This is a genomic window from Streptomyces sp. NPDC110618, assembly GCF_055657065.1.
In genome coordinates this window covers 1-56,326 of the sequence record NZ_JBVKBN010000031.1, presented here as the reverse complement: position 1 = coordinate 56,326, position 56,326 = coordinate 1, and the positions used below count along the sequence as shown (strand labels likewise).

Below are 56,326 nucleotides of genomic sequence, written 5' to 3'. Positions count from 1 at the left end.
AGCGGTTCCGGGCAACGCGTAGGGCGGCTGCCCCGGGAAATCGGGGACAGCCGCCCGTACGCCGGCCTAATGCCTGTATCTGGCTCGTCGTGGACGCGAGGGTGTCAGCGCTCTTCCTCGGAAGCGGTGGCGGGAACGGCCGTCAGCCGCTCCGTCTCGTCCTGTATCTCAGCGGCGATCTTCTTGAGTCCCGGCTCGAACTTGCGGCCGTGGTGGGCGCAGAAGAGCAGTTCTCCGCCGCTTACCAGGACGACGCGCAGGTATGCCTGGGCGCCGCAGCGGTCGCAGCGATCGGCGGCCGTCAGCGGGCTCGCGGGGGTCAGAACAGTAGTCACGTCGCCTCTTCTCTAGCTCGACGAGCTGTCGTACCAGGGTCAACATCCAACCAGCCCGAAAACGTTCCCGCTCGTGGCTTTTCCTTGAAAAAATCTTTCCGGGCGGCTGGCTGCTGCCGGTTGGCGGCGAATGTGCCGTATCGCGTGTCTGTGTGTCGTACGGGTTCGCACTGTCGGTCGGTGTCGGTCCCTCCGGCTGGATTGCCGGTTTGTTCATGAGGACGTGCCCGGAGCCTAAATGGTTCATGCCTGGAAGGGAACGTGATATGTACTTCACTCCATCGAGGGATCGAACATCTATGCGACTCTGGACTAGTCTGCCGACAGACGAGGGTGGCGTTACATCGGCTCTACCAGGCCTCGGTACCCTCTGAGCGGCGACCGAAGCCGCGCCCTTACCCATCAGGGCGCCACCTGAAATTCAGCGAGGAGCGAACCGCGTGACCGCCGAGACGTCCGTGCCGTCCACAGCGCTGCTGGCAGGAGCAGACCGGGACGGTTCCAACTACACCGCGCGGCACCTGCTCGTCCTTGAGGGCCTCGAAGCCGTGCGCAAGCGCCCGGGCATGTACATCGGCTCGACCGACAGCCGCGGCTTGATGCACTGCCTCTGGGAGATCATCGACAACTCCGTGGACGAGGCCCTCGGGGGCTACTGCGACCACATCGAGGTCGTCCTCCACGACGACGGCTCGGTCGAGGTCCGCGACAACGGCCGGGGCATCCCGGTCGACGTCGAGCCCAAGACCGGCCTGTCCGGCGTCGAGGTCGTGATGACCAAGCTGCACGCCGGCGGCAAGTTCGGCGGCGGCTCCTACGCGGCCTCCGGCGGTCTGCACGGCGTGGGCGCCTCCGTGGTGAACGCCCTGTCCGCGCGACTGGACGTCGAGGTGGACCGCGGTGGCCACACCCACGCCATCAGCTTCCGGCGCGGGGTGCCCGGCGTGTTCGCCGCCACCGGACCGGAGGCGAAGTTCGAGGCGGGCAGCGGGCTGCGCAAGACCAAGAAGATCCCCAAGAACCGCGCCGGCACGCGCGTGCGCTACTGGGCCGACCGGCAGATCTTCCTCAAGGACGCCAGGCTCTCCCTGGAGAACCTCCACCAGCGCGCCCGCCAGACCGCCTTCCTGGTGCCCGGGCTGACCATCGTCGTGCGCGACGAGTTCGGCCTCGGCGAGGGCGGCAGCAAGGGTGAGGAGTCCTTCCGCTTCGACGGCGGCATCAGCGAGTTCTGCGAATACCTCGCCACCGACAAGCCCATCTGCGACGTGCTGCGCCTGTCCGGCCAGGGCACCTTCCGGGAGACCGTCCCGGTCCTGGACGAGCACGGCCAGATGACGCCCACCCAGGTCACCCGCGAACTCGACGTCGACGTGGCGCTGCGCTGGGGCACGGGCTACGACACGACCGTGAAGTCGTTCGTGAACATCATCGCCACCCCCAAGGGCGGCACCCATGTCGCGGGCTTCGAGGCGGCCGTCACGAGCACCCTCAACGAGGTCCTGCGGGCCAAGAAGCTGCTGCGCGTGGCCGAGGACGACATCGTCAAGGACGACGCCCTGGAAGGCATCACCGCCGTCGTCACCGTCCGCCTGGCCGAGCCCCAGTTCGAGGGCCAGACCAAGGAGGTGCTCGGCACCTCCGCGGCACGCCGCATCGTGAACTCCGTGATCAGCAAGGAACTCAAGGCGTTCCTGACCTCCACCAAGCGCGACGCGGCCGCCCAGGCCCGCGTGGTCATGGAGAAGACCGTCGCCGCGGCACGCACGCGTATCGCCGCGCGCCAGCACAAGGACGCGCAGCGCCGCAAGACGGCCCTGGAGTCCTCCTCGCTGCCCGCCAAGCTCGCCGACTGCCGCAGCGACGACGTCGAGCGCAGCGAACTGTTCATCGTCGAGGGAGACTCCGCGCTGGGCACCGCCAAGCTCGCCCGGAACTCCGAGTTCCAGGCGCTGCTGCCGATCCGCGGCAAGATCCTCAACGTCCAGAAGTCGTCCGTCACGGACATGTTGAAGAACGCCGAGTGCGGCGCGATCATCCAGGTCATAGGAGCCGGTTCGGGCCGGACCTTCGACATCGACGCGGCCCGCTACGGCAAGATCATCATGATGACCGACGCCGATGTCGACGGCTCCCACATCCGCTGCCTGCTGCTGACCCTGTTCCAGCGCTACATGCGGCCCATGGTGGAGGCCGGACGGGTCTTCGCGGCCGTGCCGCCGCTGCACCGCATCGAGCTCGTCCAGCCCAAGAAGGGCCAGGACAAGTACGTGTACACGTACTCCGACCGCGAACTGCGCGACAAGCTCATGGAGTTCCAGTCCAAGGGCATCCGCTACAAGGACTCCATCCAGCGCTACAAGGGTCTCGGCGAGATGGACGCCGACCAGCTGGCGGAGACGACCATGGACCCGCGCCACCGCACCCTGCGCCGGATCAACCTCTCCGACCTGGAGGCGGCCGAGCAGGTCTTCGACCTGCTGATGGGCAACGACGTGGCGCCGCGCAAGGAGTTCATCTCCTCCTCGGCGGCGACGCTGGACCGCTCCCGCATCGACGCGTAGGAACCTTCGGGCCGGGGCGGGCCGAGGGCGGGTGACTCCGCCTACGGCCCGCCCCGGCCTACGCGTTTGCGAAGCAGATCGCACCGTACATGCGGGACAAATCACCTGATGGGGTGAAGGGCGAGGGGAACAAGAGTCGGGGATCTTCCCGTTCTGTCCATCCTTGGGCATGCACTCAAGCAACGGTCACTCCCGCGCGCGCGAGGGTGGTCCCGGCGGCCCCGACGCGGTCGGGTCAACCGGGAGCGTGCGGTACGACGATCCCTGGTACGACGCGCTCGCCTCCGGCTGGGGCGAGTCGGACACCGCCCCCGCTCCCGCCGCCGCCCCGGCGGCCCGCGCGGAGGGGGCCACGGCCGCGGAGGTCTACCTGGAGGTGCAGCGCAGCGCCGCCTTCCAGGAAGTGCGCAGCCAGTACCGCAGGTTCGTCGTCCCGGCCGTCCTCGGCTTCCTGGCCTGGTACATCGGCTACGTCGTGACGGCCACCACCGCGCCCGCACTCATGGCCCGACCCGTGGCCGGCGCGGTGAACGTGGCGATGGTCGCCGGGCTCGCGCAGTTCCTCACCACCTTCCTGCTCACCTGGGCCTACACCCGCCACGCGCGCCTGCGCCGGGACCGGGCCGCGCTCGAACTGCGCTGGGACACCCAGGAAATGACCCGCGGCACGAGGAGCGGCACATCGTGACGGGCGATCATCAGACCCTGGCCCTGCTGCTGTTCAGCGCGTTCGTCGCCGTCACCCTGGCGATCACCACCTGGGTGAGCCGGCACCGGCACGGCTCCGCCGAGGAGTTCTACGCGGGAGGCCGGCTCTTCTCGCCGATGGAGAATGGTTTTGCCATCGCGGGCGACTACATGTCGGCCGCGTCCTTCCTCGGCATCTCCGGACTCATCGCCCTCTACGGCTACGACGGCCTGCTGTACTCGGTGGGCTTCCTGGTGGCCTGGCTGGTCGTGCTCTTCCTGGTCGCCGAACTGGTGCGCAACTGCGGCCGGTTCACCCTCGCCGACGTGGTCGCCGCCCGGATGAGCGAGCGGCCCGTACGCATCGCGGCGGGAACTTCCTCGGTCACCGTGTCCGTTCTGTATCTGGTGGCGCAGATGGTGGGTGCGGGCAGCCTGGTCGCGCTGCTGCTCGGCGGACAGGGCGAGGCGGCACAGACCTGGACCGTCATCGGCGTCGGCGCGCTCATGGTGATCTACGTGTCGTTGGGAGGGATGCGGGCCACCACCTGGATCCAGATCGTGAAGGCGGTCCTGCTGCTCGGCGGCACCATCGCGCTGACCGTGCTCGTCCTGGTGCGCTTCCATGGCGACTTCGACCACCTGCTGAGCAGCGCCGCCGAACGCAGCGGCCACGGCGAATCGTTCCTGGCCCCCGGCCTGAAGTACGGCGCCGACTGGACCGCCCGCTTCGACTTCATCAGCCTCGGACTCGCCCTGGTCCTCGGCACCGCCGGACTGCCCCACATCCTCTCCCGCTTCTACACTGTCCCCACCGCGCGGGCGGCACGCCGCTCGGTGGTCTGGTCGATCGGGCTGATCGGCGGCTTCTACCTGATGACGATCGTCCTGGGCTTCGGCGCCGCCGCCATCGTCGGCTCGGACGCCGTGCGCGCCTCCAACGCCGCCGGGAACACTGCCGTGCCGCTGCTGGCCCTCGACCTGGGTGGCGGGGCCGACTCCACCGGTGGAACGGTTCTCTTCGCCGTCGTCGCCGCCGTCGCCTTCGCCACGATCCTCGCCGTGGTCGCCGGAATCACCCTCGCCTCCTCGGCGTCCGTCGCCCACGACCTGTACGCCTCCCTGCGGCGCCGACGGGCCAAGCAGCGCAGCGAGGTCGCCGTCGCCCGGGTCGCCGCGGTCGGCATCGGCGTCGTCGCCATCGCCCTCGGCCTGCTCGCCCGCGACCTCAACGTCGCCTTCCTGGTCGGCCTGGCCTTCGCCGTCGCCGCGTCCGCCAATCTGCCCGTGCTGCTCTATTCGCTGTTCTGGCGAGGGTTCACCACCCGCGGTGCCGTCTGGGCCGTCTACGGGGGCCTCATCCCCGCCCTGACGCTCGTCCTGCTCTCCCCGGTGGTCTCCGGAAGCCCCGAGTCCCTCGTCCCCGGCGTCGACTTCCACCTGTTCCCGCTCCAGAACCCCGGCATCGTGTCCATCCCGCTCGGTTTCCTGGCCGGCTGGCTCGGCACCGTCACCTCCGCCGAACTCCCCGACGAGGCCAAGCACGCGGAGACCGAGGTGCGGTCACTGACCGGGGCGGGAGCGGCCTGATCGAAACGTTGCGAGCGGCCGGAGACAACCGGCCGTGAAATCCGTATCCCAGGGTGCGGGTACGGCCGCTTCCCCCGCCCCCACGAACGGCCGTGCCCTCAGACGCGGGTCGCCCAGACGTATCGGTGCTCAGGGCGGCCCGCGTCGCCGTACTTGAGGGTGAGCCGCGCGCGGCCCGTGCGCTCCAGGAGCTTCAGATAGCGCTGCGCGGTCTGGCGGCTGACTCCGGTGCGGTCCGCGATGTCCTGGGCGGACAGCGGGCCGTCCGCGTTGATCAGACAGCGCCGCACCAGATCGGCCGTGGTGGGGGAGTGGCCCTTGGGCAGCCCCGGCTCCGACGGCGCGGACAGGGCGCCGAAGATCCGGTCCACCTCGGCCTGTTCGGCCTCACCGCCGCCGTCGAGCGTGCGGCGCAGCTCCGCGTACGCCTCCAGCTTGGCGCGCAGCCCCGCGAAGGCGAACGGCTTGACCAGATACTGCAGCGCCCCGTGCCGCATCGCCTCCTGGACGGTGGAGACGTCCCGCGCGGCCGTCACCATGATCACGTCGGTGCTGTGGCCGCGCCGCCGCATCTCCCGTACGACCGACAGGCCCGTGTCGTCGGGCAGGTAGTGGTCCATCAGCACCAGGTCCACCCGGGGCAGCTCCTCGACCTGCCGCAGCGCCTGGGCCGCGCTGTGCGCCTCGCCGGCCACGTGGAAGCCCGGCACCTTCTCCACATAGGCGGCGTTGACATGGGCGACACGGGTGTCGTCGTCCACGACCAGGACCTCGATCATCGCGACTCCTCCTCGGCGGCCGCGCGGGCGGCGGCCCGGTGGGCGGTGGGGGCGGTCAGGGCGGGTTCGGCGGCCGGCTCCGTCAGCGCGTCCGGCAGGACGACCGTGAACTCCGCGCCACCGCCGGGCGCCTCGCCCACGGTGGCGCTGCCACCCTGCCGTTCGGCGAGCCGGCGCACCAGGGAGAGCCCGATCCCGCGCTCGCGATGGGCCGGTGCCTCCTTCGTGGACCAGCCCTCGGTGAAGATCAACTCGCGTCGCTCGGCCGGGATTCCGGGCCCGGTGTCGCGTACGACCAGGACGACCGTGTCCCCCTCGGTGCGCAGTTCGACCTCCACGCGCGCGTGCGCGGTGCCCGCGACCGCGTCCAGGGCGTTGTCCACCAGGTTGCCGACGACCGTCACGATGCCCCTCGGGTCGACCAGCCGGTCCGGCAGCCGCGTCCGGTCCGACACCAGCAGCGCCACCCCGCGCTCGGCCGCCACCGTCGCCTTGCCGACCAGCAGCGCCGCGAGCAGCGGGTCCTGGATCCGCTCCGTGACCTGTTCCGCGGTCGCCCGGTGCTCACCCACCACCTCGCCGACGAACTCCACGGCGTCGTCGTACATCTCCAGCTCCAGCAGCCCCAGCAGGGTGTGCATACGGTTGGCGTGCTCGTGGTCCTGGGCGCGCAGGGCGTCGATCAGCCCGCGCGTGGAGTCCAGTTCCCGGCCGAGCTGCTCCAACTCGGTGCGGTCGCGCAGGGTGGCCACGGCGCCGCCGTCGTCGGTGGGCATACGGTTGGCGACCAGGACGCGCTGCCCGCGCACGGTGAGCAGATCCGTGCCCGTCACCCGCCCGGCCAGTACGTCGGTCGTACGGCCCTCCCCGAGCGCCTCGTCCAGGGAGCGCCCGAGCGCCTCGTCACCGATGCCGAGCAGCCGCCGCGCCTCGTCGTTGAGCAGGCGCACCCGGCCCTCGCGGTCCAGTGCGACCACGCCCTCGCGGATGCCGTGCAGCATCGCCTCGCGCTCCGCCAGCAGCGCCGAGATGTCGGAGAAGGCCAGGTCGCGGGTCTGCCGCTGAACCCGCCGGGAGATCAGCCAGGCGGCCAGCGCGCCCACCGCAAGGGCGCCGCCCGCGTACGCCAGCAGCTCCGGGATCGCGTGGATCAGCCGGGCCCGGACGCTGTCGTAGGCGATGCCGACGGAGACCGCGCCGACGATGTCGCCGTCGCTGTCGCGCAGGGGCACCTTGCCGCGCGCGGTGCGGCCCAGGGTGCCGGCGTCGATCTCCATGACCTCGTCGCCGGCCAGGGCGTCGCCCGGGTCGGTGGACACGGTCCTGCCGACCTCGTCGGGAGTGGGATGCGACCAGCGCACGCCCCGCCAGTCCATCACGACCACGTACTCGGCCCGGGTGGCCTCGCGGATCCGCTCGGCCTCCTTCTGGACGGGCCCGTCGGACGTCGGGGGCGTGTTCACGACGCCGTGGGCGATCTGCGGATCGACGGCGGTGGTCTGGGCGATGGCCAGGGCCCGGCGCATGGCCTGGTCGTCGAGCTGGTTGCCGAGCGGCGCGAGGAACAGGCCCGTCGCGAGCACCGCGACTCCCGCGGCGATCGCCACCTGCATCAGCAGCACCTGCGAGAACATCCGCCGCGGCAGGCCGAGGCGCAGGCGGCGCGCGGGGGGAGTGGGGCTCATACCCACGACGGTACGTGGACCCGCCGCGGAAGCGTCAGGCCGGTGCCGCCATGCTCGTCGGCCGACCGGTGCCGCCGGGCTCGTCAGCCGGGCGGTGTCGTCATGGCCGTCGGCCGACTGGTGCGGTCGCGGCTGTCAGGCGGCTGATGCGGTCAAGGCCCTCAGCCGGCCAGTGCCGTCGTGGTGGCCAGCTCGCGTACCGCGACCACGTCCATCCGCGCGGGCGAGCCCAGTACCGACGTACCGCAGCTCTCCGCCCGGGGCGGCAGCGCCTCGCCCTGGGCGACGACCACATGCCACAGGCGGCCGTCGGTGTGGGCGACGGTCACCGTCCAGCGCGGCGCGGCGCCCTCGGTGCGGATGACGCTCAGGGCGTCCGCCGCGTACTCGCCCACCGCCGAGCGCACGGCCAGCTCGGCCGTCTGCCCGGGCCGCTCCCACGCGGAGTTCCCGCGGCAGCCCTCGACGACGATCCGCCCCTCCCGCGCGTGAAGGAGGACCTCCTTGACGGCGGGCGCCTGTGCGCGGCCGTAGGCGTAGCCGTACGGCAGGACCAGCAGGGTCGGGGAGAAACGGTGCCCACCCAGATGGGTGACCTCCCAGACGCCCTCCACGCCCGAGGCGTCGAGTTCGGCGGCGAGAGGGCGGCCGAGGAGGGCGCAGCAGCGGTCCCGCTTGCCGTTGGTGCACACGAGCGCGAGTGGGTCGCCGGTGTGCGGGGCGGCCTGGAGCACCGTGTCGAACACACGGTGGTCGCCCCTGCCGAGCGCGGCGAAGTCCAGGTCGAGCAGCCGGCGCGGGTCGGTGATGGTGGCGCCGTGCAGCCAGGCGTTCCCGGGGGTGGTGTGGGCGGCGTACACCCGACGCGCGGCGGGCGTGCCGCGGTCGGCGTGGCGCCCGGGGCGGCGGATGAGCGCGATCCGCACGCCGGTGCCCTTGGCGGCGGCCTCCAGGGCGCGGCCCAGCGCGGGGTCCAGATGGCTGGAGGTGAGCGCCTTGGCGCCCCACGGACCGGGCTGCTCCAGCAGCAGCCAGGTCTTCGCGGTGGCCGCGGTGCCCGCGATCGGCTCGTCGAGGTCCCGGGAGACACTTGAGCAAGTACTCACGAAGGTGAGCCTAACCTGACTTGATCCAGAGTGGCTTCCCGGGCCGCTCGTGTCCTACTCCGGCAGTGGTCGGGGTGGCCTCGGGCCGACGTAGTGACCGCTGGGACGTATCCTCAGGGGGCGCTCGCCGTACTCCTCCAGCGCGTGGGCGATCCAGCCCGCCGTCCGGGCGACGGCGAAGATCGTCTCGCCTGCGGTGGCGGGCATGCCGCAGGTCGCGGTGAACACGGCCAGGGCCAGGTCGACATTGGCGTGCAGCGGCGTGTGCCGGGCGGTCGTGGAGACGACGTCGCGGGCCGCCGCCAGGGCGGGCTCGGCCCGCGGGATCCGCTCCAGCAGCTCGAACAGTACCCGCGCGCGTGGGTCCTCGCCCGGGTAGAGCCGGTGCCCGAGGCCGGGGATGCGGCGGCCGGCGCGGAGTTCCTCGGCGATCACCGGTGCCGCGTCGCCGCGGTCGAGGACGTCCAGGAGCATCCGGTGGGCGAGGCCGCTGGCCGCGCCGTGCAAGGGGCCCTCCAGGACGCCCAGGCCCGCTGAGACGGCCGCGTAGGCGTGCGCGCGGGCCGAGGCGGCGACGCGCACGGCCAGTGTGGAGGCGGCGAGGTCGTGATCGACGAGGAGGGCGAGCGCCGTGTCCAGGACGCGCACGCAGTCCTCGTCGGCGGGCAGTCCGCTGAGCCGTGCCCACAGGCGGGCGGCGAGCGGGCCGGTGTCGCGGTGGCCGCGCCGTATGGGGGGCAGGGCGGCGACGAGGGTGGGGATGAGCGTGCGCGCGGTGCCGAGAACGGCGTCCTCGGACAGGTCGAAGCGCAACGGGTCCGCGGTCGCCGCGGCGATGGCAGCGACCCTCAACCGGTCGGTGGGCCCGGTGTGTTCGGGCAGTGCGTCGGCTGCGCGGCGGGCCGCGGTGGCCGTGGCCTCGGGGGCGTCGAAGGTGATGCCCGGGCGGAGGCTTCCGGTCCACAGCCACTCGGCGACTTCCTCGTAGGAGTGGCGCAGGGCGAGTTCGGTCGCGTCGACGCCGCGGAAGTAGTACCGGTCCGCGTCGATGAGGGTGATGCGGGTGCGTACCGCCAGCTCATGGCCGGAGCCCGAAGTGCCGCCGCTGTCGCGCCGGTTGCGCCGGGCGAGGGCCTCGACCTCCTTGGCGTCGAACGTGCTGCCCCGGCCGCTGGGCATGCGGCTGCTGCTGAGCAGTCCGCGGCTGACGTACGCGTACACGGTCTCGGGTTTCACGCCGAGCAGCTCGGCTGCCTCCTTGGTGGTCAGCCGCCGGGACGGGTGCTCGGAGCCGGGGTCTTGATCGCGCATGGGGGTCACCGTATCCGTCTGGGCGACACGTGGATTGTTGTATTGACTGAATCAATATTGACAGAGATTGAGTCAAGCATGGACAGTCGAATCAAGTCCAGGGAGGTAGTCATGACGGTCAACAGGTCGGGCAGCACGCTCATCGAGGCGCCGCGGGGGCTCGCGGGTGTCGTCGTCACCGACACGGAGATCGGTGACGTACGAGGGAGAGAGGGCTTCTACCACTACCGGCAGTACTCCGCGGTCGACCTCGCGCGGACGCGCTCCTTCGAGGACGTCTGGCATCTGCTGATCCACGGCGAACTGCCGCCGGACGCGGAGCGGGCCGCGGCCTTCGCCGCCCGAGACCGCCGTACTGCGGCGCCTGCCCGACGAGGTGAGCGCGGTACTCCCCGCGATCGCCGCGGCGGAGCACGCCACCGGGTCCGGACCGCTCGCCGGGATGCGCACGGCACTGTCCCTGCTCGGCGCGGTCAAGGGCTTCCGGCCGGTGTACGACATCGGCGCGGACGAACGCCGCCGGGACACGCTGGCCGCGGCGGCCGCCGTGCCGACGCTGCTCACCGCGCTGTACCGGCTGGGGGAGGGGCGCGATCCGGTGGAGCCGCGGGAGGACCTGCCGTACGCGGCGAACTATCTGTACATGTTGACGGGTTCCGAACCGGAACCGGAGCGGGCGCGGGCCGTCGAGCAGTACTTGATCTCAACCATTGATCACGGATTCAACGCGTCAACCTTCACCGCGAGGGTCATCGCGTCGACGGGAGCGGACGTGGCGGCGTGCCTCGTGGGCGCTGTGGGCGCGCTCTCCGGCCCCCTGCACGGCGGCGCGCCCAGCCGGGCGCTGGACACCCTGGACGCCATCGGCACACCCGACCGCATTGACCCGTGGATCCGTCAACGCGTCCTCGCCGGCGACCGCATCATGGGCTTCGGCCACGCCGTCTACCGCACCGAGGACCCCCGCTCCCGCATGCTCCGCGAGATCGCCCGGCGCTTCGGCGGCCCCCGCGTCGACTTCGCTGTCGAGGTCGAGCGCCGGGTCGAGGCGATCCTCGCCGAGCTGAAGCCCGGTCGTGAACTCCACACCAACGTCGAGTTCTACGCGGGTGTGGTCATGGAACTCTGCGGCCTGCCCCGCGAGATGTTCACCCCCACCTTCGCGGCGGCCCGCGTCGTCGGCTGGAGCGCCAACATCCTCGAACAGTCCGAGGACCGGAAGATCATCCGCCCGGTGGCACGGTATGTGGGGCCGGGGGCGCCGATGGCGGTGCCGGTGGCCGCTTGACCCGGGCGATGCTCAGGAGGCGGGCGACCCGTCACCCGTGGAGGTTTCGCGGATCGCTCGGTCGAAGAGCCGGAAGAAGCGTGCCTCCGTGCTGTCCTCGGGGAGCGCTGCCTTGGCGTCCCGCGACAGCTGCCAGTAACGGCGGAACGCCGGACTCCTGACCAGGCTTCGCGCATGGGCGAGGACCTCGGCGTCCGACACGCTTCCCCACTCGTAGATCAGCGCGTAGTGGCTGTACGTGAGGTTGGCGAAGAGCAATTGGCGTATCTCGGCCGGGCTGTGACCCGGGTAGTCGTTCCACACCTCGGCCAGCGACGCGTCGTTCATCTGCATCTGCGTCAACTGGATGTGCAGACCCCGCAGATCCGCTGTCGCGCTCCTGCGCAGTTCTTCCCGAGAGGCGATCAGCTCCCGCCGCTGAAGGGCGAGTTCCTCGCGTTGCATCCTCAGTTCGCGCTGCTGGAAGAGCAAGGTGGCGACCAGCAGGAGGACAGCCACACCGGAGAAGACCGCGCTCACCGCCCCGAAGTAGTCACCGAGGGCGCTGCGCTGGGCCGCTTCCTCCATGCCGCCGTTCGCCTGCTCCACACCGCTGATCAGCCATCCGCTGACGACCAGGGACGCCAGGCACACGGCGGCCGTACCGATGAGCGCCACGGCGAGCCATGCGATCGCCCTGCTCGCGGACCGCCATGCTGGTGTTCCAGCCAAGATCCCCTCCCGGATGCCGAGTTGGGAGGATTCCCCCGAGCCGAGCAGGAAAACTCGGGGGCTCGGTCCAGCAGAGACGTTGGGGGCGACTGGCGCCGGGTCCGGTAGCGGTTCTACCGGACCTTCCGCCTCAGGCGTCCGGAATGTCCGCCTTGGCTCTGAGGAGGGTTTCTCTGGTGATGACCACGATGCGCTCATAGTCGGCGCGTGCGGCGTCATGAGGAAGTGCGGGGTCGAGTTCCGCAGTCGCTTCGCAGCCGATGATCGCGAAGTTGCCGTCATCGAGCTCGAAGATGTCCGGGCACGACTGACCCGTACCACTGCCACGCTCACGGGGCGAGGCCCCAATACGTCGCACGATTTTCACCGAGAGATACCAGCCTTATGGCTCGCAGGGGAGGGGAGCCTCCAGGCGTGGCTGCCTCCGGGCAAGAGTGTGCTACGGAGCGCTCCTGCTCCGAGCGTGATGGTGTCGCCGGAGTGCCCGGAGAGGGTGGGCAACAAGATAGCCGACCGGTTGCTGACGACGTGCGGCATCACGCTGGAAGATCGGGTGAAATGCGACCGTGGTCAGCCGTCAGCAAAGGTGGTCACCCGTCGTCCGTCCCGACGACCCACCATTCCTCCCCGTCGGAGTCGTCCAGCTCCCGGATCAGATCGTCCATCCTGTTCCCGAGTACCGCTTCCTCCGATTCCCTCGGCAGGCTCATCCGGTGCGGACGGGTGGCCTCCCAGTACTCGCGGAACACAGGGTTCTGGCACAGGATGCGCAGGTGTCCGAAGAGTTCCGGCCGTGTCCAGGCGCCGATGCGGTGATAGAAGAGGGCGTTGACATAGAGCACGTTCGCGAACAGGAACTGTCGCTGCTTGTCGAGCGGGATCTCCGCGTCGTACGTGTCGAGCACCGCGGTCAGCGCGGGATCGTCCATCGCCTTGCACATGAGGTCGAAGTGGAGTCGATGCTGCTCGATGAGGGCAGCACGTTTCCGCTGGCTCGTGCTGCGTGCCGTGACAGTCTTGAGCATGGTCGCGAGACTCGCTCGCGCGGTGCGGCCGAGGCTCCCCAGCCGGAAGCTCTGTGTGGCCATGTCAACCCCCGAATCAGGCGGCCGTCCGCCGGTCGTCGGGGTGCGGGTCGACTGAAGGGGACCGGCGAGCGGTGGGCGGCGCTTGCCGTCTCCCAGGGTGCCGAGCGGCTCTGATCGGCAGGGAGGCGGAGAGGAGGCGCACGGAGGGAAGCGAGGGTCGCACAGTCCGGCGCCATGCCCAACGTCTGCCCCGCAAGTGCTGCTAACAATCGTTCACTTCGCCCGGATTCTTGCGGCTCGTATCCTGGACCGGCATTGATTCTTCGCCCGTGCACCACGCCAACGAGCCGGTGCACGCGTCGGTGTGAGAGAGGTCGCTCGTTGCTCCCCAGCAGCCCCGCGCAGCAGATTCCCGTCGTCGTGCTCGCCGGATTCCTCGGCTCCGGGAAGACGACCCTCCTCAACCACCTCCTGCACCGCAGCGGCGGCAGCCGGATCGGGGCCATCGTCAATGACTTCGGGGCGATCGAGATCGATGCCATGGCCGTGGCGGGGGCACTCGGGGATTCCACCGTGTCCCTCGGGAACGGCTGCCTGTGCTGCGCCGTTGATGCCAGTGAGCTGGACAGCTACCTGGAGCGGCTCGCGGCGCCCTCCGCCGGCATCGACGTCATTGTCATCGAGGCCAGCGGGCTCGCCGAGCCGCAGGAACTGGTGCGCATGGTGCTCGCCAGCGAGCATCCCGGCATCGTCTACGGCGGGCTCGTCGAGGTCGTCGACGCCGCAGAGTTCGACGCCACCCGCGCCCGGCACCCCGAGATCGACCGGCACCTCGCCCTCGCCGACCTCGTCGTCGTCAACAAGCTCGACCGGGCCGAGGACCCCGAGCGCGTGCTGTCGGCCGTACGCGGGCTCGCCGGGCGCGCCGCCGTCGTACCCGCGACCTACGGGCGCATCGACCCGGAGTTCCTCTTCGACTGCCGGCCCAGTGAGGAGCGCATCGGGCAGCTGTCCTTCGACGACCTGCACCAGCACGACGAGGGCGGTGAGCATGACGGGCATCTGCACACCGCCTACGACAGTGTGTCGTTCGAGTCGGGGCGGGCTCTTGATCCGCGGGCGCTCATGCGGTTTCTCGACAGCCGGCCCGAGGGGCTCTACCGGATCAAGGGGTACGTCGACTTCGGGCCGCACGACACCCGTAACCGGTACGGCGTGCATGCCGTCGGGCGGTTCCTGCGGTTCTACCCCGAGCCGTGGCCGGGCGGCGCCGAACGCCTCACCCAGCTCGTGCTCATCGGGTCCGGCATCGACGCGCCCGCCCTCGCCAAGGAACTCGCGGCGTGCGAGAGCGACGCCCCGCACGCCGACGAGCACGGCATGTGGGGCGTCCTCCGCTACGTCCAGGGCTCCGAGGAGGAACCCCCCGAGGCCGGCGTCTAGACCGGGCCCGCCACCACCGCCACCGTCTTCGGCAGCGACACACCCGAGCCGTCGCGGCGCGGGTCCATGTCCGGAAGCTCGGCCGGGCTGCCGTTCTTCTGCGCCGCGCGGGCCGGGGCCGGGCCCGCCCAGGCCAGCGACAGGCAGTCCTCGCCCTTCAGGAACCGCTGGCAGCGCACACCGCCGGTGGCTCGGCCCTTGCGCGGGTACTGGTCGAAGGGGGTCAGCTTGGCCGTCGTCTGGACCGAGTCGTCCAGCGTGCCGCGCGAGCCCGCCACGGTGAAGACGACGGCGTCCGCCGCCGGGTCCACCGCCGTGAAGGAGATGACCTTCGCGCCCTGGGAGAGCTTGATGCCCGTCATACCGCCCGCCGGACGGCCCTGCGGACGCACCTGGGACGCCTGGTAGCGCAGCAACTGGGCGTCGTCCGTGATGAAGACCAGGTCCTCCTCACCGGTGCGCAGCTCCACCGCGCCGACGATCCGGTCGCCCTCCTTGAGGGTGATGACCTCCAACTCCTCCTTGTTGGAGGGGTAGTCCGGCACCACCCGCTTGACGACACCCTGCTCGGTGCCGAGCGCCAGACCGGGGGAGGACTCGTCCAGCGTCGTCAGACAGACCACCGTCTCGTCGCCCTCCAGGGAGACGAACTCCGACAGCGGCGCACCGCCCGACAGGTTCGGCCGCGACGCCGTCTCCGGCAGCGTCGGCAGGTCGACGACGTTGATCCGCAGCAGCCGGCCCGCCGAGGTCACCGCGCCCACCTCGCCGCGCGCCGTGGCGGGCACCGCGGAGATGATCACGTCGTGCTTGGTGCGCCTGGCCTCGCCGTCCTCCGTGAACGGGTCGCCGTTGGCCGTACGGGCCAGCAGACCCGTCGACGACAGCAGCACCCGGCACGGGTCGTCGGCGACCTGCAGCGGCTGCGCCGCCGCCTGGCTGCCCGCCGACTCCAGCAGGACCGTACGCCGCTCGTTGCCGAACTTCTTGGCGACCGCGGCCAGTTCGGAGGAGACCAGCTTGCGCAGCTCCGCGTCCGACTCCAGGATCGCGGTCAGCTGGGCGATCTCCTCGGTGAGCCGGTCCTTCTCCGCCTCCAGCTCGATGCGGTCGTACTTGGTGAGCCGGCGCAGCGGGGTGTCCAGGATGTACTGGGTCTGGACGTCCGACAGCGAGAAGCGCTCGATCAGGCGCTCCTTGGCCTGCGCGCTGTTCTCGCTGGAGCGGATCAGCCGGATGACCTCGTCGATGTCGACGAGCGCGGTCAGCAGGCCCTCCACCAGGTGGAGGCGGTCGCGGCGCTTGGTGCGGCGGAACTCGCTGCGCCGCCGCACGACCTCGAAGCGGTGGTCGAGGTAGACCTCCAGCAGCTCCTTCAGGCCCAGGGTGAGGGGCTGGCCGTCGACCAGGGCGACGTTGTTGATGCCGAAGGACTCCTCCATCGGCGTCAGCTTGTACAGCTGCTCCAGCACGGCCTCCGGCACGAAGCCGTTCTTGATCTCGATGACCAGGCGCAGGCCGTGCTCGCGGTCGGTGAGGTCCTTGACGTCGGCGATGCCCTGGAGCTTCTTCGAGCCGACCAGGTCCTTGATCTTGGCGATCACCTTCTCCGGGCCGACCGTGAAGGGCAGCTCGGTGACGACCAGGCCCTTGCGGCGGGCGGTGACGTTCTCCACCGACACCGTGGCGCGGATCTTGAAGGTGCCGCGGCCGGTCTCGTAGGCGTCGCGGATGCCGGACAGGCCCACGATCCGGCCGCCGGTGGGCAGGTCGGGGCCCGGGATGTACTTCATCAGTGTCTCCAGATCCGCGTTCGGGTGGCGGATCAGGTGACGGGCGGCGGCGATGACCTCGCCGAGGTTGTGCGGCGGCATGTTGGTGGCCATGCCGACCGCGATCCCGGAGGAGCCGTTGACCAGGAGGTTCGGGAAGGCGGCGGGCAGCGCCACCGGCTCCTGCTCCTGGCCGTCGTAGTTGGGCGCGAAGTCGACCGTGTCCTCGTCGATCGACTCGGTCATCAGGCTGGTCGCGGCGGCCTGGCGGCACTCGGTGTACCGCATCGCGGCCGGCGGGTCGTCGTTGCCCAGCGAACCGAAGTTGCCGTGGCCGTCGACCAGCGGCAGGCGCATCGAGAAGGGCTGCGCCATGCGCACCAGCGCGTCGTAGATCGACGCGTCGCCGTGCGGGTGCAACTTACCCATGACCTCGCCGACCACGCGCGCGCACTTCACATAGCCGCGGTCGGGGCGCAGGCCCATCTCGTTCATCTGGTAGACGATGCGCCGGTGGACCGGCTTCAGTCCGTCGCGGGCGTCCGGCAGGGCGCGCGAGTAGATGACCGAGTACGCGTACTCAAGGAAGGAGCCCTGCATCTCGTCGACGACGTCGATGTCGAGGATCTTCTCCTCGTACGAGTCATCGGGCGGCGGGGTCTTCGTGCTGCGGCGGGCCATCGCTGCCTGGGCTCCTTCTTCTTCGCGCTAGCTGTGTGCGTGCACCGGATCCGACGCGGACCATTGTGGACCGCGGCACTGACAACCCGGATCAGGACCCGGCGTCGGGGTCGTGCGGACCGGCGCGCAGGTGATCTCCGCTTCCGGTTGCCCGCAGGCTACGCGATCCGCTCGCGGCTCCGCCCTCGGCGTACGCGTCCCGGGAACTTCGCCGGGGCCGCCGACGCTTGCATACAGTGGCAGGACCGGCAGGAAGACCGCGGTTTTTCACGACCGCGTCCGCGATCGAAGGGACGTACATGCCCATGGGTCACACGGCCACAGACCAGGCAGGCACCGGAGGCCTGACAGCAACGGAGCACCGCCTGGCCAACGGCCTTCGCGTGGTGCTCTCCGAGGACCACCTGACCCCCGTCGCAGCGGTGTGCCTCTGGTACGACGTCGGTTCACGCCACGAGGTCAAGGGGCGTACCGGCCTGGCTCACCTTTTCGAGCACTTGATGTTCCAGGGCTCCGCGCAGGTCAAGGGCAACGGCCACTTCGAGCTGGTGCAGGGCGCCGGCGGCTCGCTGAACGGCACCACCAGCTTCGAGCGCACCAACTACTTCGAGACCATGCCCGCCCACCAGCTGGAGCTGGCGCTGTGGCTGGAGGCGGACCGGATGGGCTCGCTGCTGGCCGCCCTGGACGAGGAGTCCATGGAGAACCAGCGCGACGTCGTCAAGAACGAGCGCCGCCAGCGCTACGACAACGTCCCCTACGGCACGGCCTTCGAGAAGCTGACCGCCCTCGCCTACCCGGAGGGCCACCCCTACCACCACACGCCGATCGGCTCCATGGCCGACCTGGACGCGGCGACCCTGGAGGACGCGCGCGCCTTCTTCCGCACCTACTACGCGCCCAACAACGCCGTGCTGTCGGTCGTCGGCGACATCGACCCGGAGCAGACGCTCGCCTGGATCGAGAAGTACTTCGGCTCCATCCCCGCCCACGACGGCAAGCCCGCCCCGCGCGACGGCTCGCTGCCGGACATCATCGGCAAGGAGCTGCGCGAGGTCGTCGAGGAGGAGGTCCCCGCGCGGGCGCTGATGGCCGCCTACCGCCTGCCGCACGACGGCACGCGCGCGTGCGACGCCGCCGACGTCGCCCTGACGATCCTCGGCGGCGGCGAGTCCTCCCGTCTGTACAACCGGCTCGTCCGGCGTGACCGCACGGCCGTCGCCGCCGGCTTCGGCCTGCTGCGCCTCGCCGGCGCGCCCTCGCTGGGCTGGCTGGACGTGAAGACCTCCGGTGACGTCGAGGTCCCGGTCATCGAGGCCGCCATCGACGAGGAGCTGGCCCGGTTCGCCGAGCAGGGGCCGACGGCCGAGGAGATGGAGCGCGCCCAGGCCCAGTTGGAGCGCGAGTGGCTGGACCGGCTCGGCACCGTCGCGGGCCGCGCCGACGAACTGTGCCGCTACGCCGTCCTGTTCGGCGACCCGCAGCTCGCCCTCACCGCCGTGAGCCGCGTGCTGGAGGTGACCGCCGAGGAGGTCCAGGAGGTCGCCAAGGCCCGCCTGCGCCCCGACAACCGCGCGGTCCTCGTCTACGAGCCGACCGTCCCCCCGGAGTCCGTCGAGGAGCCCACCGAGGACCTGGAGTCGGCGGCCACCGTGGAAGCAAGCGACAACAACGAGGAGACGGCCAAGTGACCGAGCTCGCCCCGATGGAGTTCCACCCCCAGCCCACGGCGGGCGAGCCGAAGGTCTGGGCCTTCCCGGCGCCCACGCGCGGGACCCTCGACAACGGCCTGACCGTGCTGCGCTGCCACCGCCCCGGCCAGCAGGTCGTCGCCGTCGAGGTGCTCCTGGACGCGCCCCTGGAGGCCGAGCCCGCCGGCCTCGACGGCGTCGCCACGATCATGGCGCGCGCCTTCTCCGAGGGCACCGACAAGCACACCGCCGAGGAGTTCGCCGCCGAACTGGAGCGCTGCGGCGCCACCCTCGACTGCCACGCCGACCACCCGGGCGTGCGGCTCTCCCTCGAAGTGCCGGTCTCCCGCCTGCCCAAGGCGCTCGGTCTGCTCGCCGACGCCCTCAGGGCGCCCGCGTTCGCCGACAGCGAGGTCGAACGCCTGGTCCGCAACCGGCTCGACGAGATCCCGCACGAGCTGGCCAACCCCTCCCGGCGCGCCGCCAAGGAGCTGTCCAGGCAGCTCTTCCCGGCGACCTCGCGCATGTCCCGCCCGCGCCAGGGCACCGAGGAGACCGTCACCGCCATCGACTCCGCGGCCGTACGCGCCTTCTACGAGCGGCACGTGCGCCCCGCCACGGCCACCGCCGTGGTCGTCGGCGACCTCACCGGCACCGACCTCGACGCGCTCCTCGCCGACACCCTCGGCTCCTGGACCGGCTCGGCCGCCCAGCCCCGCCCGGTGCCCCCGGTCACGGCCGACGACACCGGCCGCGTCGTCATCGTGGACCGTCCCGGCGCCGTCCAGACCCAGCTGCTGATCGGCCGCGTCGGACCCGACCGGCACGACCGCGTATGGCCCGCGCAGGTGCTCGGCACGTACTGCCTGGGCGGCACCCTCACCTCCCGCCTGGACCGCGTGCTGCGCGAGGAGAAGGGCTACACCTACGGCGTGCGCGCCTTCGGGCAGGTCCTGCGCTCCGCCCCCGACGGCACCGGCGCCTCCATGCTCGCCATCAGCGGCTCCGTGGACACCCCGAACACCGGCCCGGCGCTGGGGGACCTGTGGACGGTGCTGCGCACCCTCGCCGAGGGCGGCCTCACCGATGCCGAGCGGGACGTCGCCGTGCAGAACCTGGTCGGGGTGGCGCCGCTGAAGTACGAGACGGCCGCCGCCGTCGCCGGCACCCTCGCCGACCAGGTCGAGCAGCACCTGCCCGACGACTTCCAGGCCACCCTGTACCGGCAGCTCGCCGAGACGGGCACCGTGGAGGCTACCGCGGCGGTCGTGAACGCCTTCCCGGTGGACCGTCTGGTGACGGTCCTGGTGGGTGACGCGGCGCAGATCAAGGAGCCCGTCGAGGCCCTCGGAATCGGTGAAGTCACCGTCGTGACAGCCGAGTAGACACACCCTCGGATCCCGAACGCGCGGCCACGCGCGCGTGGAGCCCTGGTGACCGGAGCGTCACCAGGGCTCCCGTATGTCCGAATTGATGCGGAGGTTGCCTGTCTGCCCTGTGGCGTGCGCTACAAAAGCACTGATCCGTTTGAGGATTGAAAGCGGCCCCGTTTAGCGTCATGCGGGCTGTTCGTCAGGCAGTGCGCCGCACCCGCGGCACCGGACAGTCATCGCCGAGTCCCCGAAGGCGCGAGCCTGGGGAGCCGGGGACCCACCGCAGTCCCTGGGGTGAATCGGGCGCCCGCGCGCAAGCGAGGGGGTCCGTAGGAGACCTTCCTGCTCCGAACCCGTCAGCTAACCCGGTAGGCGAGAAGGAAGGAAAGGACAAGCCACTTCATGGCGTTGACCCGCGCCACCGGGAAGCACCGTCGTCCCAGCCGGATGCAGCGCAGTACCGCCCGTGCGGCGGGCGTCGCGGCGCTCACCACCACCGGCGTCATCGGCACCGTGGCCGGACCGGCGTTCGCCGCCGCCCCCGAGGCCCCCGTCGAGCAGACCGGCATCACCCCCGTCCTCACCATGGGCGACACGGTCGCCGAGCAGATCGACGCCCAGGCCGCGGCGCAGCAGGAGGCGGCCGAGCTGGCGGAGATCAAGCGCCAGGCCGAGGAGGACGCCCGTCAGCGGGCCGCCGAGGCCGCGAAGGAGGCCCGGGAGGCCAAGGAGCGTGCCGCCCGCGAGGCCGAGCGCAAGCGCCTGAACACCTTCGTCTCGCCGATCGCCGGCTCCTACGTCTCGACCAGCTACCAGGCAGGCGGCGCCGTCTGGTCCTCCGGCAGCCACACCGGCATCGACTTCCACGCCTCCAGCGGCACCTCGGTCCGCTCGGTCGGCGTCGGCACCGTCGTCGAGGCCGGCTGGGGCGGGGCGTACGGCAACCAGGTCGTCATCAAGATGCACGACGGCACCTACACCCAGTACGGGCACCTGTCGTCCGTCAGTGTCTCGGTGGGCCAGAGCGTCACCCCGGGCCAGCAGATCGGCCTGTCGGGTGCCACCGGCAACGTGACCGGGGCGCACCTGCACTTCGAGGCCCGCACGGGTGAGGACTACGGCTCGGACATCGACCCGGTCTCCTACCTCCGCTCGCACGGTGTGAACATCTGACCCGCACGGGTGTGACCATCTGACGGCACTGCCCCAACCCGCTGAACCCCGGCTGACGAAGCCGGGGTTTTCGGCGTTTTCCGGTCCCCGTTGTCCAAAAAATATGCATGGAATCCGGCCCGCCATCGGAAATTCCCGCTCATTGTCATAGAGTCACTGAACACACGTCAGTCGTCGACGTTTCACGGGGATTAAAGCGGAGGTCGGTCATGCGTGTTCCGGCGCACTCGGTATGCACGGCGATCCGGGACGATATCGTCGCCGGTGTCTACGAACGCGGCAGCCGGCTCACCGAGGAACTGCTCGCCCGCCGCTACGGCGTCAGCCGGGTCCCGGTCCGGGAAGCCCTGCGCACGCTGGAGGCCGAGGGCTTCGTGGTGACCCGGCGGCACGCGGGCGCCTGCGTCGCCGAACCCACCGAGCAGGAGGCGTCCGACCTGCTGGAGATGCGCGGTCTGCTGGAGCCGCTGGGCGCCGCACGCGCCGCCCAGCGCCGCACCGAGGCGCATCTGAAGGTGCTGCGCGGCCTGGTACGGCTCGGGCAGGAGCGGGCCAGGCGGGGCAACAGCGATGACCTGCGCTCCTTGGGCGGCTGGTTCCACGAGACGCTCGCCCAGGCGTCCGGCAGCCCCGCGCTGACCTCGATGCTGACCCAGCTGCGGCACAAGATCGCCTGGATGTACGCGGTGGACGCGCCGGCCAGCCCCGTGGAGATGTGGGCGGAGCACGGCGCGATCGTCGACGCGGTGGCCCGCGGCGACAGCGAACGCGCGCGGGCGATCACGGCCGCCCACACCGAGCGCGCGAGCCATACGCACCGGCTGCGCTTCGCCTCCGGCCCGGACCGTGTGAGGAATTCGCAACATCCCGTAAACATGTCGGGTCAGCGGCTTTAACATGCGCGCCGTATACAAAGAGGAAGTTATTCGCGGGGGATTATTTCTGCTGCCCGAAAACAGAAAATACACCGGGTCGGACGGAAAAGGCGAGGGGCCCGCCCGGCAATTCGGACGAGCCCCTCGTCGGCAGCGGCGAGCGCCGCGACCCGAAATTTCTCAGACGGTCTCGGGGAGTTCCTCAAGACCCTCGGCGACCAGCTTCGCCAGCCGGTCCAGGGCGACGTCCGCGCCCTCGGCGTCGGAGGCGAGCACGATCTCCTCGCCGCCCTGGGCGCCCAGGCCCAGGACAGCCAGCATGGAGGCCGCGTTGACGGGGTTGCCGTCAGCCTTGGCGATCGTCACCGGGACGCCTGCGGCCGTGGCGGCTCGGACGAAGATGGAGGCGGGGCGGGCATGGAGGCCCTCGGCCCAGCCGACGTTGACGCGGCGCTCAGCCATGTGATGCTGCCCTTCAGGTTCTCAGGGTTGTCTAGACCAGTGTTCCACAACGTGAAGCGTGCCCGGAACAGACCTTCGGTGGCCTGTTCCGTGTGACGTTCGGACCGCGGCCTCGGCCCGACACCCGTCCTTCACAGACTGCCCCGCGCCGTTGTCGGACGCGAGCCGTACTCTGGGGCCCATGCAGAGCCAGTCGGACCGGCACGAGTACCCCGCCCACTGGGAAGCCGACGTGGTGCTGCGCGACGGCGGCACCGCGCGCATCCGCCCCATCACCGTTGATGACGCCGAGCGCCTGGTCAGCTTCTACGAGCAGGTCTCGGACGAGTCGAAGTACTACCGCTTCTTCGCGCCCTACCCGCGCCTGTCCGCCAAGGACGTCCACCGCTTCACGCACCACGACTTTGTGGACAGGGTGGGACTCGCGGCCACCGTGGGCGGCGAGTTCATCGCCACCGTACGCTATGACCGCATTGGTGCCGATGGAATGCCCGCCTCCGCGCCCGCGGACGAGGCCGAGGTCGCCTTCCTCGTCCAGGACGCGCACCAGGGCCGCGGTGTCGCCTCCGCGCTGCTCGAACACGTCGCCGCCGTCGCCCGGGAGCGCGGCATCCGCCGGTTCGCCGCCGAGGTGCTGCCCGCCAACACCAAGATGATCAAGGTGTTCACCGACGCCGGGTACACCCAGAAGCGCAGCTTCGAGGACGGCGTGGTCCGCCTGGAGTTCGACCTGGAGCCCACCGACCGCTCGCTCGCCGTGCAGTACGCGCGCGAACAGCGCGCCGAGGGGCGGTCCGTGCAACGGCTGCTGGTACCGGGCTCGGTGGCCGTCATCGGCGCCGGACGGACCCCGGGCGGGGTCGGCCGCGGTGTCCTGGACAACATCCGCGAGGGCGGCTACCGCGGGCCGCTGTACGCCGTGAACCGCGCCTTCCCCGAGGACCTGAAGGAACTCGCGGGCGTCCCCGCCTTCCGCTCGGTCCGTGACATCGACGGCCATGTCGACCTCGCCGTGGTCGCCGTACCGGCCGAAGACGTGCCCGAGGTCGTCACCGAGTGCGGGGAGCACGGCGTCCAAGGGCTGGTCGTCGTCTCGGCCGGGTACGCGGAGAGCGGCCCCGAGGGGCTGGAGCGCCAGCGCGAACTCGTCCGGCACGCGCGTGCGTACGGCATGCGGATCATCGGCCCCAACGCCTTCGGCGTCATCAACACCTCCGACCGGGTGCGTCTGAACGCGTCCCTCGCGCCCGAGATGCCGAGGCCCGGCCGCATAGGGCTGTTCGCGCAGTCCGGCGCCATCGGGATCGCGCTGCTGTCCCGGCTGCACCGGCGCGGCGGCGGGGTCACCGGGGTCACCGGCGTGTCCACCTTCGTCTCCAGCGGCAACCGGGCCGACGTCTCCGGCAACGATGTCCTGCAGTACTGGTACGACGATCCCGACACCGATGTCGCCCTCATGTACCTGGAGTCCATCGGCAACCCGCGTAAGTTCACCCGGCTCGCCCGGCGGACCGCCGCGGTGAAACCGCTGGTGGTGGTGCAGGGCGCCCGGCACGGTGGGGCCGCCCCGCAGGGGCACGCCGTACGGGCGACACGGCTGCCGCACGAGACGGTGTCGGCGCTGCTGCGGCAGGCCGGGGTGATCCGGGTCGACACCATCACCGAGCTCGTCGACGCGGGGCTGTTGCTCGCGCGCCAGCCGCTGCCGAAGGGGCCGCGCGTGGCGATCCTCGGCAACTCCGAGTCGCTGGGGCTGCTGACGTACGACGCGTGCCTGGCGGAGGGGCTGCGGCCGCTGCCGCCGCTGGACCTGACGACGGAGGCGTCGCCGGAGGACTTCCGCAAGGCGCTGTCGCGGGCGCTGGGCGACGACATGTGCGACGTGGTGGTGGTGACCGCGATTCCGGCGCTCGGGGTGCCGTCCGCCGCGGGGGACGCGGTGCTGGCGGAGGCGCTGCGGTCGGCCGCGGAGGAGGTGCCGGGGAAGCCGGTGCTGGTGGTGCACGTGGAGCTGGGCGGGCTGGCGGAGGCGCTGTCGGCGGCGGCGAGTACGGCGCCGGGGGCGGGCGCCGGTGCGGGTACCGGCGCCGGGGCCCAGGCCGAGCCGGGCGCCGGAGCTGAGGCCGGGGAGGTCGCGCGGCCCGGCGCTGACGGGGTGCCGCCCGCGCCCACCCGTGCCGCCCTTGGCGGCACGAATGCCCGCGGCTCTGCTGGACGGGAACCGGATGCCTCTGGCTTGAGCGGTTCGGCGGGGTCGGATGCCCGTGGCTTTGCCGGACCTGAACCGGATGCCCGCGGCTTGAGCGGTTCGGCGGGGTCGGATGCCCGCGGCTTTGCCGGACGGGAACCGGATGCCCGCGGCTTGGGCGGTTCGGCGGGGTCGGATGCCCGCGGTTTTGCTGGACGGGAACCGGATGCCTCTGGCTTGAGCGGTTCGGCGGGGTCGGATGCCCGCGGCTTTGCCGGACCTGAACCGGATGCCCGCGGCTTGAGCGACTCGGCTGGGGCCGGTGGTCGGCTCATTCCCGCCTATCCCGCTGCCGAGCGGGCCGTGCGGGCGCTTGCCGAGGCTGTGAAGTATGCGCAGTGGCGGCGGGAGGCGGCCGATCCGGGGCGGGTGCCGGAGTACGACGACATTGATGAGCGCGGGGCCGCCGCGCTGATCGACGGGCTGCTGACGCGCGGGCAGGGACTCACGCTCGGCTCCGAGGAGACCTGCGAGCTGCTCGGGACGTACGGCGTCCATGTGCGCAGGGCCCTGCCCGCGCCCACCCCCGACGCCGCCGCGGAGGCCGCCCGCGCGGTGGGCTACCCCGTCGCCCTCAAGGCCACCGCCCCGCACCTGCGCCACCGCGCCGACCTGGGCGGCGTACGGCTGGATCTCGCCGACGAGGAGCAACTGCGGCGGGCTTACGCCGAGTTGACCGAGCTGTTCGGCACGCCCGAGGAGCTGCGGCCGGTCGTGCAGGCGATGGCCCCGCGCGGGGTCGACACGGTCGTACGGGCGGTGATCGACCCGGCGGCCGGCGCCGTACTGTCGTTCGGGCTCGCCGGGGCGGCCTCGCAGCTGCTCGGGGACATGGCCCACCGCCTGATCCCGGTCACCGACCGCGAGGCCGGCTCCCTGGTCCGGTCGATCCGGACCGCGCCGCTGCTGTTCGGCTGGCGGGGCTCCACACCCGCCGACACCCCCGCCCTGGAGGAGCTGCTGCTGCGGGTGTCCCGCCTGGTCCACGATCACCCCGAGGTCGTCGCGGTGACCCTGGAGCCGGTGGTCGTCGCCCCGCGCGGACTGACAGTGCTCGGCGCGACCGTACGGCTGGCGCCGCCGCCCGCCCGCGACGACCTGGGCCCGCGTACGCTCCCCGCGTACTGAGCCCGCGAGCGGTGCCTCGCAGTCAGTGGGCCCCCGTAGGATGGGCCCATGGCCAAGACCAGTACGACGACCCAGGGGCTGCGAGCGGCGATCGAGCGCAGCGGCTACTACCCGGCCCTCGTGGCCGAGGCGGTGGAGGCCGCCGTGGGCGGCGAGCCCATCCGGTCGTACCTGGTCCACCAGGAGACCACCTTCGATCAGAACGAGGTGCGCCGGCACGTCACCGTGCTGGTGCTCACCGACAACCGGTTCATCGTCAGCCACACCGACGAGCAGGCCGCGGACAACACCTCGCCCACCCCGTACGCCACGACGTCCACCGAGTCGGTCAGGATCGACCGGATCTCCTCCGTCGTGCTCAGCAGGGTGGTCGCCAACCCGGAGGCGTACACGCCGGGCACCCTGCCCCGCGAGGTCGTGCTGACCATCGGCTGGGGCGCGGTCTCCCGGATCGACCTGGAGCCCGCCGCCTGCGGCGACCCGAACTGCGAGGCGGACCACGGCTACACGGGCAACTCCACGGCCGACGACCTCAGCCTGCGGGTCAGCGAGGCCGGTGACGGCCCGGAGACCGTGCGCCAGGCGCTCGCCTTCGCGCAGGCGCTCTCCGAGGCGACCGCGGACGTCACCCGCTGATGGCCCAGCCCGCCTGGGAGCACGAACCGCACCCCCTTCCCCTCGACTCCGCCCCGCTGCCCGAGTACGGCTCCGGCTCGCTCGCCGACCTGCTGCCGACGCTGGCCGCCGGCATGGGCGTCCCCGGCACGACCGCCGCGATCGAGGAGCTGACCCCCGCCGACCGCAACTGCGTGTTCCTGATCGACGGGCTCGGCTGGGAGCAGCTGAAGGCGCACCCCGAGGAAGCGCCCTTCATGACCTCGCTGCTGGCCAGCTCCCGGGGCGGCACGGGACGCCCGCTGACCACCGCCTACCCGGCCACCACCGCGACCTCCCTGGCCTCCGTCGGCACCGGCCTGCCGCCCGGCGCGCACGGGCTGCCCGGCTACACCGTGCGCAACCCCGCGACCGGCGAGCTGATGAACCAGCTGCGCTGGCAGCCGTGGACCGCGCCGGGCACCTGGCAGCCGTACCCCACGGTCTTCCAGCTCGCCCACGACGCCGGTGTGCACGCCGCGCAGGTGTCCTCCCCGACCTTCCAGAACACCCCGCTGACCAAGGTGGCGCTCAGCGGCGGCACCTTCCACGGGCGGCTCGGCGGCGAGGAGCGGATGGACCTGGCGGCCGAGCAACTGGCCGCCGGTGACCGCTCCTTGGTCTACACGTACTACGCCGAGGTGGACGGCGCGGGCCACCGCTTCGGCGTCGACTCCGACACCTGGCGCGGGCAGCTCATGTACGTCGACCGGCTGGTCCAGCGCCTGGCCGAGCAGCTTCCGCCGCGCAGCGCGCTGTACGTCACCGCCGACCACGGCATGGTCGACGTGCCCTTCGACGAGCAGCACCGCATCGACTTCGACGAGGACTGGGAGCTGCGCGCCGGGGTCGCCCTGCTGGGCGGCGAGGGCCGCGCCCGCCATGTCTACGCCGTCCCGGGCGCCGAGAACGACGTCCTGACCTGCTGGCGCGAGGTGCTCGGCGAGCAGTTCTGGGTGGCCTCGCGGGACGAGGCGATCGCGGCGGGCTGGTTCGGCCCGCACATCGACGAACGGGTGTACGGCCGGATCGGCGACGTGGTCGCGGCGGCCCGCGACGACGTGCTGATCATCGCCTCCGAACGGGAGCCCAAGGAGTCGCTGATGGTCGGCAACCACGGCTCGATGACCCCGGCGGAGCAACTCGTCCCCCTGCTGGAAGTACGCTCCTGATCACCCGCCCCACCCACCACCGAAAGGTGACCGACCTGCCATGCCCGAGCTGGTGTTCTTCTCCGGAACGATGGACTGCGGGAAGTCGACGCTGGCTCTCCAGATCGAGCACAACCGCTCGGCGCGCGGCCTGGTCGGCATGATCTTCACCCGTGACGACCGCGCCGGCGAGGGCAAGTTGTCCTCCCGCCTCGGCCTCGTCACGGACGCGGTCGAGGTCGAGGACGGCCAGGACCTCTACGCGTACCTCGTCGACCACCTCTCCCAGGGCGGCCGCGCGGACTACGTGATCGCCGACGAGGCCCAGTTCCTCGCCCCCGAACAGATCGACCAACTCGCCCGCGTGGTCGACGACCTGGGCCTGGACGTCTACGCCTTCGGCATCACCACCGACTTCCGCACCAAGCTCTTCCCCGGCTCCCAGCGCCTGGTCGAACTCGCCGACCGCGTCGAGGTCCTCCAGGTGGAGGCCCTGTGCTGGTGCGGAGCCCGGGCCACCCACAACGCCCGCACGATAGGCGGCGAAATGGTCGTCGAGGGCGCCCAGGTCGTCGTCGGCGACGTCAACCAGCCGGAGGACATCGGCTACGAGGTCCTGTGCCGCCGCCACCACCGCCGCCGTATGACAGCGGCCACGGCGCGGGCGGCGGCGCTGTCGCCGGACGTGCTGCCGGTGACGTCCGGCTGAGCTGCCCCACGATCGCCATGATGTGACGGCGCTGGATCGGCGGGGGAACAGGACGTGGACGAACGGCACTTGCTGAACAGGCTGATGAAGGCCGTGGCGGAGGAACAGAGCGAGTTCGTCGTGCGGCCCTGGTTCGGCGGCTTGAAGAAGCTCGCGGAGTTCGCTCTGGTCGCCGATCGGTTCGGGTACGAGTACGTCGGGCATGCGCCGGGGAACGCCGCTTTGAACGATCCATGCTTCCTGTTCCGGCGCTTGCCCGATGCGCGGGAGCGGGCGGGCGTTGCCGTCGGCGACAGTGTCGGGCCGCAGGATCGGGGCGAGGTGGAGTTGCTGTATTCGCGGATGGTCGTCGACGCGTGCGGCCGCTACACGCCGCGCGTGCTGAGCAACGTCCTGCTGTTTCCCGTGGTCGCGGCCGTGTTCCTCTTCTTTCCCGGTTATACGGCCGAGCGGGTTCTCGTGGCCGGGGGGATCTGGCTCGTGCTTCTCGTGCTCTTCCTCGCCGGGCTGGGCATCACCCGGCGTCGGCGGGCCGTGCATCTCGCGCGGCTCGCCGACGCCGGTGTACGGCGTTAGGGCCTGCTCTGCAGCAGGGAGAATCGAGCACCCTCCGGGTCGGCCACCGTCGACATGCGGCCCAGGGCGCTGTCGTGCGGGGGTCTGAGGACGTGGCCGCCCAGGGAAACAGCCTTGGCGGTGGCGGCGTCCGTGTCGGCGACCTCGAAGAAGGTCATCCAGTGCGGTCCCCGGTCGCGGGGGAGGGACTGGCCCAGGCCCAGGATCGCGGCGATCGTGCGGCCGCCGAGGTGGAGGGTGACGTAGTCGAAGTCCGCCGAGGCGACGGCCTGCTGCTCATGGCCGAAAACCGTCTCGTAGAACTTGACGACGGCCGAGGTCTCGAAGGTGAGCAGTTCGTTCCAGACCGGTGTGCCGGGTACACCGGTCAGGGCGATGCCGAGGTGGGCCGCCGCCTGCCAGACGCCGAAGACGGCGCCGGAGGGGTCGGAGCAGATGGCGAGCCGGCCGGCCTCGCCGGCGTCCAGCGGGCCCACTCCGACCGTGCCGCCGCACAGCCGTACCGTCTCGGCCGTCCGGTCCACGTCCGTCGAGGCGAAGTAGGGCGTCCAGGCGATGGGCAGATGCCGGTCCGGCGGCAACTGGCCGATCCCGGCCACCTCCCGGCCGTCCAGCAACGCCCGTACGTACGGCCCGAGTTGCTGCGGCCCCGGCTGGAACTCCCAGCCGAACAGCTCGCCGTAGAACTCCTGGGTCGCGGCCGGCCCGTGCACCATCAGGCTCACCCAGCAGGGCGAGCCGGGCTCGTGCCGGGCGCGCGCTTCGCCGTTCGGGCCGGCCGACCCCCGTGCCTCGGTCATCGTCACTCTCTCCTCGGCCCCTCGCGGCGCCGCGTCGATTCCGCTCTCCGGACCCCGGTGCCGATGCTCGCACCACCCGTGCCGTCACGCGTCCCGGGCGCGCCGCCGTACCGCGCGCTCCGTCCGGAGGATGCCCTCGGAGCCGTGTCCCATCCGTCCCCGATGAAGGCCCACGCATGGTGATCGGATGTACAGCATGTGCCCGATCCCGTACGCCTCGTGATCGGAGCTGTCCGGCCGAGCAGAGTAGCCGGACATGGACGAAGCGGCCACCCCGTACGAAAGGATGGGGGCCATGAACGCCATCATCTCCGCAACCGAACTGGCCGACGACCTGGCAGGACGGCGTCCGCCGACGCTGCTGGACGTCCGCTGGCAGTTGAGCGTGGCTCAAGCGGCGGGCGAGCCGCCGTTCGACGGACGGGCCGCATTCGAGGAAGGGCACATCCCCGGCGCGGCCTTCGTCGACCTGGACGAAGAGCTCGCCGCGCCGCCGGGACCGGGCGGCCGTCATCCCCTCCCGGATCTCGCGGAGTTCGGCGCCGCGATGCGCCGCGCGGGGGTCTCGGCGGACCGGCCCGTGGTCGTGTACGACGGCGGGCAGGGCTGGGCGGCCGCCCGCGCGTGGTGGATGCTGCGCTGGACGGGTCACCCGGACGTGCGGGTCCTCGACGGTGGGTTGCCGACCTGGGAGGGACCCCTGGAGACCGGGCCGGCGACCCCGGCCGAGGGCGATTTCCGGCCGAACCCGGCCGCGGAGGGGCTGCTCGACGCGGACGGCGCCGCCGCGCTGGCCCGCTCCGGGCTGCTGCTGGACGCCCGCGCGGGGGAGCGGTACCGCGGTGAGGTGGAGCCCATCGACCGCGTCGGCGGGCACATCCCGGGCGCCGTCTCCGCGCCGACCAACGAGAACGTCGCCCCCGACGGACGCTTCCGGCCCGCCGAGGAACTGCACGCCCGCTTCAAGAGCCTCGGCGCCACTGACGGCACGGCGGTCGGTGTGTACTGCGGTTCGGGCGTCTCCGGGGCGCACGAGGTCCTCGCCCTCGCCGTCGCGGGCATCCCGGCGGCGCTGTACGTGGGTTCCTGGTCGGAGTGGTCCTCGGACCCGTCCCGGCCGGTCGCGGTGGGTCCGGACCCGCAGTAGGCACGACAACGCCGGGACCCGCGGTAGGCACGACAACGGGGCCCGCGCTCAACAGCGCGGGCCCCGAAGGTACTTCGCCGACTACTCCTGCTTCTTGCGGCGCGTGCCGAAGACGATCTCGTCCCAGCTCGGGACCGCGGCACGGCGCCCGGGACGGACGCCGTCGGCCTCGGCCTGGCGGTCGGTGGAGCCGATCAGCCGGTCGCGGTGGCTGCCCACCGAGCGGGGCATCAGGACGTCCGCGTAGGCGGAACCGGCGGACGCCGCGGGGGCGGGCGGTTCCTCCGCCGCGGGTTCGGTGGCGGGCGGCTCCTCGGTGGCCGGGGCGTCGGAGGGGCGCTCCGGTACGACGAGGTCGCCGCGGAAGCTCGGGACGGCCTCCAACAGGCTGGTCAGCGAGTCCCGTTCGCTCGCGGTCTCCTCGGACTCGGACGCCGCCGCGGGCAGGCTCGGGCGGTCCCGGTCGTGTCCGCGGTCCAGCGGACGGTCGCGCGGCAGCCGGGCGATACGCGGCACGAACGGAAAGCTGGGCTCGGGCGCGGCCAGGTCGTCGGACTCGCCGATCAGCGAGCGGGCCTCCTCGTCGACGGCCTGGACGAGCCGCCGGGGCGGGTCGTACGTCCAGCTCGCCGAGTGCGGTTCGCCCGCGACCCGGTAGACCAGCAGGACCTCCCATGTGCCGTCGTCACGGCGCCAGGAGTCCCACTGCACGGAGTCCTTCTCGGCGCCGCGCAGCAGCAGCCGCTCCTGGACGGCCTCGCCCAGTTGGGGGCCGGCGTTCTCGCCGGGTCTGCGGACCGGGGTCTTGCGGGCCCGCTCGGCCATGAAGGCGCGCTCGGCCAGCACGGGGCCCTCGAAGCGGCGGACACGGTCGACGGGGATGCCCGCCATCTGCGCGACTTCCTCGGCCGTGGCACCCGCGCGTATACGCGCCTGGATGTCGCGGGGGCGGAGATGGCTCTCCACCTCGATCTCGATCTGGCCGAGGCGGGGACGGTCGCCGCGTACGGCGGCGCGCAGACGCTCGTCAATCGGAAGCGTGTACTCCGTGCTGTCCGCAGCCTTCAGCACCAGCCGTGTGCCGTCATTGGAGACGGCCACGACACGCAGTTCGGGCATGGGGACCTCCCGGGTGGTGCCTGCCGACGTCACGTGCGTCGCTGCTTCCGCTAGTCGAGTGTGGCCTGCCCGGGTGCAGCCTGCCACAACCTTGCCGAGTTGCCCGGCGTGTCGGGCGCGGGCCCTGGATCGCCGTTATGGCACGGTTACCTATTCGCAACGCTAAGTGACCAACTCCGTCACCCTGTGCAACTAGCCCCCTCCCGGCGGTCCTTGAAGGTCGCGGACGCCCAGGCGGGAGACCGGACCCAGGGCTCGCAACAGTACTCCATTTGGGCCACGTGCGTGGATTGGCACGCCGCCCAACTTGGCGCAAGAGGCGGGACTTGGCCTTGTCCGGCAAGGGATGTGGGGATCTTGAAAGTGGCGTACTTCACCTAAACATCCGAATGGGAGCGAACGGGCGCGCAGTTGTTCACGCCCCCAGAACCCTCCTCAAATAGTCGTTCTGGAACAGCCGATCGGGGTCCAGCCGGTCACGCAGCGCGGTGAACTCACCGAAGCGCGGGTAGACCTGGGCGAAGTACTCGGCGTCCCGCGTGTGCACCTTGCCCCAGTGAGGCCGGCCCTCGTGCGCGGTGAAAATGCGCTCCGCGGCCGTGAAGTACCGCATGTACGGCGTCCCCTTGGCCATGTGGACGGCGATGTACGCGCTGTCCCGGCCCGAGGCGGTGGACAGGGTGATGTCGTCCGCGGGAGCGGTACGCACCTCCACCGGGAAGCTGACCTTCAGGTCGGAGCGGTCCACCATGGTCTTCAGTTCGCGCAGCGTCTCGACGACCGCCCCGCGCGGGACGGCGTACTCCATCTCCACGAAGCGCACCCGGCGCGGCGACGTGAAGACCTTGTAGGGGATGTCCGTGTAAGTGCGCGCGGACAGGGCCTTGCTGGAGATCTGGGCGATGGCCGGGACGGTGGCGGGGACCGCGCGGCCGACCCACTGGGCGACCTGGAAGACGCCGTTGGAGAGGAACTCGTCCTCGAACAGGGCCTTGACCTGGCCCACCGGGCGCTGCGGGCCCGCGCTGCGGTTGTTCCGCTTGGTGTTGGTGCTGCCGGTGTGCGGGAACCAGTAGAACTCGAAGTGCTCGTTCTCGGCCCACAGTTCGTCGAAGTCGCGCAGCACCGTCTCGAAGGGCATCGGCTCCTCGCGCGCGGTGAGCAGGAAGATCGGCTCCACGGCGAAGGTGATCGCGGTGACGATGCCGAGCGCGCCGAGCCCGATCCGGGCCGCCGCGAAGACCTCCGGGTTCTCCTTCTCGGAGCAGTGGAGCACCGAGCCGTCGGCGGTGACCAGTTCGAGCGCGGTGATCTGGGCGGCGATGGAGGCGGACTCGCGGCCCGTGCCGTGGGTGCCGGTGCTGGTCGCCCCGGAGACCGTCTGCTCCATGATGTCGCCCATGTTGGTCAGCGACAGACCCTCGCGGGCCAGGGCCGTGTTGAGTCTCTTGAGCGGGGTGCCCGCCTCGACCGTGACGGTCATGCTGTCCCGGTCGATTCTGCGTATGCCGGTCAGCAGTTGAGGCCGGATCAGCACACCGTCGGTGGCGGCGATCGACGTGAAGGAGTGCCCGGTGCCGACGGCCTTCACCTTCAGCCCGTCCTCGGCGGCCCTGCGCACGGCGTCCGCCAGTTCCTCCACCGAGGCCGGCTCCACCTCCCGCGCGGGGCGGGCGGAGACGTTCCCGCCCCAGTTACGCCACGTGCCGTTCCTCGTCCCGCTCGCTGTGCTGCTCAACGGTGCCTCCCCGACCCGGCGCCGGCCTGCTCAGCCGGCGGTACCCGAGGAAACCGACCGCGACCGCGACGGCTCCGGAGACGGCCGGAACCCCGTACCCGGCTCGCGCACCGGCCGCGTCGATCACCCAGCCGGCCACGGAGGAGCCGAGCGCGACCCCGACCGCGAGCCCGGTGCTCACCCAGGTCATGCCCTCGGTCAGGTGCGCGCGTGGTACGTGCTGCTCGATGAGGGACATCGTCGTGATCATCGTGGGAGCGATGCACAGCCCCGCAAGGAACAGCGCCACGGCCAGAAACGGCAAGTTTCCGACCAGTAGGAGGGGGATCATACTCACGGCCATCGCGCATACGCCCAGCAGCCAGCGAGGTTCGGGGGCGCCCTTGGGGCGCAGCAGCCCGAAGACGGCACCCGCGAGGCAGGAACCGGCCGCGTACACGGCGAGGACCACGCTGGCCGCGCCCTTGTGGCCCTCCTCCTCGGCGAAGGCCACGGTGACCACGTCGACCGCCCCGAAGATCGCGCCGGTCGCCACGAAGGTGGCCACCAGGACCTGCAGACCGGCCGAGCGCAGGGCGCTGCCGCCGCGCCGCCCGTGCTGCTCGCGCGGGTGCGGCTCGGGCTCGGTGGCGCGCTGCGCGGTCAGCCAGAACACCCCCGCCGCCAGGAAGCAGGCGGCGAGCAGCGGACCGGCCTCCGGGAACCAGACGGTGGACAGCCCGATGGAGATGATCGGCCCGAAGATGAAGCAGACCTCGTCCACCACGGACTCGAAGGAGTACGCGGTGTGCAGTTGCGGGGTGCCCCGGTACAGGGCCGCCCAGCGGGCCCGGATCATCGCGCCGACGCTCGGCACACAGCCGATGCCCGCGCTGAACACGAACAGCGTCCAGTCCGGCCAGCCGTAGTGCGCGGCGAGCAGCAGCCCGGCCGCCGCCGCGAGCGAGACGAGCGTCGCCGGGCGCAGCACGCGCCGCTGGCCGTACTGGTCCACGAGGCGCGACACCTGAGGTCCGGCCACGGCCGCGGCGAGCGCGATGGTGGCCGACAGGGCGCCGGCCAGCCCGTAGCGGCCGGTCAGCTCGGAGATCATCGTGACCACGCCGATGCCCATCATCGACAGGGGCATCCGGCCGAGGAAGCCCGCGGCGGAGAAGCCCTTGGAGCCGGGAGCGGCGAACAGGGCGCGGTAGGGGCTGGGCACGGGCTCTCCGGTCGCGGGCAGGGCGGACGCGCGAAGGCGCCGCGTAAGGCGTGTAGATGGTCGATACAGCTTACGAGTTAGGTGACCCTAACGCACCCGTTCGGACGGCACGGAACCCAGGTCGACCCCCCGCCGTTGTCCGGGTGTCAGTGCCGGGTGGCAGGATCGAAGGCATGCCAGACGCGCTCGATCCCCGCCCCTACGACGCCCTGCTCCTGCTCTCCTTCGGCGGCCCCGAGGGCCCGGACGACGTGGTTCCGTTCCTGGAGAACGTGACCCGCGGCCGGGGCATCCCCAAGGAACGGCTCAAGGAAGTCGGACAGCACTACTTCCGGTTCGGCGGGGTCAGCCCCATCAACGCCCAGAACCGCGCCCTGCTGGACGCCCTGCGCAAGGACTTCGCCGACCACGGCCTGGACCTGCCGGTGTACTGGGGCAACCGCAACTGGGCGCCGTATCTGACCGACACCCTGCGCGAGATCGTGCACGACGGCCACCGCCGCGTCCTCGTCCTGGCCACCAGCGCCTACGCCTCGTACTCGGGCTGCCGCCAGTACCGCGAGAACCTCGCCGACTCCCTCGCCGCCCTCAAGGACGAGGGCCTGGAGCCGCCGCGCATCGACAAGCTGCGGCACTACTTCAACCACCCGGGCTTCGTGGAGCCCATGATCGACGGCGTGCTGCGCTCCCTGGCCGACCTCCCCGAGGAGGTCCGCGACCGCGCCCACATCGCCTTCACCACCCACTCCATCCCCGACTCCGCCGCCGACACCTCCGGGCCCGTCGAGGGGCACGGCGACGGCGGGGCGTACGTCAGGCAGCACCTGGACGTGGCCCGGCTGATCGCCGACGCGGTCCGTGAGCGCACCGGCGTCGACCACCCCTGGCAGCTCGTCTACCAGTCCCGCTCCGGCGCCCCGCACATCCCATGGCTGGAGCCCGACATCTGCGACCACCTGGAGGAGCGGCACGCGGCCGGGGTCCCGGCCGTCGTGATGGCCCCCATCGGCTTCGTCTCGGACCACATGGAGGTCCTGTACGACCTCGACACCGAGGCCACCGCGAAGGCGGAGGAGCTGGGCCTGCCGGTGCGCCGCTCGGCCACCGTCGGCGCCGATCCGCGCTTCGCCGCGGCCATGCGCGAGCTGGTCCTGGAGCGGGCCGCCGTGGAGAGCGGCCGGGACGTCACCCCGTGCGCCCTCGGCACGCTCGGCCCCGGCCACCACCTCTGCCCGGTCGGCTGCTGCCCGGCCCGCGCCCCCCGGCCCGCCGCCGCGGGCGCCGACAGCCCCTACGCCTGAGGAGCCCCGTGACCGACCCCCTGTACGCGGAGCTGCTCCACATCGCCCAGGAGGCCGCGCGCCGCGCGGGCGACCTGCTGCGCAACGGCCGCCCGGCCGACCTCGCGGTGGCGAAGACCAAGTCGAGCCCGATCGACGTGGTCACCGAGATGGACATCGCCGCCGAGAAGCTGATCACCGACCTGATCTCCGGCCACCGCCCCGACGACGGCTTCCTCGGCGAGGAGGGCGCCTCCACCGAGGGCAGCAGCGGGGTCCGCTGGGTGGTAGACCCCCTCGACGGAACCGTCAACTACCTCTACGGACTGCCGACCTGGGCCGTCTCCATCGCCGCCGAGCAGGACGGCGAGACCGTGGTGGGGGTCGTCGCGGCCCCGATGCGCGGGGAGACGTACCACGCGATACGCGGCGGCGGCGCCCGGGCCACCGGGGCCTGGGACGGCGAGCGCGAGCTGGCCTGCCGCCCGGCGCCGCCGCTGGAGCAGGCGCTGGTCTCGACCGGCTTCAACTACGTGACCGACGTGAAGCGGCACCAGGCCGAGGTCGCCCACCGGCTGATCCCGCTGCTGCGCGACATCCGGCGCTCCGGCTCGGCGGCGGTCGACCTGTGCGACGTGGCCGCCGGACGCCTGGACGGCTACTACGAGCGCGGGCTGCACCCCTGGGACCTCGCGGCGGGCGACCTGATCGCCCGGGAAGCGGGCGCCATGACCGGTGGACGCCCCGGAGAGCGTCCCAACCACGCCCTGACGGTCGCCGCCACCCCGGGCGTCTTCGAGCCCCTCCAGCGGCTGCTGGAGGACTTCGGAGCCTGGCACGACTGACCCGCGCCGTCGTGGCGGTCCCCGCGACGCCGCGCCCGGGGGTACGTCGGGCACCGTGACGGGCAGGCCGCCGGTCCAGCGGTCGAGGTGGTCCCGCCCGATGGGCGGCGGTGCCGTCGTGGGGAGCGGCGCGCGGGCCGATGGGCCGCCCGGGGCCCCGGACAGCACAAGAGCGGGCCCCCGGCGCTGGATTCGCCGGGGGCCCGCTCTGCGCGTGCGTGCCGGTCAGACGCGGTAGGCGCCGACCTCCACACCGTGCTCCGCGGCGAGGCGGCGCAGGTCGTCGAGCTCGCCCTGCTCCACCTCGACGAGGAAGTCGTCGCCCTCGTCGCGGGCTCGCGTCAGGTCGGACTCGGTCGCCCTTATGCGCTGGAGAAGCCCTGCGGTGAATGCGTCCATGCTGTGCCCCCTCGTCCTGGGTCGTGGGTCGGTGGCACGGGGGTGTGCCGTTCGGAAGGGGCGATCACGTGGGCCGCTCTGCGGAAAGCGGATTGCCTTGTACCGCATGGTGGTGCGGCACAAGCGGAGCGTGATCGCGGGGTGTAAAGCCGTCCTCCCCCCGCTCTGTTTCACGGAAACCTCAACGCACCGAGAAAATCTGGCATTCCCGGGCCGCACACCCGGCGTTCATGCGGTCACTGACTGCTCTTACTGCCGACTTATGGCCGAAAAGGGCAGGATGGAGGCCAAGACACCCCAGCAGACCCCTGCCCGCGTGCCCCGAGCGGCGCTACGCGGGTGGACTTCAGGAAGGAAGAACGACGTGCGCGTACTCGTCGTCGAGGACGAGCAGCTGCTCGCCGATGCGGTGGCCACCGGACTGCGCCGGGAGGCCATGGCCGTCGACGTCGTGTACGACGGTGCGGCGGCCCTGGAGCGCATCGGCGTCAACGACTACGACGTGGTCGTCCTCGACCGCGACCTCCCGCTCGTGCACGGCGACGACGTGTGCCGCAAGATCGTCGAGCTGGGCATGCCCACGCGCGTACTGATGCTCACGGCCTCCGGCGACGTCAGCGACCGCGTCGAGGGCCTGGAGATCGGCGCCGACGACTATCTCCCCAAGCCCTTCGCCTTCAGCGAGCTGACGGCACGCGTGCGTGCCCTCGGCCGCCGTACCAGCGTCCCGCTGCCGCCCGTCCTGGAGCGCGCCGGGATCAAGCTCGACCCCAACCGCCGCGAGGTCTTCCGCGACGGCAAGGAGGTCCAGCTCGCGCCCAAGGAGTTCGCCGTCCTGGAGGTGCTGATGCGCTCCGAGGGCGCCGTCGTCTCCGCGGAGCAGCTGCTGGAGAAGGCGTGGGACGAGAACACCGACCCGTTCACCAACGTCGTCCGTGTCACCGTCATGACGCTGCGCCGCAAGCTGGGCGAGCCGCCTGTCATCGTCACCGTCCCCGGCTCCGGCTACCGGATCTGAGTCCCCATGGCAACGTCCCCCGCACCGCCCCAGGCCCCGCCCAAACCGACCTGGGACCCCAGAAGGCAGGTCCAGCCCTTCCCCTGGCTGCGCCCGACCATCCGGATACGCCTCACCCTGCTCTACGGCGGCATGTTCCTGATCGCCGGCATCCTGCTGCTGTCGATCATCTACCTGGTCGCCGCGAGCGCGCTCAGGGTCGGCAGCGACCTGCCCTTCCGGGTCGTGTCCGGCTCCGTCTCCAGCGACATGTGCAACCTGACCGCCACCCGCCTGCCCGCGGACGAGCTGAACCAGGTGCTCAACGAGTGCGTGAACGAGCAGCGCGAGCACGCCCTCGACGCCCTGCTCAGCCGCTCCCTGCTGGCTCTGCTCGGCCTCGCGGTGATCGCCTTCGCATTCGGCTACGCCATGGCCGGACGCGTCCTGTCGCCGCTCGGCCGGATCACCCGCACCGCCCGCGCCGTGGCCGGCTCCGACCTCTCCCGCCGGATCGAGCTGGACGGCCCGGACGACGAGCTGAAGGAGCTCGCCGACACCTTCGACGACATGCTGGAGCGCCTCCAGCGCGCCTTCACCGCCCAGCAGCGCTTCGTCGGCAACGCCTCGCACGAACTGCGCACCCCGCTCGCGATCAACCGCACTCTGCTGGAAGTGCACCTGTCCGATCCGAACGCGCCGGTGGAGCTGCAGCAGCTCGGCAGGACACTGCTGGCCACCAATGAGCGCAGTGAGCAGCTCGTGGAGGGCCTGCTGCTGCTCGCCCGCAGCGACAACCAGATCGTCGAGCGCAAGCCCGTCGACCTCGCCGAGGTGGCCGAGCAGGCCGTCGATCAGGTGCACGCCGAGGCCGAGGCCAAGGGCGTGGAGATCCGCGGCAAGCGCGAGCAGGCGGTGGTCCAGGGCAACGGCGTGCTACTGGAGCGGATCGCCCTGAACCTGGTGCAGAACGCCGTCCGGTACAACATCCCCGAGGGCGGCTGGGTCGAGGTGAACACCGAGAGCCAGCACGGCCAGGCGGTGCTCACCGTGTCCAACACCGGGCCGGTGGTCCCGGCGTACGAGATCGACAACCTCTTCGAGCCGTTCCGCCGGCTGCGCACCGAGCGCACCGGCAGCGACAAGGGCGTCGGGCTCGGTCTGTCGATCGCGCGGTCGGTGGCGCGGGCGCACGGCGGGCACATCACGGCGCAGCCGCGCGAGGGCGGCGGGCTGGTGATGAGGGTGGCCCTGCCGCTGTGAGTTCGGGTCCCGACACCCGGGCCTGTTCGCTTTGAGCGGAATTTCCGGGGCGACGGATGGCCTTTACCGTGTGTGATCGATCACAAGGACGAATTTCCGGCCATCTACGCTGCGTGATCATGTGACCTGTCGGAAAGCCGGGAAAATCCGGGTTTTCGGGGGTCCGCATCACGGGAAGTACACGGTGAGACGCCTTTGAAGTGCGGCGTTGGGACCGTGTACGGTCCCGTTCGCCATCCAAGCCGATCACTCTTGAGGGGTCCGGTTGGGTGTCGATTGAGTAACAGACCTTGATGTGAGGCAAAATCTCCGCCTCGGGTCGGGCACAAGTCCGGCCTCTCACGCGTTACGTGCGCTGGAGACACCGCAGACACCCAGAGGGGGAGAGCGACATGGCAACGGATTACGACACCCCACGCAAGACCGACGACGACGTCGACTCGGACAGCCTTGAAGAGCTCAAGGCCCGGCGGAACGACAAGTCGACCTCCTCTGTGGATGTCGACGAGTTCGAGGCCGCGGAAGGTCTGGAGCTGCCCGGCGCCGACCTTTCCAATGAGGAACTGGCCGTCCGGGTGCTGCCCAAGCAGCAGGACGAGTTCACCTGCATGAGCTGCTTCCTGGTGCACCACCGCAGCCAGCTGGCCCGGGAGAAGAACGGTCAGCCGATCTGCCGCGACTGCGACTGAGGGCGGGTCGGGCATGACCGGCTCGACCCCTCCTTGGAAGCGCCGCTTCCCGACCGGGGGAGCGGACCAAGGGCCGTCCGACGGCCCGCACGGCGCGCGTGACGACGAGCGAGGCTCATCCGGTCCCGGATCGGCCTCGCTCGAACCGGTGGCCGGCCCTGGCGATCCGCCGGCGCCGGCACAGGCTCCCGCGCCGATGGCGCGACGGCGCGCAGCGGCGATACGTGACAGGGCCCGGGAAGGTGTCCGCAAGGGCGGCAGCCGCGCCAAGGCGGGGCTGGCCTACCTCGCGGACCGGCTCATCGAGATCGCCCCGCGTGTGCCCGTACGCGACCTCGCGACCCTGCGGCGGCAGTTCCCGGGGCTCGGTCCCGAGCAGATCGCCGACAAGCTGGTGGCGGGCGCGATGACCGCGACCTCGACCGTGGGCGCCGGTATCGGCGCCGCCGCCATGCTCCCCGTGCCGCCCGCGATGCCGACCGAACTGGCCGCGGAGATCACCGGGGTCGCCGCGATCGAGCTGAAGCTGATCGCCGAACTCCACGAGGTCTACGGCGTACGCCCGCCGGGGAACCTCAAACAGCGCTCCACCGCCTACCTCGACTCCTGGTCGGGCGAGCGCGGGATCCAGGTGACCAAGCCGTCCACGGTCAGCTCGGCGCTGAACACCCACATGAAGCAGCAGCTGCGCCAGCAGATCATGAAGCGCATGGTGCGCAACCTGCCGAACCTGATGCCGTTCATGGTGGGCGCGGCCGTGGGCGCGCTGATGAACCGCCGGGACACCAAGAAGCTCGCGGACCGCATCCGCGCCGATCTGCGCAAGATCCAGGTGCCCTGGGACGCGCTGCCCGACCTGCCCGCGCTGGAGAAGCCCGCCGACCCGATCACGATGGAAGAGGTCACCAGGGACGTCGGCCGCAGATGGCCGGGAAGCGGCAGATTCAGGCGCTGAGCCACGGCCCCCGCCGCGCCGGCGGGCTCAGCTCGACCCCTTTCGGGGGACCTTCGACCCTGTGTACTAGGCCGCGGACCGCGCGGCCTTCGCCGCCTCGATGGCCTCGGCCAGCGCCTGCGGGTCGCGGGTCGACAGGTACAGGTACGGCGTCGGGTCCTCGGGGTCGGTGACCTCGACCTTCAGCGCCCTCGGGATGTACGCGCGCAGCAGCAGGAAGGCGCGGGTGTCGGCCTTGTGGGTCCGCCAGGCGCGGGCCTCCTCGGGGTCCAGCACCTCGGCCTCGCCCAGCGCCGTGACCGGGATCTTCGCCTCGCCCGCGATCAGCGAACCGCCCACCACCCGGATCCGGACCGAGCCGTAGGAGCTGGCCGTCACGGCGGCCGCGGCCGTGCCGCCGACCAGTCCGCCGAGCATCGGCAGGGTGCCGAACGGCAGCAGGATCAGCGCCAGGGAGAGGCCGACCAGCGCCGAGATCAGCCACCACGAGCGGGGGGCGGTGAGGCGTTCTTCGTACGGGGTGGCGGAGAGCTGCATGAAACCAAGCTTGGCACGGTGTCGGGAAGGCGCCGACGCGCGGGTAAGGTCTGCGGCTGTGAGTGGTACATCCTCAAGCCTCAAGCCCCCGGCCGACGCGGTGAAGCCGGTGCGGCACCCCGACGCTCCCGCCCCCGGTGAGCTGCTCGGCGCGCACTACGGCCAGTGCTTCGGCTGCGGCGGCGAGCAGCCGCACGGGCTGCACCTGCAGGCGCGGGCGGGCGAAGGGGTCTCCCTCACCGCCGAGTTCACCGTGCGCCCCGAGCACCAGGGCGCGCCCGGCCTCGCCCACGGCGGCGTACTGGCCACCGCCCTCGACGAGACCCTCGGCTCGCTGAACTGGCTGCTGCGCACCATCGCCGTGACCGGACGGCTGGAGACGGACTTCCGGCGCCCGGTCCCGGTGGGCACCGTGCTGCACCTGGAGGCCGAGGTGACCGCGGTGGCCGGGCGGAAGATCTACTCCACCGCCACCGGGCGGGTCGGCGGCCCCGACGGGCCGGTCGCGGTGCGCGCCGACGCCCTGTTCATCGAGGTCAAGGTGGACCACTTCATCGAGAACGGCCGCGAGGCGGAGATCCAGGCCGCCATGAGCGACCCGGACCAGGTCCGCCGGGCCCGCGCCTTCGAGGTGAACCCGTGAGCCGTGACCCCCTGAACGTGCTGATCCGCCGCGTCGACCCGGACGTACCGCTTCCGTCGTACGCGCACCCCGGTGACGCGGGCGCGGATCTGCGCACCACCGAGGCGTGCGAACTGGAGCCGGGGGAGCGGGCCGTCCTGCCCACCGGGGTGTCTGTGGCGCTCCCGGAGGGGTACGCGGCCTTCGTGCACCCACGTTCCGGTCTCGCCGCCCGCTGCGGTGTCGCCCTGGTGAATGCCCCAGGGACGGTTGATGCCGGGTACCGTGGGGAGATCAAGGTGATCGTGGTGAATCTCGACCCGCGCGAGACGGTGCGGTTCGAGCGCTTCGACCGGATTGCCCAACTGGTCGTCCAGCAGGTCGAGAGGGTCCGCTTCCAGGAGGTCGCGGAGCTTCCCGGCTCGGTGCGGGCCGAGGGGGGCTTCGGGTCCACCGGTGGTCATGCCGCCGTGGACGGCGGGCGCGGCACAAGCGGTCAGGCCGCCGAAGGCGGCACTACGGGTGGGACTAGATACGCTTCGGTCGTATCCGACCGGGAAGGACAGTGACGTGTTCGGACGTCGCAAGAAGAAGGGTGCCGCCGAGGACGCGGCCGGCGAGCCCGAGCAGGTCGTCGACGGCGTCGACACCGAGGCGGACGACGAGGGCACGCGCGAGCGCGTGCGCCTGGAGCCGGGGCCGCGTCCCGACGGACCGTGGGACAGCAGCGAGGTGCGCGAGCCCGGCGAGGGCCGGGTCGACCTGGGCGGGCTCTTCGTGCCCGGGGTCGACGGCATGGAACTGCGGGTCGAGGTGGCGGGCGACGCGATCGTCGCGGCGACCGTCGTCCTGCGCGACAGCGCCATCCAGCTGCAGGCCTTCGCCGCTCCCAAGCGCGAGGGCATCTGGGGCGAGGTGCGCGAGGAGATCGCGACGGGCATCACCCAGCAGGGCGGCATCATCGACGAGGTCGAGGGTCCGCTGGGCTGGGAGCTGCGCGCCCAGGTACCGGTGCAGCTGCCGGACGGCACGGGCGGCTTCCAGGTCGTGCGGTTCGTGGGTGTGGACGGCCCGCGCTGGTTCCTGCGCGGAGTCATCTCCGGCCAGGGCGCGGTGCAGCCGCAGGCGGCCGGCCTGCTGGAGCAGATCTTCCGGGACACGGTCGTGGTCCGCGGCGACGGCCCGATGGCGCCCCGCGACCCGATCGTGCTGAAGCTGCCGAACGATGCCCAGATGGTCCCCGAGGGGGTCCAGCAGGAGGAGAGCGGCTCCCGCTTCTCCGGCGGCATGGGCCAGTTGCAGCGCGGACCGGAGATCACCGAGGTCCGGTAGGCGGCACAGGACAAGCAGGCAGCAAAGGGTCGTACCCCTCGGGGTGCGGCCCTTTGTGCTGCCGGGGCCCTTGACGGTCTATTGGTCTGTACCTATGGTCCCGGCCAACGCCTACGTTCATAAAGGCGCTCTCAGTTCACATATACGAACGGAGTCGCTATGCGTCGTACCCCCCTCCTCGCGACCGTGGCCGCCCTCGTCGCGAGCGCGCTCGCCTGGCCCGCCGACGCCGCCCCCACCACCTTCGTCCACCCCGGAGTCACCGTTTCCAAGGGCCAGCTCGACTTCGCCCGCTCCAAGGTCCTCGTCGGCGCCCAGCCCTGGAAGGGCGCCTACGACCGGATGATGGCGAGCAAGTACGCCGACCAGAACCGCACGCCCAAGCCGCGCGCGGTCGTGGAGTGCGGCTCGTACTCCAACCCCAACAACGGCTGCACCGACGAGCGCGAGGACGCGATCGCCGCGTACACCAACGCCCTCGCCTGGTACATCACCCGGGACGCCCGCTACGCGCGCAAGTCCATCCAGCTGATGGACGCCTGGTCCGCCGTCCTGAAGGACCACACCAACAGCAACGCCCCGCTCCAGACCGGCTGGGCGGGCTCCTCCTGGCCCAAGGCCGCCGAGATCATCAAGCACACCTACGACGGCGGCTGGCCGAACTCCGGCCGCTTCGCGACCATGCTGCGCGACGTCTACCTGCCCGAGATCATCAACGGCTCGAACTCCAACGGCAACTGGGAGCTGTCGATGATGGAGGCCGCCATAGGCATCTCCGTCTTCCTTGAGGACAAGGCGTCCTACGACAAGGCCATGGCGAAGTTCCGCACCCGGACCGCCGCCTACGTCTACCTCGCCTCCGACGGCGACCTGCCGAGGACCGTGCCCAGCCAGAACCTCAACACCCGCGAGAAGATCGTCAAGTACTGGCAGGGCCAGTCCACCTTCGTCACCGGACTCACCCAGGAGACCTGCCGGGACCTGACCCACACCGGCTACGGCATCTCCGCCATCTCCCACGTCGCCGAGACCAGCAAGATCCAGGGCCAGGACCTGTACGGCACCGACGTCGGCGAGCGGCTGCGGCACGCGCTCGGCTTCCAGGCCACGTACGAACTCGGTACGGCCGTGCCCGGCTGGCTGTGCGGCGGTTCCCTGCACCTCGGGCTCGGGCCGGTCACCGAGGTCGGCTACAACGCCCTGCACAACCGCCTCGGGCACGCCATGACCAACACCGAGGCGCTGACCACGCGCAACCGCCCCTCCGGCAGCAACAACCTCTTCGTCGCCTGGGAGACCCTCACTCACGGGGACAACCCCGCCTGAGCGCGGTCAGCGCTTCAGGGCGAGTTCCGCGAAGCGGGTGCCGATGAGGTGGTGGGCGGCCGCGTCGGGGTGGAGTGCGTCGGGGAGCGGGAGCTCGGCGAAGTCCCGCTCCCCGTAGAGCTCGCGGCCGTCCAGGTAGTGGAGGTTCGGGTCCTCGCCCCCGCGCTGCTCCACGATCCGGGACAGCTCCTCGCGGATCACCGTGAGGGTCAGCTTGCCAGCGGCCCGCTCGGCCGGGTCGCCGGTGGCCTGGAAGTTCAGGCGGCCCTCGGCGAGCGCGGCGGCGTCGAAGGCGCCGGGGCCCGGGGTGTCCTCGTGGATGGGGCACAGGATGGGGGAGACGACCCACAGCTCGGTGTCCGGGTGGCCGTCCCTGATGGTGTCCAGGAAGCCGTGCACGGCCGGGCCGAAGGCGCGCAGCCGCATCAGGTCGAGGTTGACCAGGTTGATGCCGATCTTGACGCTGATCACGTCCGCCGGGGTGTCCCGCAGCGCGCGGGCGGTGAAGGGGTCCAGCAGGGCGCTGCCGCCGAGGCCCAGGTTGATCAGCTCCACCTCCGCCAGGGCCGCGGCGCGCGCGGGCCAGATGCCGGTGGGGCTCGCCGCGTCTGAACCGTGGCTGATGGAACTGCCGTGGTGCAGCCACACCCGCCGTCCGCGGTCGGGCAGCGGCCCGACGGGGGCGTCGGCGCGCAGGGCGACCAGCTGCGTCGTCTCGTTGTGCGGCAGCCAGATCTCCAGGTCCTTCTCCCGCGCGGGCAGGCCGGTGAAGCGCAGGGTGGCGACCGGGCCCGGGCGGTGCTCGGTGGCGCCGGTGGCCAGGTCGACGGTGAGGGCGTTGCCGCCGGCCGCCGTTGCTTGCTCGGTCAGGACGCCGTCCACGACCAGGTCGTACAGGCCGTCCGGGCGGGGCGGGAGGCCGACGTACGAGCGCTTCGTGGGGAGGGTGTCCAGCTCGATCGTCGTCGCGCGGGTGCGCAGCGCGAGCCGTACGCCGGAGGGCTGGGCCTCGACCATGGCGAGCTGCGGGTCGGTGCACTGGGCGCGGGCCCGCCAGGGGAGCCGGTGCGGGAGCAGGCCGTGCTCGGTGCGCTCCAGATCGAGGGCGCCGCGGACGAGGGCGGCGGTGAGGGGGGTGCTCTGCATGGGGAGTGCTTTCAGGCTGGGGGCCAGTTACGGAGTGTGGCGTCGAGTGCGTCCAGGACGCGTACCCAGGACTCCTGGCTGTCGGGCGCGCTGTGAGCGAAACCACCCGCCAGTTCCAGGTCGACGTAGCCGTGGAAGACGCTGCCCAGCAGGCGGACGGCGTGGGTCTGGTCGGGTTCGGCGAGGTCGTAGCCGCGCAGGATGGCCCGGGTCATCTGGGCGTGCCGTACGCCCGCGCTGCGGGCCGCCGTTTCGGGGTCGAGGCGGTAGCGGGCGGCGGCGTAGCGGCCGGGGTGGGCGCGGGCGTAGTCGCGGTAGGTGTCGGCGAACGCGGTCAGGGCGTCCTTGCCGGCCCGGCCCGCCAGCGCGTCGGCGGCGCGGTCGGCCATCTCCTCCAGGGCGAGCAGGGCGATCCGGGTCTTCAGGTCGTGGCTGCTCTTCAGATGGGAATACAGACTCGCGACCTTGACGTCGAAGCGGCGGGCCAGCGCCGAGACGGTGACCTGGTCGAAGCCGACCTCGTCGGCCAGTTCCGCCCCGGCCCGGGTGAGCAGCTCCGGGGTGAGTCCTGCGCGTGCCATGAACGTCCTCTCGTTTACCGAAATTGATTATGCAGTTACCTAAAGACTTTAGGCAACTCGACGTATGCTCACCCTTGGTTGGAGCCCGGATCCGACGGGTACGTAGGTGTCGGAGCACCCCGGTACGCTTCAGACATGAGTTCTGTTCCTCGTTCCGAAAAGCCGGTGGGCCGGTTCCGGCGCATGCTTGACCGGCTCTCCTCGTCGCAGGAGGACCTGGAGTCCGAGGAACTGCGAGAGGACGCCGACACCGCCGGCTGCATTCGCATCGGTGACTGCCACGACCGACAGATAGTCACCGTTACTGGTACCTTGCGCACGGTCACCCTGCGGCCGCGTGCCGGAGTCCCGGCCCTGGAGGCCGAACTGTTCGACGGCTCCGCCGCACTGGACGTGGTGTGGCTCGGCAGACGCTCCATCGTGGGCATCGAGCCGGGGCGCAAGCTGATCGCATCGGGCCGGGTCTCCATGAGCCGGGGCCGCCGGGTGCTGTTCAATCCGAAATACGAACTGAGACCGCTCGGACGGGAGTAGCCGGTGACGTCGCTCGACAAGCCGACCCAGGAGGCCCAGCACGATTCGCGCGCGGTGACGGAGGCCGCGCTCTTCGAAGCCTTCGGCGGCATGCGCGGCATGGTCGAGACGGTGCTGCCCGGACTCCTCTTCGTCACGATCTACACGATCAACAAGGACCTGCACATGTCCGCGATCGCCGCGCTCGCGGTGTCGCTGGTCCTGGTGGTGGTCCGGCTCGCGATGAAGGACACCGTCAAGCACGCCTTCAGCGGCGTCTTCGGGGTCGCCTTCGGCGTCGTCTTCGCGATGATGACCGGCAACGCCAAGGACTTCTACCTGCCGGGCATGCTGTACACGCTGGGCCTCGGGCTCGCGTACATCATCACCACGCTGTGCGGTGTCCCGCTGATCGGTCTGATCCTCGGCCCGGTGTTCAAGGAGAACCTCTCCTGGCGCAAGCGGAACCCGGGCCGCAAGAAGGCGTACGCCAAGGCAAGTTACGCCTGGGGCAGCATCCTGCTCGCCAAGTGCGCGATCCTCTTCCCGCTGTACTGGTGGGCGGACACCACCCAGCTGGGCTGGGTCCTGGTCGCCCTGAAGATCCCGCCCTTCCTGCTCGCCGTCTGGCTGACGTGGGTCTTCCTCGCGAAGGCGCCCGCGCCGATCGACGTGTTCGCGGAGATGGAGGCGGCGGAGAAGGCCGAGCAGGAGCGCGAGGCGCAGGCCCGGTCGGGCAACTGAGCACACGTAGCAACAGAAGGGCGCCCCGGGTTCTCCGGGGCGCCCTTTCTTTGTCGTAACCCCTCAGCCCTTCGCGTCCTCGCGGCGCACGGACAGCAGGTCCTCCAGCTGTTCCTCGCGGGCCTGCGCGGCCACGAACAGCAGCTCGTCGCCGGCCTCCAGGGAGTCCTCCCGGGTCGGCGTGAGCACCCGGGTACCACGGATGATCGTGACCAGCGAGGTGTCCTGCGGCCACTCCACATCGCCCACCTGCGTGCCGGCCAGCGCCGACTCCTCGGGCAGGGTCAGCTCCACCAGGTTGGCGTCGCCGTGGCTGAAGCGCAGCAGCCGGACCAGGTCGCCGACGCTCACCGCCTCCTCGACCAGGGCGGACATCAGACGCGGGGTGGAGACGGCCACGTCGACGCCCCAGGACTCGTTGAAGAGCCACTCGTTCTTGGGGTTGTTGACGCGGGCGACGACGCGCGGGACGCCGTACTCCGTCTTCGCCAGCAGGGAGATGACCAGGTTCACCTTGTCGTCGCCGGTGGCGGCGATGACGACGTTGCAGCGCTGGAGCGCCGCCTCGTCCAGGGACGTGATCTCGCAGGCGTCGGCCAGCAGCCACTCCGCCTGGGGCACGCGCTCGACCGAGATGGCGGTCGGCGCCTTGTCGATCAGCAGGACCTCGTGGCCGTTCTCCAGCAGCTCGCCCGCGATCGAGCGGCCGACGGCGCCGGCACCGGCAATGGCGACCCTCATCAGTGACCGCCCTCCTCTTCGGGACCCTGGGCGAACGCCGCCTCGACCTTGTCGACCTCGTCGACCCGCATCATCACGTGCACCAGGTCGCCCTCCTGCAGCACCGTCTGCGAGCTGGGCAGGATGGCCTCGCCCAGGCGGGTCAGGAACGCCACCCGGACGCCCGTCTCCTCCTGGAGCCTGCTGATCTTGTGGCCCACCCAGGCCGGGGAGGTGTGCACCTCGGCGAGTTGCACCCCGCCGGTGGGGTCGCGCCACAGCGGCTCGGCGCCCGAGGGGAGCAGTCGGCGCAGCATCTGGTCGGCGGTCCAGCGCACGGTCGCGACGGTCGGGATGCCGAGGCGCTGGTAGACCTCGGCGCGGCGGGGGTCGTAGATCCGGGCCGCGACGTTCTCCACGCCGAACATCTCGCGGGCCACGCGCGCGGAGATGATGTTGGAGTTGTCACCGCTGGAGACCGCGGCGAAGGCGCCCGCCTCCTCGATGCCCGCCTCGCGCAGGGTGTCCTGGTCGAAGCCGATGCCGGTGACCCGGCGGCCGCCGAAACCGGGGCCGAGCCGGCGGAAGGCGGTGGGGTCCTGATCGATCACAGCGACCGTGTGCCCCTGTTGCTCCAGGGTCTGGGCGAGTGCGGACCCCACGCGTCCGCAGCCCATGATGACGATGTGCACGACCGTCCTTCCAGATGTCAATAGATACAGCTCAGCCAGATCAGGTTCTCAGATCGTCGCCCAAGCTACACACGTGGACTGGGACGACGGCACCCCTGTGCACGGTTGCCCGGAGGCCGGAACGATCAGCGGCGGCCGATGCTGCGGACGCTGGCGAGGGTGAGGATGCCGAGACCGACGAGCGCGGCGGCGGCACCGATCAACTGGGCGGTGGTGTCCATGGGGCCTCCAGGAGCGGCCGGGGGGCGGGCCAACGGCCGGGAACGCGGGCGGGTTTAGTCATATAGGCACGCGGATGCCGTGCGCCGTGGCACCCTCAGCCGCGCCACCGGCGATTTCACTCGGAGGGCAGGGGCCGGGGGAACGGGAGTGCGGGGGCCGGGGGAACAGGGGTGGCGGGTGGGCGACAGCCCGTTCGAACGCCTACGATCCTCTGTTGTGTCCAAACTGACCGACGTGCCCAAACGGATCCTGATCGGGCGCGCACTGCGCAGCGACCGGCTCGGCGAAACGCTCCTGCCGAAGCGCATCGCACTTCCCGTCTTCGCCTCCGACCCGCTGTCCTCGGTGGCGTACGCACCGGGCGAGGTGCTGCTGGTCCTGTCCATCGCGGGCGTGTCGGCCTACCACTTCAGCCCCTGGATCGCGGTCGCGGTCGTCGTCCTGATGTTCACGGTCGTCGCCTCCTACCGCCAGAATGTGCACGCCTACCCGAGCGGCGGCGGCGACTACGAGGTCGCGGGCACCAACCTCGGCCCCCGGGCCGGGCTGACCGTGGCCAGCGCGCTGCTCGTGGACTACGTCCTGACCGTGGCGGTGTCCATCGCCTCCGGCGTGGAGAACCTGGGCTCGGCCGTGCCGTTCGTCGTCGAGCACAAGGTCGCCTGCGCCGTCGGCACCATCGTGCTGCTGACGCTGATGAACCTGCGCGGGGTCAAGGAGTCCGGGAAGCTCTTCGCCATCCCGACCTATGTCTTCGTCACGGGTGTGTTCCTCATGATCGCCTGGGGCGCGTTCCGGGGCGTGGTCCTGGACGAGACGATGGCCTCCCCGACCGCGGACTACGAGATCAAGCCCGAGCACGAGGGCCTGGCCGGGTTCGCCCTGGTCTTCCTGCTGCTGCGCGCCTTCTCCTCCGGCTGCGCCGCCCTCACCGGCGTCGAGGCGATCAGCAACGGCGTGCCCGCCTTCCGCAAGCCCAAGTCGAGGAACGCGGCGACCACGCTCGCCATGATGGGCCTGCTCGCGGTCACCATGTTCTGCGGCATCATCGCGCTCGCCATGGCCACCAATGTGCACATGGCGGAGAACCCCGCCAAGGACCTCTTCCACGACGGCGTACCGGTCGGCGGCGACTACGTCCAGCACCCGGTGATCGCGCAGGTCGCCGCCGCCGTCTTCGGCGAGGACACCTTCTTCTTCGTCCTCCTCGCGGCGGCCACCGCCCTGGTCCTCTTCCTCGCCGCCAACACCGCGTACAACGGCTTCCCGCTGCTCGGCTCGATCCTCGCCCAGGACCGCTACCTGCCCCGCCAGCTGCACACCCGCGGCGACCGCCTCGCCTTCTCCAACGGCATCGTCCTGCTGGCCGGCGCCGCCGCCCTGCTGGTGTGGGTCTACGGCGCCGACTCCACACGCCTGATCCAGCTCTACATCGTCGGCGTGTTCGTCTCCTTCACGCTCAGCCAGACCGGCATGGTCCGGCACTGGAACCGGCATCTGCGCACCGAGACCGACCGCGCCCAGCGCCGCCACATGGTCCGCTCCCGGGCCATCAACGCCTTCGGCGCCTTCTTCACCGGGCTGGTCCTGGTGGTCGTCCTGGTCACCAAGTTCACGCACGGCGCCTGGGTGGCGCTGCTCGGCATGGTGATCTTCTACGCGACCATGTCCGCGATCCGCAGGCACTACGACCGGGTCGCCGCGGAGATCGCCGCGCCCGAGGGCCCCAGCGACGACATGGTGCGCCCCTCGCGGGTCCACTCCATCGTCCTCGTCTCCAAGATCCACCGGCCCACGCTGCGCGCCCTGGCCTACGCCAAGCTGATGCGCACCGACACCCTGGAGGCGCTCAGCGTCAACGTGGACGCCGCCGAGACCAAGGCACTGCGCGACGAGTGGGAGCGGCGCGGCATCGACGTCCCGCTGAAGGTCCTGGACTCGCCGTACCGCGAGGTCACCCGGCCGGTCATCGAGTACGTCAAGAGCCTGCGGCGCGAGTCGCCGCGCGACGCCGTGTCCGTGATCATCCCCGAGTACGTGGTCGGCCACTGGTACGAGCAACTGCTGCACAACCAGAGCGCCCTGCGCCTGAAGGGCAGGCTGCTGTTCACGCCGGGTGTGATGGTGACGTCCGTGCCGTACCAGCTCCAGTCCTCCGAGGCCGCGAAGAAGCGGGCCCGCAAGCGGTCGGAATGGAACGCGCCGGGCTCGGTGCGGCGCGGTCCGGCCGTGGAGCCGGGCAAGGAGTCCTCGAAGCGGCCGTAGACTGGTGGGCTGTTGCCCCGAGCCGTCCATCTCACCTCCCTGGAGTCACCCCGCCATGCAGGCAGAACCGAAGAAGTCGCTGGTGGGGGAGGAGTACGAGGTCGAGGTCGGGCCGGTCGCCCACGGCGGCCACTGCATCGCCCGCACCGACGAGGGCCAGGTGCTCTTCGTCCGGCACACCCTGCCCGGGGAGCGGGTCGTCGCCCGGGTCACCGAGGGCGAGGAGGGCGCCCGTTTCCTGCGCGCCGACGCGGTCGAGGTGCTCTCCGCGTCCAAGGACCGCATCGAGGCGCCCTGCCCCTACGCCGGGCCCGGCCGCTGCGGCGGCTGCGACTGGCAGCACGCCAAGCCGGGCGCGCAGCGGCGGATGAAGGGCGAGGTCGTCGCCGAGCAGCTCAAGCGGCTGGCCGGGCTCACGCCCGAGGAGGCCGGCTGGGACGGCACCGTCATGCCCGCCGAGGGCGACAAGCTGCCGGCCGGCCAGGTGCCGCAGTGGCGCACGCGCGTGCAGTACGCGGTGGACGCCGAGTCCGGCCGCGCCGGTCTGCGCCGCCACCGCTCGCACGAGGTCGAGCCGATCGACCACTGCATGATCGCGGCGGAGGGCGTCAGCGAACTCGGCATCGAGAGCCGGGACTGGACCGGGATGGAGTCCGTCGAGGCGATCGCGGCGACTGGATCGCAGGACCGTCAGGTGATCCTCACTCCGCGCCCTGGCGCCCGCCTGCCCATCGTGGAGCTGGACAAGCCGGTCTCCGTGCTCCGGGTCGGCGAGAAGGACGGCGGTGTCCACCGCGTCCACGGCCGCCCCTTCGTCCGCGAACGCGCCGACGGCCGTACCTACCGGGTCGGCAACGGCGGCTTCTGGCAGGTCCACCCGAAGGCCGCCGACACCCTCGTCACGGCGGTGATGCAGGGCCTGCTGCCCCGCAAGGGCGAGATGGCGCTCGACCTGTACTGCGGCGTCGGCCTCTTCGCCGGCGCCCTCGCCGACCGCCTCGGCGAGACCGGCGCTGTCCTCGGCATCGAGTCCGGCAAGCGCGCGGTGGAGGACGCCCGCCACAACCTCGCCGACTTCGACCGGGTCCGCATCGAACAGGGCAAGGTCGAGGCGGCCCTCCCGCGCACGGGCATCACGGAGGTCGACCTCATCGTCCTCGACCCGCCCCGCGCGGGCGCCGGACGGAAGACGGTCGCGCATCTGGCGGGCCTGGGCGCGCGGCGCATCGCATACGTGGCCTGCGACCCGGCTGCCCTGGCGCGGGACCTGGGGTACTTCCGGGACGGGGGGTACCGGGTGCGGACGCTGCGGGTGTTCGATCTGTTTCCGATGACCCACCACGTAGAGTGCGTCGCGATCCTTGAACCGGTCGCGAAGGGCTCCTGACCTGCGGTTTTGTGCGTGCGCATTATGTGCGATGTGGGCGTTACGGGCGATATCTTGACGCTGAAATGACGCTCGTGACGCTCATTTGACGCTCGTTCTGATGGGATGTCAGACGGCTTGTCGGCAGGTCAGACCCTGTCGGAAGTGGCGGCCTGGGCGGCTGGGCCGCCGACCGCCGACCAAGGAAGACCTCGCCATCGAGCTGTTCGCGCACATCGCCGAGTACGCGGACGGATGGCTGCCGAGCGCTCACAACTGCGCACGCAGCGAGTCGACGCCCTCCTGCTCGTACGGGACGCAGCCGAACCCTCCGCCCTGCACCCGGTAGCCCGCTGCCCTTGACCTCGATGCAGGTCCGCTGGTTGTAGCCGTTCGCCCCGGATCTGGACGGCGGCGAGGTCCTCGTCCGCCAGGACGAAACGCACGGCAGTCGGCTCGCGCTGGGCCCGTACACGGTGGCGCCGCAGGGGCTGCCGTACGAGATCACGATCACCCTGAACGTACGGGCCGCCCGGCGCCCTGATCGTCGCCGTGCGCTGTCTCGGCGAGGGGCGGCTCGACGTCCGACTGCGGCCCCTCGGCGTCGACTTCCCCGTGAAGCGCCGGGCCGGGAGCATCGAGGGGTGGCGAGGCAGGTGACGCTGAGCGCAGACCCGCTGAGTCCCGCTGGTCAGATGTCCCGGAAGAGACCAGGGAGTGCGGCGACCTGCCGCGATGAGGAGGATTTTGTCGCTGACCTGTGCGAATCGTCTTTCAGTTGTTTCATGCTCGTGCCGGTTGATGAAGCCGGAAGTCCCAGAAAAGTCCCAGAGGACTCCCACGGCTGACGTACACCCTTTCGATTCTGCTCGACGTGGGCAGCGCGACGGGGCCAGCAGCGTGCTCTCCGCTCGCGCGGGAAGCATGCTGGCCTACCTGGGCGTGCCGGTTCAGCTTCGCCGTGCCGCGTCCGCTTTCCGCACCATCTTCGCCGCATGGTCAGCCGAGTCGGCCAAGTTCCGGAGTGCGTGGGAGACCCAGCTGAGGAACACCACAAGGTGGTCGGTGAAGGTGTCCTGCTTGGTGCTGGTGCTGGTGCTGGTGCTGGTGCTGGTGCGGAAGGTGGTGCTCTGGGCCACGGTCGGCTCCTAGGGGAAGGGTGCTGGCTGTGCTGTGCCCACTGTGGCACCGGGGACTGGCATGTCGGGCGTAAACACGACACCCCCACCCGAACCGGGTAGAGGGCTCTGGCTCAGAGGACGCAGCGAGGGGCGGTCAGCGGTGGCCGATAGATCACGCCTCATACTTCCTGCGGCACGAGAAGTGCTCGGGCAGCCCCTTGGGTCCTGTAAGGCTTGAGGGCTGACCGCAGCCGAAGGGGCAGAGCGGGATCGCTTGGCCCGACGCGTCGACCGGAACCCTGGCGTCCTCAGTTTCCCGGGGACGGGACTCAAGGACGATCGCGCGGCTGCCACATCTCTGCTTCGGTTCAGCTTGCACCTCCGGAGCCGGACGGTCCTCGGTGCACCTATCGCGCCGGTCCCCCTGTCGTACGGATGGCTGGCGCTCCTTGTCGTCCAGCGTGGCAAGGTACTGCTGCCACTGCTGTGTGGGGAGCCGACCGTAGTGGCCGCCCGTTGGAGCGGGATCCGCTCATCGGGCGCAGCTTCCACGATGAATCGGGAATTCTGGCCGATCTCGTAGTGGAGTTCCGCTTCAGTTCATGAATTCCATCACGTCGCTGACCTGGGAAAATAAGGTTTTAGCTTAGTGAATGCAACGGGCGATGCTGGGTCCGGTGTCCGCCCGGCCATGACTGCTGGATCAGCCGTTGGCCATACCGCCGTCGGCGGTATGGCGGTGGGCCTGGCCGTCGCCCGTCACTCATACAGGTCGATCTGCCGCAGGCGCCGGTGCGAGCCGGGACGCGTTCGGCCTGCCACAGAGCAGATGTCGATACGGCGAGTGCGTAGCGGATGAGCGCGGAGTCGTTGCTCTTGCGGCGCAGGAGCTGGCCGTAGGCGATGTCGGCGTCGATGCCCTTCTCCTGTGTGCGGCCCTTGGCCTCAGTGATCAGGCGCTCCTCACGGCGCACGGCCTCGACGTCGGTCCACCTGCCCGTGGGTGCGGCCGGGATCCATCCTTCAGTGATCAGCCAGCGACGAACGGGCCTCCCGTCGGCCCTGACGTGAACTGCTCGGGTTCTGCCGGGTCCGGTATGGGCCGGCCCTGACGACCCGCATCGGTTAGACCGCGACGGCGGGGCTGGCCCGCCGGGTAGACGGAGGGCGCACATCCCCGCACGTAAAGGAGCGATCTGTATAGGTCTTTCTCGAGCCGGCAGCGGTCGTAGTAGGTGAGGGAGGCAGCAGAATCATGCAGGGCTGCGAACGCGGACAGGAACATCGTGCGCTTGAGCTGCCGGTTGGCGCCTCGCGGCGCGTGCTCGCAGTGGATCGAGATCCTTGAGGACTTCGTTCCCCGAGTGAGGCCAGCGGAGGAGGCCAGGTGAGCGGCGGTGGGGGAGCTGGTTCTGTCGTCGGCAACGACGGTGCCCGCCGTCACATGAGTCTCATGGGCCGATGTGTACGTGTGCCCAGTGGTCGGATAGCCAGGGTGAGCACTCACGAGCTTCGATCACTGCGGTGTGCAAGGCGCGGGCACAGGCATGGAATTCCGGGGTGCCATGAGTTCCTTGTGGCAGCGCTGTGAGCTGACCCCGGATTCGTGGAGTCCCTGAAGCCAGGCTTATGATCCTGGCCCGAAGGAGAACCACGAGCAGTGCCAGCACCACGTAAGTATCC

The 56,326-nt window shown here is 71.0% G+C and carries 50 protein-coding genes, 2 pseudogenes and 1 riboswitch (1 of these 53 cut by a window edge); of the genes and pseudogenes, 31 read left to right on the top strand and 21 right to left on the bottom strand.

Features of this window, described 5'->3' with window-relative positions; translation table 11 throughout:
* Position 1, top strand: a 1-nt sliver of a protein-coding gene (locus ACZ7L7_RS34580; RefSeq protein ID WP_285516612.1) for a S1 family peptidase. It extends 863 nt beyond the left edge of the window; a 1-nt sliver of its 864-nt coding sequence is all that appears in the window; its start codon lies beyond the left edge, outside the window; the stop codon is cut by the window's left edge — 1 of its three bases falls inside, at position 1.
* 103 nt (positions 2–104) lie between these two features.
* Here ACZ7L7_RS34580 and ACZ7L7_RS34575 read toward each other — a convergent pair whose 3' ends face one another.
* Positions 105–335, bottom strand: a complete 231-nt coding sequence (locus ACZ7L7_RS34575) for a DUF7455 domain-containing protein (RefSeq protein WP_093720492.1) — start codon at positions 333–335, stop codon at positions 105–107.
* Positions 336–775: 440 nt separating this feature from the next.
* On the opposite strand from ACZ7L7_RS34575, the gene ACZ7L7_RS34570 reads away from it, so the two are divergent.
* From ACZ7L7_RS34570 to ACZ7L7_RS34560, 3 genes are all read left to right on the top strand, one after another.
* Positions 776–2,899, top strand: coding sequence for a DNA gyrase/topoisomerase IV subunit B (locus ACZ7L7_RS34570; RefSeq protein ID WP_285516611.1), 2,124 nt, complete (start codon positions 776–778; stop codon positions 2,897–2,899).
* Between the two features lie 169 nt (positions 2,900–3,068).
* Positions 3,069–3,587 carry a DUF485 domain-containing protein gene (locus ACZ7L7_RS34565; RefSeq protein ID WP_285516610.1) on the top strand — a complete coding sequence of 173 codons (519 nt, stop codon included), beginning with the start codon at positions 3,069–3,071 and terminating at the stop codon, positions 3,585–3,587.
* Positions 3,584–5,176 (top strand): solute symporter family protein, encoded by a 1,593-nt coding sequence (locus tag ACZ7L7_RS34560; RefSeq protein ID WP_285516609.1) that lies wholly within the window; start codon positions 3,584–3,586, stop codon positions 5,174–5,176. Before ACZ7L7_RS34565 ends, ACZ7L7_RS34560 begins: the two co-directional genes overlap by 4 nt.
* Positions 5,177–5,274: 98 nt before the next feature.
* Here the strand turns inward: ACZ7L7_RS34560 and ACZ7L7_RS34555 are convergent, their stop codons facing one another.
* From ACZ7L7_RS34555 to ACZ7L7_RS34540, 4 genes are all read right to left on the bottom strand, one after another.
* Positions 5,275–5,955 carry a response regulator gene (locus ACZ7L7_RS34555; RefSeq protein WP_285516608.1) on the bottom strand — a complete coding sequence of 227 codons (681 nt, stop codon included), beginning with the start codon at positions 5,953–5,955 and terminating at the stop codon, positions 5,275–5,277.
* The gene (locus ACZ7L7_RS34550; protein ID WP_471431577.1) at positions 5,952–7,640 is read right to left on the bottom strand and encodes an ATP-binding protein; all 1,689 of its coding nucleotides are present in this window, start codon (positions 7,638–7,640) and stop codon (positions 5,952–5,954) included. The genes ACZ7L7_RS34555 and ACZ7L7_RS34550 overlap by 4 nt, the downstream gene beginning before the upstream one ends.
* A 161-nt stretch (positions 7,641–7,801) precedes the next feature.
* Complete coding sequence (locus ACZ7L7_RS34545) at positions 7,802–8,746, bottom strand: sucrase ferredoxin (RefSeq protein ID WP_285516606.1); 945 nt, start codon at positions 8,744–8,746, stop codon at positions 7,802–7,804.
* Positions 8,747–8,800: 54 nt separating this feature from the next.
* Positions 8,801–10,057 carry a citrate synthase family protein gene (locus ACZ7L7_RS34540; RefSeq protein ID WP_285516605.1) on the bottom strand — a complete coding sequence of 419 codons (1,257 nt, stop codon included), beginning with the start codon at positions 10,055–10,057 and terminating at the stop codon, positions 8,801–8,803.
* A gap of 111 nt (positions 10,058–10,168) precedes the next feature.
* On the opposite strand from ACZ7L7_RS34540, the pseudogene ACZ7L7_RS34535 reads away from it, so the two are divergent.
* A pseudogene (locus ACZ7L7_RS34535) lies at positions 10,169–11,345 on the top strand (citrate synthase/methylcitrate synthase).
* Positions 11,346–11,357: 12 nt separating this feature from the next.
* On the opposite strand, the gene ACZ7L7_RS34530 reads toward ACZ7L7_RS34535, so the two are convergent.
* The 3 genes from ACZ7L7_RS34530 to ACZ7L7_RS34520 form a co-directional block, all read right to left on the bottom strand.
* Complete coding sequence (locus ACZ7L7_RS34530; protein ID WP_285516603.1) at positions 11,358–12,056, bottom strand: DUF6082 family protein; 699 nt, start codon at positions 12,054–12,056, stop codon at positions 11,358–11,360.
* A 130-nt stretch (positions 12,057–12,186) separates the two neighbouring features.
* Positions 12,187–12,423 (bottom strand): hypothetical protein, encoded by a 237-nt coding sequence (locus tag ACZ7L7_RS34525; RefSeq protein ID WP_285516602.1) that lies wholly within the window; start codon positions 12,421–12,423, stop codon positions 12,187–12,189.
* A 223-nt stretch (positions 12,424–12,646) separates the two neighbouring features.
* Positions 12,647–13,144 carry a DUF6082 family protein gene (locus tag ACZ7L7_RS34520; protein WP_285516601.1) on the bottom strand — a complete coding sequence of 166 codons (498 nt, stop codon included), beginning with the start codon at positions 13,142–13,144 and terminating at the stop codon, positions 12,647–12,649.
* 321 nt (positions 13,145–13,465) lie between these two features.
* Here ACZ7L7_RS34520 and ACZ7L7_RS34515 point away from each other — a divergent pair, with 321 nt between their 5' ends.
* Complete coding sequence (locus ACZ7L7_RS34515; RefSeq protein WP_472077875.1) at positions 13,466–14,527, top strand: CobW family GTP-binding protein; 1,062 nt, start codon at positions 13,466–13,468, stop codon at positions 14,525–14,527.
* Here the strand turns inward: ACZ7L7_RS34515 and ACZ7L7_RS34510 are convergent.
* Positions 14,524–16,980, bottom strand: coding sequence for a DNA gyrase/topoisomerase IV subunit A (locus ACZ7L7_RS34510; protein WP_285516599.1), 2,457 nt, complete (start codon positions 16,978–16,980; stop codon positions 14,524–14,526). The two genes, ACZ7L7_RS34515 and ACZ7L7_RS34510, sit on opposite strands and share 4 nt — an antisense overlap.
* A 299-nt stretch (positions 16,981–17,279) precedes the next feature.
* On the opposite strand from ACZ7L7_RS34510, the gene ACZ7L7_RS34505 reads away from it, so the two are divergent.
* The 4 genes from ACZ7L7_RS34505 (at position 17,280) to ACZ7L7_RS34490 (ending at position 22,113) form a co-directional block, all read left to right on the top strand.
* Positions 17,280–18,671, top strand: coding sequence for a M16 family metallopeptidase (locus ACZ7L7_RS34505; protein ID WP_285516598.1), 1,392 nt, complete (start codon positions 17,280–17,282; stop codon positions 18,669–18,671).
* Complete coding sequence (locus tag ACZ7L7_RS34500; protein WP_285516597.1) at positions 18,668–20,056, top strand: M16 family metallopeptidase; 1,389 nt, start codon at positions 18,668–18,670, stop codon at positions 20,054–20,056. The genes ACZ7L7_RS34505 and ACZ7L7_RS34500 overlap by 4 nt, the downstream gene beginning before the upstream one ends.
* A 215-nt stretch (positions 20,057–20,271) precedes the next feature.
* Positions 20,272–20,433: riboswitch (cyclic di-AMP (ydaO/yuaA leader) on the top strand.
* Positions 20,434–20,446: 13 nt separating this feature from the next.
* Positions 20,447–21,217, top strand: a complete 771-nt coding sequence (locus ACZ7L7_RS34495) for a M23 family metallopeptidase (RefSeq protein WP_285516596.1) — start codon at positions 20,447–20,449, stop codon at positions 21,215–21,217.
* Between the two features lie 209 nt (positions 21,218–21,426).
* Positions 21,427–22,113, top strand: a complete 687-nt coding sequence (locus ACZ7L7_RS34490) for a GntR family transcriptional regulator (protein WP_453604696.1) — start codon at positions 21,427–21,429, stop codon at positions 22,111–22,113.
* 159 nt (positions 22,114–22,272) lie between these two features.
* Here the strand turns inward: ACZ7L7_RS34490 and ACZ7L7_RS34485 are convergent, their stop codons facing one another.
* Positions 22,273–22,554: an HPr family phosphocarrier protein gene (locus tag ACZ7L7_RS34485; protein ID WP_053655224.1), complete on the bottom strand. Its 282-nt coding sequence runs from the start codon at positions 22,552–22,554 to the stop codon at positions 22,273–22,275.
* A gap of 181 nt (positions 22,555–22,735) precedes the next feature.
* Between ACZ7L7_RS34485 and ACZ7L7_RS34480 the strand changes: the two genes are divergently transcribed.
* Genes ACZ7L7_RS34480 through ACZ7L7_RS34460 form a run of 5 tightly spaced genes read left to right on the top strand, consistent with a single transcriptional unit; the run spans position 22,736 to position 29,020 of the window.
* Positions 22,736–25,930 carry a GNAT family N-acetyltransferase gene (locus ACZ7L7_RS34480; RefSeq protein ID WP_472077874.1) on the top strand — a complete coding sequence of 1,065 codons (3,195 nt, stop codon included), beginning with the start codon at positions 22,736–22,738 and terminating at the stop codon, positions 25,928–25,930.
* A gap of 48 nt (positions 25,931–25,978) precedes the next feature.
* Positions 25,979–26,566, top strand: a complete 588-nt coding sequence (locus ACZ7L7_RS34475; protein WP_285516594.1) for a DUF5998 family protein — start codon at positions 25,979–25,981, stop codon at positions 26,564–26,566.
* Complete coding sequence (locus ACZ7L7_RS34470) at positions 26,566–27,756, top strand: alkaline phosphatase family protein (RefSeq protein WP_472077873.1); 1,191 nt, start codon at positions 26,566–26,568, stop codon at positions 27,754–27,756. Before ACZ7L7_RS34475 ends, ACZ7L7_RS34470 begins: the two co-directional genes overlap by 1 nt.
* Before the next feature lie 40 nt (positions 27,757–27,796).
* A complete protein-coding gene (locus ACZ7L7_RS34465; RefSeq protein WP_285516592.1) occupies positions 27,797–28,444 on the top strand; it encodes a thymidine kinase in 648 nt (215 codons plus the stop codon).
* A 54-nt stretch (positions 28,445–28,498) separates the two neighbouring features.
* The gene (locus ACZ7L7_RS34460) at positions 28,499–29,020 is read left to right on the top strand and encodes a hypothetical protein (RefSeq protein ID WP_285516591.1); all 522 of its coding nucleotides are present in this window, start codon (positions 28,499–28,501) and stop codon (positions 29,018–29,020) included.
* Here ACZ7L7_RS34460 and ACZ7L7_RS34455 read toward each other — a convergent pair.
* Positions 29,017–29,820, bottom strand: a complete 804-nt coding sequence (locus ACZ7L7_RS34455; protein ID WP_285516590.1) for a VOC family protein — start codon at positions 29,818–29,820, stop codon at positions 29,017–29,019. The two genes, ACZ7L7_RS34460 and ACZ7L7_RS34455, sit on opposite strands and share 4 nt — an antisense overlap.
* Positions 29,821–30,115: 295 nt before the next feature.
* Here ACZ7L7_RS34455 and ACZ7L7_RS34450 point away from each other — a divergent pair, with 295 nt between their 5' ends.
* Positions 30,116–30,967 (top strand): sulfurtransferase, encoded by an 852-nt coding sequence (locus ACZ7L7_RS34450; protein WP_453604685.1) that lies wholly within the window; start codon positions 30,116–30,118, stop codon positions 30,965–30,967.
* A gap of 81 nt (positions 30,968–31,048) precedes the next feature.
* Here ACZ7L7_RS34450 and sepH read toward each other — a convergent pair whose 3' ends face one another.
* The 3 genes from sepH to ACZ7L7_RS34435 all read right to left on the bottom strand — a co-directional run bounded on the left by sepH (position 31,049) and on the right by ACZ7L7_RS34435 (position 35,028).
* On the bottom strand, positions 31,049–32,086 hold the full coding sequence (gene sepH, locus ACZ7L7_RS34445) for a septation protein SepH (protein ID WP_285516588.1): 1,038 nt from the start codon (positions 32,084–32,086) through the stop codon (positions 31,049–31,051).
* A gap of 415 nt (positions 32,087–32,501) precedes the next feature.
* Entirely contained in the window at positions 32,502–33,824 is a 1,323-nt protein-coding gene (locus ACZ7L7_RS34440) for a D-arabinono-1,4-lactone oxidase (protein WP_285516587.1), read from the bottom strand.
* Positions 33,781–35,028 (bottom strand): MFS transporter, encoded by a 1,248-nt coding sequence (locus ACZ7L7_RS34435; protein WP_285516586.1) that lies wholly within the window; start codon positions 35,026–35,028, stop codon positions 33,781–33,783. The genes ACZ7L7_RS34440 and ACZ7L7_RS34435 overlap by 44 nt, the downstream gene beginning before the upstream one ends.
* A 173-nt stretch (positions 35,029–35,201) precedes the next feature.
* Here ACZ7L7_RS34435 and ACZ7L7_RS34430 point away from each other — a divergent pair, with 173 nt between their 5' ends.
* Both ACZ7L7_RS34430 and ACZ7L7_RS34425 read left to right on the top strand, forming a co-directional pair.
* Complete coding sequence (locus tag ACZ7L7_RS34430) at positions 35,202–36,329, top strand: ferrochelatase (protein WP_285516585.1); 1,128 nt, start codon at positions 35,202–35,204, stop codon at positions 36,327–36,329.
* A gap of 8 nt (positions 36,330–36,337) precedes the next feature.
* Positions 36,338–37,153: an inositol monophosphatase family protein gene (locus ACZ7L7_RS34425; RefSeq protein WP_285516584.1), complete on the top strand. Its 816-nt coding sequence runs from the start codon at positions 36,338–36,340 to the stop codon at positions 37,151–37,153.
* 225 nt (positions 37,154–37,378) lie between these two features.
* Here ACZ7L7_RS34425 and ACZ7L7_RS34420 read toward each other — a convergent pair whose 3' ends face one another.
* Positions 37,379–37,552, bottom strand: a complete 174-nt coding sequence (locus ACZ7L7_RS34420; protein WP_167551858.1) for a hypothetical protein — start codon at positions 37,550–37,552, stop codon at positions 37,379–37,381.
* 364 nt (positions 37,553–37,916) lie between these two features.
* On the opposite strand from ACZ7L7_RS34420, the gene ACZ7L7_RS34415 reads away from it, so the two are divergent.
* The 4 genes from ACZ7L7_RS34415 to ACZ7L7_RS34400 all read left to right on the top strand — a co-directional run bounded on the left by ACZ7L7_RS34415 (position 37,917) and on the right by ACZ7L7_RS34400 (position 41,456).
* Positions 37,917–38,570 (top strand): response regulator transcription factor, encoded by a 654-nt coding sequence (locus tag ACZ7L7_RS34415; protein WP_007385219.1) that lies wholly within the window; start codon positions 37,917–37,919, stop codon positions 38,568–38,570.
* 6 nt (positions 38,571–38,576) lie between these two features.
* A complete protein-coding gene (locus ACZ7L7_RS34410; RefSeq protein ID WP_285516583.1) occupies positions 38,577–39,812 on the top strand; it encodes a sensor histidine kinase in 1,236 nt (411 codons plus the stop codon).
* A 392-nt stretch (positions 39,813–40,204) separates the two neighbouring features.
* The gene (locus ACZ7L7_RS34405) at positions 40,205–40,501 is read left to right on the top strand and encodes a DUF4193 domain-containing protein (RefSeq protein ID WP_003997302.1); all 297 of its coding nucleotides are present in this window, start codon (positions 40,205–40,207) and stop codon (positions 40,499–40,501) included.
* Between the two features lie 13 nt (positions 40,502–40,514).
* On the top strand, positions 40,515–41,456 hold the full coding sequence (locus tag ACZ7L7_RS34400; RefSeq protein ID WP_453599802.1) for a hypothetical protein: 942 nt from the start codon (positions 40,515–40,517) through the stop codon (positions 41,454–41,456).
* Between the two features lie 66 nt (positions 41,457–41,522).
* Here ACZ7L7_RS34400 and ACZ7L7_RS34395 read toward each other — a convergent pair whose 3' ends face one another.
* A complete protein-coding gene (locus ACZ7L7_RS34395; RefSeq protein WP_285516581.1) occupies positions 41,523–41,993 on the bottom strand; it encodes a DUF3093 domain-containing protein in 471 nt (156 codons plus the stop codon).
* A 58-nt stretch (positions 41,994–42,051) separates the two neighbouring features.
* On the opposite strand from ACZ7L7_RS34395, the gene ACZ7L7_RS34390 reads away from it, so the two are divergent.
* The 4 genes from ACZ7L7_RS34390 to ACZ7L7_RS34375 all read left to right on the top strand — a co-directional run bounded on the left by ACZ7L7_RS34390 (position 42,052) and on the right by ACZ7L7_RS34375 (position 45,273).
* Positions 42,052–42,636, top strand: coding sequence for a PaaI family thioesterase (locus ACZ7L7_RS34390; RefSeq protein WP_285516580.1), 585 nt, complete (start codon positions 42,052–42,054; stop codon positions 42,634–42,636).
* A complete protein-coding gene (gene dut, locus ACZ7L7_RS34385; RefSeq protein WP_285516579.1) occupies positions 42,633–43,184 on the top strand; it encodes a dUTP diphosphatase in 552 nt (183 codons plus the stop codon). Before ACZ7L7_RS34390 ends, dut begins: the two co-directional genes overlap by 4 nt.
* A 1-nt stretch (position 43,185) precedes the next feature.
* Positions 43,186–43,947 carry a DUF3710 domain-containing protein gene (locus ACZ7L7_RS34380; RefSeq protein ID WP_285516578.1) on the top strand — a complete coding sequence of 254 codons (762 nt, stop codon included), beginning with the start codon at positions 43,186–43,188 and terminating at the stop codon, positions 43,945–43,947.
* Between the two features lie 159 nt (positions 43,948–44,106).
* On the top strand, positions 44,107–45,273 hold the full coding sequence (locus ACZ7L7_RS34375) for an alginate lyase family protein (protein ID WP_285516577.1): 1,167 nt from the start codon (positions 44,107–44,109) through the stop codon (positions 45,271–45,273).
* 6 nt (positions 45,274–45,279) lie between these two features.
* On the opposite strand, the gene ACZ7L7_RS34370 is transcribed toward ACZ7L7_RS34375, so the two are convergent.
* Together ACZ7L7_RS34370 and ACZ7L7_RS34365 are read right to left on the bottom strand one after the other, a co-directional pair.
* Positions 45,280–46,419: an SGNH/GDSL hydrolase family protein gene (locus ACZ7L7_RS34370; protein ID WP_472077872.1), complete on the bottom strand. Its 1,140-nt coding sequence runs from the start codon at positions 46,417–46,419 to the stop codon at positions 45,280–45,282.
* Between the two features lie 11 nt (positions 46,420–46,430).
* Positions 46,431–47,000 carry a TetR/AcrR family transcriptional regulator gene (locus tag ACZ7L7_RS34365; protein WP_285516575.1) on the bottom strand — a complete coding sequence of 190 codons (570 nt, stop codon included), beginning with the start codon at positions 46,998–47,000 and terminating at the stop codon, positions 46,431–46,433.
* A gap of 135 nt (positions 47,001–47,135) precedes the next feature.
* Between ACZ7L7_RS34365 and ACZ7L7_RS34360 the strand changes: the two genes are divergently transcribed.
* Both ACZ7L7_RS34360 and ACZ7L7_RS34355 read left to right on the top strand, forming a co-directional pair.
* The gene (locus tag ACZ7L7_RS34360; protein WP_285516574.1) at positions 47,136–47,534 is read left to right on the top strand and encodes an OB-fold nucleic acid binding domain-containing protein; all 399 of its coding nucleotides are present in this window, start codon (positions 47,136–47,138) and stop codon (positions 47,532–47,534) included.
* A gap of 3 nt (positions 47,535–47,537) precedes the next feature.
* Positions 47,538–48,257 carry a DUF3159 domain-containing protein gene (locus ACZ7L7_RS34355; RefSeq protein ID WP_285516573.1) on the top strand — a complete coding sequence of 240 codons (720 nt, stop codon included), beginning with the start codon at positions 47,538–47,540 and terminating at the stop codon, positions 48,255–48,257.
* Between the two features lie 63 nt (positions 48,258–48,320).
* Here the strand turns inward: ACZ7L7_RS34355 and ACZ7L7_RS34350 are convergent, their stop codons facing one another.
* Together ACZ7L7_RS34350 and ACZ7L7_RS34345 are read right to left on the bottom strand one after the other, a co-directional pair.
* A complete protein-coding gene (locus tag ACZ7L7_RS34350) occupies positions 48,321–48,998 on the bottom strand; it encodes a potassium channel family protein (protein ID WP_093721766.1) in 678 nt (225 codons plus the stop codon).
* Positions 48,998–49,669, bottom strand: coding sequence for a potassium channel family protein (locus ACZ7L7_RS34345; protein ID WP_093721765.1), 672 nt, complete (start codon positions 49,667–49,669; stop codon positions 48,998–49,000). Before ACZ7L7_RS34345 ends, ACZ7L7_RS34350 begins: the two co-directional genes overlap by 1 nt.
* 438 nt (positions 49,670–50,107) lie before the next feature.
* On the opposite strand from ACZ7L7_RS34345, the gene ACZ7L7_RS34340 reads away from it, so the two are divergent.
* The 3 genes from ACZ7L7_RS34340 (at position 50,108) to ACZ7L7_RS34330 (ending at position 54,674) form a co-directional block, all read left to right on the top strand.
* Positions 50,108–52,156 (top strand): APC family permease, encoded by a 2,049-nt coding sequence (locus ACZ7L7_RS34340; RefSeq protein WP_285516572.1) that lies wholly within the window; start codon positions 50,108–50,110, stop codon positions 52,154–52,156.
* Positions 52,157–52,211: 55 nt separating this feature from the next.
* Positions 52,212–53,543, top strand: a complete 1,332-nt coding sequence (locus tag ACZ7L7_RS34335) for a class I SAM-dependent RNA methyltransferase (RefSeq protein ID WP_285516571.1) — start codon at positions 52,212–52,214, stop codon at positions 53,541–53,543.
* A gap of 903 nt (positions 53,544–54,446) precedes the next feature.
* Positions 54,447–54,674, top strand: coding sequence for a hypothetical protein (locus ACZ7L7_RS34330; protein ID WP_285516570.1), 228 nt, complete (start codon positions 54,447–54,449; stop codon positions 54,672–54,674).
* 1,185 nt (positions 54,675–55,859) lie between these two features.
* On the opposite strand, the pseudogene ACZ7L7_RS34325 reads toward ACZ7L7_RS34330, so the two are convergent.
* Positions 55,860–56,054: pseudogene (locus tag ACZ7L7_RS34325) on the bottom strand (transposase); the annotation flags it as partial.
* Between the last annotated feature and the right edge of the window lie 272 nt (positions 56,055–56,326).

Bases quoted from the DNA above. Each gene is read 5' to 3' on its own strand.
- ACZ7L7_RS34475 (WP_285516594.1), top strand. From the start codon at position 25,979: ATGGCCAAGACCAGTACGACGACCCAGGGGCTGCGAGCGGCGATCGAG.
- ACZ7L7_RS34365 (WP_285516575.1), bottom strand. From the start codon at position 47,000: ATGGCACGCGCAGGACTCACCCCGGAGCTGCTCACCCGGGCCGGGGCG.
- ACZ7L7_RS34375 (WP_285516577.1), top strand. From the start codon at position 44,107: ATGCGTCGTACCCCCCTCCTCGCGACCGTGGCCGCCCTCGTCGCGAGC.
- ACZ7L7_RS34395 (WP_285516581.1), bottom strand. From the start codon at position 41,993: ATGCAGCTCTCCGCCACCCCGTACGAAGAACGCCTCACCGCCCCCCGC.
- ACZ7L7_RS34405 (WP_003997302.1), top strand. From the start codon at position 40,205: ATGGCAACGGATTACGACACCCCACGCAAGACCGACGACGACGTCGAC.
- ACZ7L7_RS34520 (WP_285516601.1), bottom strand. From the start codon at position 13,144: ATGGCCACACAGAGCTTCCGGCTGGGGAGCCTCGGCCGCACCGCGCGA.
- ACZ7L7_RS34350 (WP_093721766.1), bottom strand. From the start codon at position 48,998: ATGAGGGTCGCCATTGCCGGTGCCGGCGCCGTCGGCCGCTCGATCGCG.
- ACZ7L7_RS34450 (WP_453604685.1), top strand. From the start codon at position 30,116: ATGAACGCCATCATCTCCGCAACCGAACTGGCCGACGACCTGGCAGGA.
- ACZ7L7_RS34360 (WP_285516574.1), top strand. From the start codon at position 47,136: ATGAGTTCTGTTCCTCGTTCCGAAAAGCCGGTGGGCCGGTTCCGGCGC.
- ACZ7L7_RS34470 (WP_472077873.1), top strand. From the start codon at position 26,566: ATGGCCCAGCCCGCCTGGGAGCACGAACCGCACCCCCTTCCCCTCGAC.
- ACZ7L7_RS34370 (WP_472077872.1), bottom strand. From the start codon at position 46,419: ATGCAGAGCACCCCCCTCACCGCCGCCCTCGTCCGCGGCGCCCTCGAT.
- ACZ7L7_RS34490 (WP_453604696.1), top strand. From the start codon at position 21,427: ATGCGTGTTCCGGCGCACTCGGTATGCACGGCGATCCGGGACGATATC.
- ACZ7L7_RS34555 (WP_285516608.1), bottom strand. From the start codon at position 5,955: ATGATCGAGGTCCTGGTCGTGGACGACGACACCCGTGTCGCCCATGTC.
- ACZ7L7_RS34505 (WP_285516598.1), top strand. From the start codon at position 17,280: ATGCCCATGGGTCACACGGCCACAGACCAGGCAGGCACCGGAGGCCTG.
- ACZ7L7_RS34465 (WP_285516592.1), top strand. From the start codon at position 27,797: ATGCCCGAGCTGGTGTTCTTCTCCGGAACGATGGACTGCGGGAAGTCG.
- sepH (WP_285516588.1), bottom strand. From the start codon at position 32,086: ATGCCCGAACTGCGTGTCGTGGCCGTCTCCAATGACGGCACACGGCTG.
- ACZ7L7_RS34550 (WP_471431577.1), bottom strand. From the start codon at position 7,640: ATGAGCCCCACTCCCCCCGCGCGCCGCCTGCGCCTCGGCCTGCCGCGG.
- ACZ7L7_RS34410 (WP_285516583.1), top strand. From the start codon at position 38,577: ATGGCAACGTCCCCCGCACCGCCCCAGGCCCCGCCCAAACCGACCTGG.
- ACZ7L7_RS34330 (WP_285516570.1), top strand. From the start codon at position 54,447: ATGCTGGCCTACCTGGGCGTGCCGGTTCAGCTTCGCCGTGCCGCGTCC.
- ACZ7L7_RS34430 (WP_285516585.1), top strand. From the start codon at position 35,202: ATGCCAGACGCGCTCGATCCCCGCCCCTACGACGCCCTGCTCCTGCTC.
- ACZ7L7_RS34335 (WP_285516571.1), top strand. From the start codon at position 52,212: ATGCAGGCAGAACCGAAGAAGTCGCTGGTGGGGGAGGAGTACGAGGTC.
- ACZ7L7_RS34480 (WP_472077874.1), top strand. From the start codon at position 22,736: ATGCAGAGCCAGTCGGACCGGCACGAGTACCCCGCCCACTGGGAAGCC.
- ACZ7L7_RS34540 (WP_285516605.1), bottom strand. From the start codon at position 10,057: ATGCGCGATCAAGACCCCGGCTCCGAGCACCCGTCCCGGCGGCTGACC.
- ACZ7L7_RS34420 (WP_167551858.1), bottom strand. From the start codon at position 37,552: ATGGACGCATTCACCGCAGGGCTTCTCCAGCGCATAAGGGCGACCGAG.
- ACZ7L7_RS34510 (WP_285516599.1), bottom strand. From the start codon at position 16,980: ATGGCCCGCCGCAGCACGAAGACCCCGCCGCCCGATGACTCGTACGAG.
- ACZ7L7_RS34565 (WP_285516610.1), top strand. From the start codon at position 3,069: ATGCACTCAAGCAACGGTCACTCCCGCGCGCGCGAGGGTGGTCCCGGC.
- ACZ7L7_RS34400 (WP_453599802.1), top strand. From the start codon at position 40,515: ATGACCGGCTCGACCCCTCCTTGGAAGCGCCGCTTCCCGACCGGGGGA.
- ACZ7L7_RS34495 (WP_285516596.1), top strand. From the start codon at position 20,447: ATGGCGTTGACCCGCGCCACCGGGAAGCACCGTCGTCCCAGCCGGATG.
- ACZ7L7_RS34455 (WP_285516590.1), bottom strand. From the start codon at position 29,820: ATGACCGAGGCACGGGGGTCGGCCGGCCCGAACGGCGAAGCGCGCGCC.
- ACZ7L7_RS34485 (WP_053655224.1), bottom strand. From the start codon at position 22,554: ATGGCTGAGCGCCGCGTCAACGTCGGCTGGGCCGAGGGCCTCCATGCC.